General features: G+C 62.2%; 53 protein-coding genes and 1 tRNA gene (2 of these 54 running past the window's edge). 22 read left to right on the top strand and 32 right to left on the bottom strand.

The annotated features are described in order from the left end of the window. The 3 genes in view from X268_RS34520 to X268_RS34510 are tightly spaced (at most 4 nt apart) and all read right to left on the bottom strand, a layout consistent with a single transcriptional unit that may run on beyond the window. Positions 1–705 carry the 5' portion of an SAM-dependent methyltransferase gene (locus tag X268_RS34520; protein WP_128929089.1) on the bottom strand. 513 nt of this gene lie to the left of the window's left edge, so the window shows 705 of its 1,218 coding nt (coding positions 1–705); its start codon is at positions 703–705; its stop codon lies off the left edge, out of view. A gap of 3 nt (positions 706–708) precedes the next feature. Continuing rightward, on the bottom strand, positions 709–1,497 hold the full coding sequence (locus X268_RS34515) for a DUF1365 domain-containing protein (protein WP_128929088.1): 789 nt from the start codon (positions 1,495–1,497) through the stop codon (positions 709–711). 4 nt (positions 1,498–1,501) lie between these two features. Further along, entirely contained in the window at positions 1,502–2,815 is a 1,314-nt protein-coding gene (locus X268_RS34510; protein ID WP_128929087.1) for an NAD(P)/FAD-dependent oxidoreductase, read from the bottom strand. Positions 2,816–2,977: 162 nt separating this feature from the next. On the opposite strand from X268_RS34510, the gene X268_RS34505 reads away from it, so the two are divergent. Next, positions 2,978–3,784, top strand: coding sequence for a DUF1295 domain-containing protein (locus X268_RS34505; RefSeq protein ID WP_128929475.1), 807 nt, complete (start codon positions 2,978–2,980; stop codon positions 3,782–3,784). Between the two features lie 275 nt (positions 3,785–4,059). Continuing rightward, on the top strand, positions 4,060–4,461 hold the full coding sequence (locus X268_RS34500) for a DUF2177 family protein (RefSeq protein ID WP_128929086.1): 402 nt from the start codon (positions 4,060–4,062) through the stop codon (positions 4,459–4,461). 38 nt (positions 4,462–4,499) lie between these two features. On the opposite strand, the gene X268_RS34495 is transcribed toward X268_RS34500, so the two are convergent. The 7 genes from X268_RS34495 to X268_RS40880 all read right to left on the bottom strand — a co-directional run bounded on the left by X268_RS34495 (position 4,500) and on the right by X268_RS40880 (position 10,281). Next, the gene (locus X268_RS34495; RefSeq protein ID WP_128929085.1) at positions 4,500–4,802 is read right to left on the bottom strand and encodes a hypothetical protein; all 303 of its coding nucleotides are present in this window, start codon (positions 4,800–4,802) and stop codon (positions 4,500–4,502) included. Between the two features lie 19 nt (positions 4,803–4,821). After that, entirely contained in the window at positions 4,822–5,406 is a 585-nt protein-coding gene (locus X268_RS34490; RefSeq protein ID WP_128929084.1) for an RNA polymerase sigma factor, read from the bottom strand. Positions 5,407–5,487: 81 nt separating this feature from the next. Next, positions 5,488–6,129, bottom strand: coding sequence for a ChrR family anti-sigma-E factor (locus X268_RS34485; protein WP_128929083.1), 642 nt, complete (start codon positions 6,127–6,129; stop codon positions 5,488–5,490). Continuing rightward, the gene (locus X268_RS34480) at positions 6,126–6,671 is read right to left on the bottom strand and encodes a sigma-70 family RNA polymerase sigma factor (RefSeq protein WP_128929474.1); all 546 of its coding nucleotides are present in this window, start codon (positions 6,669–6,671) and stop codon (positions 6,126–6,128) included. The genes X268_RS34485 and X268_RS34480 overlap by 4 nt, the downstream gene beginning before the upstream one ends. A gap of 642 nt (positions 6,672–7,313) precedes the next feature. Beyond that, positions 7,314–7,793, bottom strand: coding sequence for a phage terminase small subunit P27 family (locus tag X268_RS34475; RefSeq protein WP_128929082.1), 480 nt, complete (start codon positions 7,791–7,793; stop codon positions 7,314–7,316). An 11-nt stretch (positions 7,794–7,804) separates the two neighbouring features. Continuing rightward, positions 7,805–9,088, bottom strand: coding sequence for a site-specific DNA-methyltransferase (locus X268_RS34470; RefSeq protein WP_128929081.1), 1,284 nt, complete (start codon positions 9,086–9,088; stop codon positions 7,805–7,807). A 413-nt stretch (positions 9,089–9,501) separates the two neighbouring features. Beyond that, a complete protein-coding gene (locus tag X268_RS40880; RefSeq protein WP_128929080.1) occupies positions 9,502–10,281 on the bottom strand; it encodes a helix-turn-helix domain-containing protein in 780 nt (259 codons plus the stop codon). A 215-nt stretch (positions 10,282–10,496) separates the two neighbouring features. Here X268_RS40880 and X268_RS34460 point away from each other — a divergent pair, with 215 nt between their 5' ends. The 5 genes from X268_RS34460 (at position 10,497) to X268_RS34440 (ending at position 13,805) form a co-directional block, all read left to right on the top strand. Continuing rightward, positions 10,497–11,060: a hypothetical protein gene (locus X268_RS34460; protein WP_128929079.1), complete on the top strand. Its 564-nt coding sequence runs from the start codon at positions 10,497–10,499 to the stop codon at positions 11,058–11,060. Positions 11,061–11,112: 52 nt separating this feature from the next. Further along, the gene (locus X268_RS40875) at positions 11,113–11,325 is read left to right on the top strand and encodes a helix-turn-helix transcriptional regulator (RefSeq protein ID WP_128929078.1); all 213 of its coding nucleotides are present in this window, start codon (positions 11,113–11,115) and stop codon (positions 11,323–11,325) included. 202 nt (positions 11,326–11,527) lie between these two features. Next, on the top strand, positions 11,528–11,971 hold the full coding sequence (locus X268_RS34450) for a DUF2924 domain-containing protein (protein ID WP_128929077.1): 444 nt from the start codon (positions 11,528–11,530) through the stop codon (positions 11,969–11,971). Next, positions 11,968–13,347, top strand: coding sequence for a recombinase family protein (locus X268_RS34445; protein ID WP_128929076.1), 1,380 nt, complete (start codon positions 11,968–11,970; stop codon positions 13,345–13,347). The genes X268_RS34450 and X268_RS34445 overlap by 4 nt, the downstream gene beginning before the upstream one ends. Next, positions 13,344–13,805, top strand: a complete 462-nt coding sequence (locus X268_RS34440) for a hypothetical protein (protein ID WP_128929075.1) — start codon at positions 13,344–13,346, stop codon at positions 13,803–13,805. The genes X268_RS34445 and X268_RS34440 overlap by 4 nt, the downstream gene beginning before the upstream one ends. A 100-nt stretch (positions 13,806–13,905) precedes the next feature. On the opposite strand, the gene X268_RS34435 is transcribed toward X268_RS34440, so the two are convergent. The 4 genes from X268_RS34435 to X268_RS34420 all read right to left on the bottom strand — a co-directional run bounded on the left by X268_RS34435 (position 13,906) and on the right by X268_RS34420 (position 20,246). Further along, a complete protein-coding gene (locus X268_RS34435; RefSeq protein WP_128929074.1) occupies positions 13,906–15,744 on the bottom strand; it encodes a P-loop NTPase fold protein in 1,839 nt (612 codons plus the stop codon). Between the two features lie 16 nt (positions 15,745–15,760). After that, entirely contained in the window at positions 15,761–18,589 is a 2,829-nt protein-coding gene (locus tag X268_RS34430; RefSeq protein ID WP_128929073.1) for a hypothetical protein, read from the bottom strand. After that, the gene (locus tag X268_RS34425; protein ID WP_128929072.1) at positions 18,582–19,577 is read right to left on the bottom strand and encodes an SIR2 family protein; all 996 of its coding nucleotides are present in this window, start codon (positions 19,575–19,577) and stop codon (positions 18,582–18,584) included. The genes X268_RS34430 and X268_RS34425 overlap by 8 nt, the downstream gene beginning before the upstream one ends. 579 nt (positions 19,578–20,156) lie before the next feature. After that, positions 20,157–20,246, bottom strand: a tRNA-Ser gene (locus X268_RS34420). Between the two features lie 195 nt (positions 20,247–20,441). On the opposite strand from X268_RS34420, the gene X268_RS34415 reads away from it, so the two are divergent. Then, entirely contained in the window at positions 20,442–20,783 is a 342-nt protein-coding gene (locus X268_RS34415) for a hypothetical protein (RefSeq protein WP_128929071.1), read from the top strand. A 51-nt stretch (positions 20,784–20,834) separates the two neighbouring features. On the opposite strand, the gene X268_RS34410 is transcribed toward X268_RS34415, so the two are convergent. The 4 genes from X268_RS34410 to X268_RS34395 are packed head-to-tail and all read right to left on the bottom strand — an operon-like array spanning position 20,835 to position 24,847. Further along, positions 20,835–22,298, bottom strand: coding sequence for a trehalose-6-phosphate synthase (locus X268_RS34410; protein ID WP_128929070.1), 1,464 nt, complete (start codon positions 22,296–22,298; stop codon positions 20,835–20,837). 18 nt (positions 22,299–22,316) lie between these two features. Next, positions 22,317–22,538: a hypothetical protein gene (locus X268_RS34405; RefSeq protein ID WP_128929069.1), complete on the bottom strand. Its 222-nt coding sequence runs from the start codon at positions 22,536–22,538 to the stop codon at positions 22,317–22,319. A 1-nt stretch (position 22,539) separates the two neighbouring features. Continuing rightward, complete coding sequence (otsB, locus tag X268_RS34400) at positions 22,540–23,358, bottom strand: trehalose-phosphatase (protein ID WP_128929068.1); 819 nt, start codon at positions 23,356–23,358, stop codon at positions 22,540–22,542. Between the two features lie 4 nt (positions 23,359–23,362). Beyond that, positions 23,363–24,847, bottom strand: a complete 1,485-nt coding sequence (locus tag X268_RS34395; protein WP_164938217.1) for an MFS transporter — start codon at positions 24,845–24,847, stop codon at positions 23,363–23,365. A 182-nt stretch (positions 24,848–25,029) separates the two neighbouring features. Here X268_RS34395 and X268_RS34390 point away from each other — a divergent pair, with 182 nt between their 5' ends. After that, positions 25,030–25,398, top strand: a complete 369-nt coding sequence (locus tag X268_RS34390; protein WP_128929066.1) for a DUF3175 domain-containing protein — start codon at positions 25,030–25,032, stop codon at positions 25,396–25,398. A 75-nt stretch (positions 25,399–25,473) separates the two neighbouring features. Here X268_RS34390 and X268_RS34385 read toward each other — a convergent pair whose 3' ends face one another. Then, complete coding sequence (locus tag X268_RS34385) at positions 25,474–27,507, bottom strand: methyl-accepting chemotaxis protein (RefSeq protein ID WP_164938077.1); 2,034 nt, start codon at positions 27,505–27,507, stop codon at positions 25,474–25,476. A 237-nt stretch (positions 27,508–27,744) separates the two neighbouring features. Beyond that, positions 27,745–29,781: a methyl-accepting chemotaxis protein gene (locus tag X268_RS34380; RefSeq protein ID WP_128929064.1), complete on the bottom strand. Its 2,037-nt coding sequence runs from the start codon at positions 29,779–29,781 to the stop codon at positions 27,745–27,747. 248 nt (positions 29,782–30,029) lie between these two features. Here X268_RS34380 and X268_RS34375 point away from each other — a divergent pair, with 248 nt between their 5' ends. Beyond that, entirely contained in the window at positions 30,030–31,196 is a 1,167-nt protein-coding gene (locus X268_RS34375) for an FIST N-terminal domain-containing protein (protein WP_128929063.1), read from the top strand. Continuing rightward, positions 31,193–32,551, top strand: coding sequence for a hybrid sensor histidine kinase/response regulator (locus X268_RS34370; protein WP_128929062.1), 1,359 nt, complete (start codon positions 31,193–31,195; stop codon positions 32,549–32,551). The genes X268_RS34375 and X268_RS34370 overlap by 4 nt, the downstream gene beginning before the upstream one ends. 7 nt (positions 32,552–32,558) lie before the next feature. Here the strand turns inward: X268_RS34370 and X268_RS34365 are convergent, their stop codons facing one another. The 5 genes from X268_RS34365 to X268_RS34345 all read right to left on the bottom strand — a co-directional run bounded on the left by X268_RS34365 (position 32,559) and on the right by X268_RS34345 (position 37,917). After that, positions 32,559–33,248 carry a response regulator gene (locus X268_RS34365; protein ID WP_128929061.1) on the bottom strand — a complete coding sequence of 230 codons (690 nt, stop codon included), beginning with the start codon at positions 33,246–33,248 and terminating at the stop codon, positions 32,559–32,561. A gap of 100 nt (positions 33,249–33,348) precedes the next feature. Beyond that, positions 33,349–34,035 carry a response regulator gene (locus X268_RS34360; protein ID WP_128929060.1) on the bottom strand — a complete coding sequence of 229 codons (687 nt, stop codon included), beginning with the start codon at positions 34,033–34,035 and terminating at the stop codon, positions 33,349–33,351. Positions 34,036–34,159: 124 nt separating this feature from the next. Then, on the bottom strand, positions 34,160–35,350 hold the full coding sequence (locus X268_RS34355; protein ID WP_430648246.1) for a c-type cytochrome: 1,191 nt from the start codon (positions 35,348–35,350) through the stop codon (positions 34,160–34,162). A 140-nt stretch (positions 35,351–35,490) separates the two neighbouring features. Continuing rightward, complete coding sequence (locus X268_RS34350) at positions 35,491–37,206, bottom strand: PQQ-dependent methanol/ethanol family dehydrogenase (RefSeq protein WP_245477735.1); 1,716 nt, start codon at positions 37,204–37,206, stop codon at positions 35,491–35,493. A gap of 261 nt (positions 37,207–37,467) precedes the next feature. Further along, complete coding sequence (locus X268_RS34345; RefSeq protein ID WP_128929057.1) at positions 37,468–37,917, bottom strand: SRPBCC family protein; 450 nt, start codon at positions 37,915–37,917, stop codon at positions 37,468–37,470. Between the two features lie 515 nt (positions 37,918–38,432). Here X268_RS34345 and X268_RS34340 point away from each other — a divergent pair. The 4 genes from X268_RS34340 (at position 38,433) to X268_RS34325 (ending at position 43,474) form a co-directional block, all read left to right on the top strand. Continuing rightward, positions 38,433–38,918 (top strand): (2Fe-2S)-binding protein, encoded by a 486-nt coding sequence (locus tag X268_RS34340; protein WP_128929056.1) that lies wholly within the window; start codon positions 38,433–38,435, stop codon positions 38,916–38,918. Between the two features lie 84 nt (positions 38,919–39,002). Beyond that, a complete protein-coding gene (locus X268_RS34335; RefSeq protein WP_128929055.1) occupies positions 39,003–41,345 on the top strand; it encodes a xanthine dehydrogenase family protein molybdopterin-binding subunit in 2,343 nt (780 codons plus the stop codon). Between the two features lie 13 nt (positions 41,346–41,358). Then, on the top strand, positions 41,359–42,159 hold the full coding sequence (locus X268_RS34330) for an FAD binding domain-containing protein (protein WP_128929054.1): 801 nt from the start codon (positions 41,359–41,361) through the stop codon (positions 42,157–42,159). A gap of 208 nt (positions 42,160–42,367) precedes the next feature. Next, positions 42,368–43,474, top strand: a complete 1,107-nt coding sequence (locus X268_RS34325) for a CaiB/BaiF CoA transferase family protein (protein ID WP_164938075.1) — start codon at positions 42,368–42,370, stop codon at positions 43,472–43,474. A 98-nt stretch (positions 43,475–43,572) separates the two neighbouring features. Here the strand turns inward: X268_RS34325 and hppD are convergent, their stop codons facing one another. After that, on the bottom strand, positions 43,573–44,691 hold the full coding sequence (gene hppD / locus X268_RS34320) for a 4-hydroxyphenylpyruvate dioxygenase (protein ID WP_128929052.1): 1,119 nt from the start codon (positions 44,689–44,691) through the stop codon (positions 43,573–43,575). A gap of 124 nt (positions 44,692–44,815) precedes the next feature. On the opposite strand from hppD, the gene X268_RS34315 reads away from it, so the two are divergent. Continuing rightward, positions 44,816–45,295, top strand: a complete 480-nt coding sequence (locus X268_RS34315) for an Lrp/AsnC family transcriptional regulator (protein ID WP_128929051.1) — start codon at positions 44,816–44,818, stop codon at positions 45,293–45,295. A 72-nt stretch (positions 45,296–45,367) separates the two neighbouring features. Then, complete coding sequence (locus X268_RS34310) at positions 45,368–45,679, top strand: DUF1272 domain-containing protein (RefSeq protein ID WP_128929050.1); 312 nt, start codon at positions 45,368–45,370, stop codon at positions 45,677–45,679. Positions 45,680–45,773: 94 nt separating this feature from the next. Here the strand turns inward: X268_RS34310 and fahA are convergent, their stop codons facing one another. The 5 genes from fahA to X268_RS34285 all read right to left on the bottom strand — a co-directional run bounded on the left by fahA (position 45,774) and on the right by X268_RS34285 (position 51,342). Further along, complete coding sequence (gene fahA, locus X268_RS34305; protein WP_128929049.1) at positions 45,774–47,042, bottom strand: fumarylacetoacetase; 1,269 nt, start codon at positions 47,040–47,042, stop codon at positions 45,774–45,776. Positions 47,043–47,151: 109 nt separating this feature from the next. Beyond that, the gene (gene hmgA, locus X268_RS34300; protein ID WP_164938074.1) at positions 47,152–48,498 is read right to left on the bottom strand and encodes a homogentisate 1,2-dioxygenase; all 1,347 of its coding nucleotides are present in this window, start codon (positions 48,496–48,498) and stop codon (positions 47,152–47,154) included. A gap of 2 nt (positions 48,499–48,500) precedes the next feature. Continuing rightward, complete coding sequence (locus tag X268_RS34295; protein ID WP_128929047.1) at positions 48,501–49,457, bottom strand: MBL fold metallo-hydrolase; 957 nt, start codon at positions 49,455–49,457, stop codon at positions 48,501–48,503. A 23-nt stretch (positions 49,458–49,480) separates the two neighbouring features. Further along, positions 49,481–49,705, bottom strand: a complete 225-nt coding sequence (locus X268_RS34290) for a DUF2783 domain-containing protein (RefSeq protein ID WP_128929046.1) — start codon at positions 49,703–49,705, stop codon at positions 49,481–49,483. Between the two features lie 8 nt (positions 49,706–49,713). Continuing rightward, positions 49,714–51,342, bottom strand: coding sequence for an FAD-dependent oxidoreductase (locus tag X268_RS34285; RefSeq protein ID WP_128929045.1), 1,629 nt, complete (start codon positions 51,340–51,342; stop codon positions 49,714–49,716). Positions 51,343–51,452: 110 nt separating this feature from the next. Between X268_RS34285 and X268_RS34280 the strand changes: the two genes are divergently transcribed. Beyond that, a complete protein-coding gene (locus X268_RS34280) occupies positions 51,453–51,995 on the top strand; it encodes a MarR family winged helix-turn-helix transcriptional regulator (protein ID WP_128929044.1) in 543 nt (180 codons plus the stop codon). Between the two features lie 135 nt (positions 51,996–52,130). On the opposite strand, the gene X268_RS34275 is transcribed toward X268_RS34280, so the two are convergent. Further along, positions 52,131–52,937 (bottom strand): N-acyl homoserine lactonase family protein, encoded by an 807-nt coding sequence (locus tag X268_RS34275; protein ID WP_164938073.1) that lies wholly within the window; start codon positions 52,935–52,937, stop codon positions 52,131–52,133. 374 nt (positions 52,938–53,311) lie between these two features. On the opposite strand from X268_RS34275, the gene X268_RS34270 reads away from it, so the two are divergent. From X268_RS34270 to X268_RS34255, 4 genes are all read left to right on the top strand, one after another. Beyond that, positions 53,312–54,856 (top strand): caspase family protein, encoded by a 1,545-nt coding sequence (locus tag X268_RS34270; RefSeq protein WP_128929042.1) that lies wholly within the window; start codon positions 53,312–53,314, stop codon positions 54,854–54,856. Positions 54,857–55,003: 147 nt separating this feature from the next. Then, positions 55,004–55,675 (top strand): OmpA family protein, encoded by a 672-nt coding sequence (locus tag X268_RS34265; RefSeq protein ID WP_164938072.1) that lies wholly within the window; start codon positions 55,004–55,006, stop codon positions 55,673–55,675. Between the two features lie 158 nt (positions 55,676–55,833). Beyond that, entirely contained in the window at positions 55,834–56,763 is a 930-nt protein-coding gene (locus X268_RS34260) for an efflux RND transporter periplasmic adaptor subunit (protein ID WP_128929040.1), read from the top strand. Beyond that, positions 56,763–57,370: the 5' end (the start) of an efflux RND transporter permease subunit gene (locus X268_RS34255; protein WP_128929039.1), read on the top strand. 2,542 nt of this gene lie beyond the right edge of the window; the window shows 608 of its 3,150 coding nt (coding positions 1–608); the start codon lies at positions 56,763–56,765; its stop codon lies off the right edge, out of view. The genes X268_RS34260 and X268_RS34255 overlap by 1 nt, the downstream gene beginning before the upstream one ends.

Raw genomic sequence — 57,370 nt, 5'->3', positions numbered from 1 at the left:
CCCGGCCTCGTGAATCCGTCGCAGCGCAAATTCATGCTGCTCTCTACTGATAGTGAGGGCCAATACCTTGGCGCCGTAGGTCTTGGCGGCAAATTCGGCAAAGCCGCCCCAACCGCATCCAATCTCGAGTACGCTCTGGCCGGGCCGCAATTCGATGGCCTTCGCCAGTTGCTCGTATTTATGCTGTTGCGCGGCAGGAAGGTCGGCTGTCTCGGCCGAGAAAAGAGCCGATGAGTAGGTCATGCTGGGATCGAGCCACGCAGAGAAGAACTCGTTTCCGAGATCGTAATGCTGGTGGATGTTGCGCCTCGAACCCTCCCTCGTGTTGCGGCGTAGGCGATGAAGCACCCGCCGGCAGAGGCGAACCAGCATATTCCCTGCGAAGGCGCGGTCGACCAGATCCTCGTTGAGACAGAACAGGTAGAGCAGATGCGCGAGATCGGGCGTGGTCCAGTCGCCTCGAATATAAGCCTCGGCCATGCCGATATCACCACCGATGACCAGGCCGCGAGCGAACCGATAATTCTTCAGTTCGATCGATGCCGCTGGCCCCGGAACCTCGCCGCGCAACGTGACCATTCTCTGGTCAGGAAGGCGGACGTGAAGAGTGCCGCATCGCAAGCGCGATGCTAGGCGGAGAGCAAAGCGAGCGAAGAACGGGATGCCATCAAATTGAAGTGTGGAATGGGTAGCGGCCAGGTCCATGGTTCAGATCTCGCGTTGTTTCAAACGGGTCACAAAGGGAACGCCCTTAAGCCAGAGCCGCATCGCTTCCCAGTGTATGGCCGCGATCACCTTGAAGGTCAGAAGAGGCAGGCTGCAGAGTGAGGTCAACAGGGATCGGCCCGTCAGGGCACGTCGTCGTCCACAAAATGTCGCCGCAAACATTGTGCCCTGCGCGTTGCTTTGCACAATTCGCACTCTCACGTCCTGCTGCGGTGGAGAAACGCTGAAGCGATAGTGCGTTTCCATCTCCATAAAGGGTGAGACGTAGAACGCTTTCGCCTGGCATTGGCGTATGGGAGCCTCTGTGGAAGCCTCCTGCACCGGCAGGGCGTAATGGTGCATCTCGCCGAAAGTATTGCGGACTTCGTAGATCAGCAGCGCCAGATTGCCGGACGCGCCATAGCAATAATAGATCGAAAGCGGGTTGAACACGTAGCCGAAGACCTTGGGATAGCAAAGCAGGAGAACGCGGCCCCCAGAAAGGTCGATGCCGCGTTCGACCGCAAGCCGTCGGGCGTATTGGCTGAGGCCTCCACCCGTGCGACCCCCGTGATCCCGCTCTTGAAAGCTGAAGAGCGCCGCTCGGTTGACCCCGAACAGCCGTGATTGGCAATCCGCGTCCTTCAGCCGGTCGAGGTCGATCAGCAGGCTCATCACACGGTAGGTGAACCTGTGGTGCACGGGGCGCCAACGCGCGTGCATCACCTTTCCCCAATAGAGCGCGGCGGGCGCTGTCGCATTCTCAGTTTCAGCGGGTGTGGTTCGGGTCATTGCGTTACTCGGCAGCCTCGGCAAGCAGCGGATCAGGCTGACGCCACGGAATCTTGCTGCCGAGCGCCTCGGCAATGGAGATGCCGGCTTTCAAGCCATCCTCGTGGAAGCCGTAGCCGGTCCAGGCGCCGCAGAACCAGGTGCGGCGACGGCCTTGAATCGCGGGGAGCCGTCGCTGCGCTGCGAACGCTGCTAGGTCGTATTGCGGATGAGCGAAGGTGAATTTTCCGAACGTCAGATCGGCAGCTGGATCAAACGGCGGGGTGAGGCTGACGAACAACGGCTTTCGCTCGTCGATACCCTGCAACCGGTTCATCCAGTAAGTCACCGCGACATCGTGCAAAGCAGGCGTTTGCCGCGGCCAGCGCAGAAAATTCCATGAGGCCCATGCCTGACGCCGCCGGGGCATCAGGCTGGAATCGCGGTGCAGGAAAATGGTGTTCGGCGCATATCTGATCGCCCCTAGAATGGATCGCTCCCGGGAGTCGGCATCCGATAGCGTCGCCAAGGCCTGATCGCTATGACAAGCCATCACCACGGCATCGTAACTCTCGACACCGCCATGACTATCGCGGACGGTTACACTATGCTCCGTTCGATCGATCGATGTCACCGCACAGCCTAGCCGAACGTTGCGCCTGAACGAAGCGGTCAGCTTGTCGACATACCGCCGGCTGCCCCCCTCGACGGTTCGCCAGCGCGGGCGATCGAGGTGCAGGAGGCGGTGGTTATCAAAGAAAACCACGAAGTTCTCCGCCGGAAAGGACAAGATCTCGTCGGATGAGGAGGACCAGATCGCCGCCCCCATCGGACCGAGATAATCGGAGAACAGCCGTGACCCGAATGATTGTCGGTTCAGATACTCGCCAAGCGTGAGCCCGTGCAGCCGGCCGGCGCGCAGATCGGCCACGCTCTGCCGGTTGAACCGCGCGACTTCCACCAGCATGCGAAAGTACGAGGGGGCGGCGAGGTTGCGTGGTTGCGCGAACAGGCCGCGGACGGTTTGGAACGTGGTCTCGCCGCCCCCCCGCCATTCGAACCGACCATGATCGGCGGACAAGGCGAAGCTCATGCAAGTTTCGACGGTCTTCACGCCCAAATGCGTGAACAGTGACGTCAAATGCGGATAGTTGGTCTCGTTGAACACGAGAAAGCCGACATCGACATCAATGGGCTCGCCGTCATAGTCAACCCGAACGGTATGGCTATGTCCACCCGGCTGCAGTTCGCGCTCGTAGACGGTGACTGCGTAACGTTGCGACAGAAGCCACGCGGCTGCATTGCCAGCAATTCCCGTCCCGATCACCGCCAAACGCATGCTCTTTCGCCCCCCACTGCGGTACCGCCAGCGACGGTCCTGAAGTAATCGCCAGGAAACGTTCGGCGAGCGGACCCGGATCCCCTCGCTCGACCCCCGCCGCGAAGAGCGAAACCCCGGGCCGGACATGCCGTATCGACCGAGGTCAAGTTGAGTGAGGACATGATCCTTCCACACGTTCAGGCGATCGGCTGCATTGCGCTGGCCCTCTGCTCCCTGATGAGCCTCGCCTGGGTCGTTCAGCAGCGCACGGGCAATTCCGGCTGGGTCGATGCTATCTGGTCCTACGCGACGGGCCTCGTTGGGGCGGCTGCAGCCCTATGGCCATTCGAGGACGATGCGCCGGCCCGCCGGGTGCTCGTCGCAGCGCTGGTGCTGCTGTGGTCCGTTAGGCTTGGCACACATATCGCGCGCCGCTCCGCAGGGGGAATCGACGATCCCCGCTATACGAAATACGCGCGCGAATGGGGCGCCGATGCGCCTCGCCGGATGTTCCTGTTCCTGCAATCACAGGCGCTGGTTTCTGTGCCACTGCCCTTCGCTGTCTTCCTCGCAGCGCACGCACCGGCGTCCGGACTACGGCTACAGGACATGTTCGGGATCGCCATCATCCTGATTGCCGTCGTCGGCGAGGCATTGGCGGACCGGCAGCTGCGGCGCTTCAAGCTCAGCCCGGCCAGCGCCGGCCGCGTCTGCGATGTCGGCCTTTGGCGCTGGTCGCGTCATCCCAATTATTTCTTCGAATGGCTGGGGTGGGTGGCTTATCCGCTTATCGCGCTATCACCAGGATATGGCTGGGGGTGGGCCAGCCTCGCGGCGCCCGCGATCATGTATTGGATCCTGGTCCACGTGACGGGAATACCGCCGCTCGAGGAGCAAATGCTGCGATCACGCGGGGACCGCTATCGGCAGTATCAGGCTCGCACGAGCGCATTCTTTCCATGGCCGCCGCAGCAGGGTGTGCTGTGAATCGGGTTCCGGTGCGTGCGCGCGGATAGAGAGAACGATTTCGCCTGTGGCCATCCATTAAGATGCCCGTCATAGGCGGGCCTTCAGGATGAGTATCCGGATGTGTTTGCTAATTCTGGCGAGCACCGCCCCTTAGCCTCATCCTCGACGACCGCGAAGCAGTCGGTTGAATGACTAGCGCTGGGCCAGATCCTGTAATTCGAACTGATCCGACACGGCTTATGGAGCGTTCATCTCATAAGCCAGCTGGATGCAGATCACAGAGACGCACAAACATGAACCTTTTCTTGACCTATCTTGCCGTGGCCGCGACCTTCGTTGCCATCGACATGGTCTGGCTGACCATTATGGTCGACAGGCTGTATCGGCCGGTGCTGGGGGACATGCTGCGGGCCGAGCCCAATGTGTCGGCCGCGGCCGTATTCTACATCTTGTATCCCCTCGGCTTGCTCTGGTTTGCCGTGCTGCCGGCGCAGCAAGATGGCGGCGCGGTGCGCGCCTTCACCTCAGGCCTGCTGCTCGGCTGCTTCACCTATGCGACCTACGATCTGACCAATCAGGCCACGCTGCGCAATTGGTCGACCGAGCTAAGCGTTGTCGACGTTTGCTGGGGATCGTTTCTCGCCGGCCTTAGTGCTTGGATTGGATTTCTGATCGCTCAAAAATTGTCGCACTGAGCTCGCGGCGCATCATCTGACATCAGTCTGCCGTCGCGTCAGATTTGCTTGGGGCCTCCAAGCCGCTCGAATGTTTCCCTGGTCTCCGCGATCTTATCGGACAGGGATATGAATGCACGCTGGGCCTGCAACTTTGACTCTTCGTCGAGTAAGAGGCTCGCGAGATCAACCAGTTGATCGCCCATTCGCTCCATGATCGCGAGCAGCGAATCGACGCCCGCTACAGGCTCCTCGGCCACGACACGCTCGACTTCCCTAACGATTGATTCGAGTCTTGCTGTCGCCGAGACAAGCCGGTGCTCGCGCCCACGCTCGGGAAACTCGATGATCTCTGCATCCATGCACGCGTTCTCGCCGGGTTCAGCTTGCGACGGATGCGCTGAGGCAATCCTTGCGCACCGCCAAAATGGTTCGATGCAGCCACGTCTTGATGGTGCCCACCGGCACATTGAAGCGCCGAGACAAGCTCGCGCGGCTCTCGCCTTCGAGATAGGCCAGTGCGACCAGCCTGCGGCGGTCTTCCGGCAAGCGGGCCAAGGCTCCAAGGGCGATTGGTTCGGCGCTGACGTAATCAAAATCCTCAGTCGGCGACGGCCCGGCCAATGATGGGACTGTCAGCGCCTCGTCCAGTTCGACGCTCGGCTGTCGTCTGGTTCTCAAATGATCGATCGCGGTATGCCGGACGATCGCAGACATCCAGGTCATGGCCGATGCCCGCTCGGAATCAAACCGAGCGGCATTGCGCCAGATCTTCAGGAAGCCCTCCTGCAGGATATCATCGACGTCGTGCGGGGCGGCTCCAACGGCCAGCGCAATCCTGCGCAGCTTACCGCGTGTGATCGTATGAAGCTCTGCGAAGGCATGTGTCTCGCCCGCGGAGATTCGTGCCAGTAATCCGGACAGCATCTCGCTATGCGCCTGTCCTGGCAGGCTCGAACAGGCCATGTCCCGTCTCCCTTGCGTTTCCTTTACGAAACGCTCCGGGGGCAAGAACGGATCACTCGACGGAATACGGATGAAGTAAGATCAGAGCCGTACGAACGGGCCGATCAGCCGGCCGAGGAAGCCGTTCATACGCAGGTCGCCGGTCATCGCGACCAGGCAGAGGCAAGGGCCTTCGTCGCTAACGATCGGACGGTGATCGATTTCGTCGTCGCCATAGTCGAAATCACCAGGACCAAAGCGCCCGCCTTCGTGGCTGAAGCTACCCTCAAGCACGAGCGTCAGCTCGGTGCCGGTGTGAGTGTGCTCAAGCATGCGCGAACCCGGCGCTGACCGAAGCAGGAAAGCACGCGCGGTGCCCGAACTGGAAAGCTCGATCGGCCGCATGCTGAGACCCGGCGCGACCCGCCGACGCTTACCAAGTCGGTATTTTCTTAGCGCCGGTGGAAGTTCCTGATTCGTGTCGGGCGCAAAGATGGGCGTGGCAGTCTGCTTCGGAGCGTTGTGAATGCGCGACATTACGCGGTGGAATGCATCCGGTGCGAGCGGCACCGGCTCGACATCCTCCAGCGCGGCACCTGCAAGTTGCTCGATCGCCTGCACGAAGCGGGCGCAGCGGGCACAGCCGGTCACATGCACCCCGACGACCAGCTGATGGGCCTCTTCCAGCTTGCCGGCCGCGAAATCGGCCAGAAGATCTTCCGGCGGATGATGGCTGATTGTCATGCTTCTTCGTCCAAAATGTCTCGCAACCGGTTCATCGCTAACCTGATCCGTGACTTGACCGTTCCAAGCGGAATCCCCAGTGCGCTCGCGATTTCCGGGTGGGGCCTTTCCTCGATGAAGGACAGCCTCACCACTGTGGATTGCTCCGCTGAAAGCTGCTTGATCGCCGATGCGATACGAGCAGCATCCTGCCCGCGCGAAATCAGGATATCAGCCCCCTCGGCTTGATCCGGTGCATCAGGCAACTCAGCACTCGTTCCCAGGCGCTCTGCACGCGCCCTGTGACGGAATAGATCGATCCGCAGATTGCGCGCGATCGTAAATATCCAGGCGGGGGCGCCGGCTGTCGCCGGATCGAACTGGTGCGCCTTCCGCCACACCGCGATCATCGTGCTTTGGGCGATCTCCTCCGCCTCGTCAGGGCTACACCCGCCCTTGAGCATCAGGCCCTTTATGCGAGGCGCGAAATGCTCAAATAGCAGCCTGAAAGCCTCCCCGTCGCCGACAGAGGCGACGCGTCCGATCAAATCAGCCCAGTCCACCTTCGCCTTAGGCCCTTTGCTTGCAAGGATCGGCAGCCGCGCGACACCCCCGCGAGGCACACCGGCCTTCGCCGTGATTGGCACACTTAAAGCTCGGATAGCAGCGACCATATATGCTCGACAAGCAGCTTATGGGGGTGAAAACGTTGCTCGGACACCCATGGATCACTTCTCGCCGACACGGCTGTCCGGCCGCCGGCCTAGGGGAGCAACTTTGTGCCGTTATCGCCGCAAGTTGACAGGTTAATGAGGGGCCCGAATTTCGTCTTCCTTCAACTGGGAACCCCGGCTGGTAGGGCTGCTCAGGGCGCCAACAGACGATGAGCTGGCAGCGACGAGGCGTCTGCTTTCTGTAGGGCCGGACGTCGTTCGGATATGAGATGTTATGGAAGAAGCAGGCCAACGGCTGACCAGAGCTTCGAGAGGATGCAAGTCAGCTAGGCCCATCTGCCAGACAGGGGTAGCTCTATGTCGATGCCGCGCCACCTCGCATTTTCATGACTGTCCAGTGGGTTACGGCGATCTTCTTTTTGAAGGACGAATCCCCTCAGTTTGCGGGCCGACATTAGCCCTGTCTGCCAGATAGGGCTAAATTCGGGGCAGGCTCCGGGAGAAATGGCAGACCGCTCCCACCAACCCTCATCATAAGGCGTCGCTAGCATCTTCGTCTTCGGCATCTAATCCGTCGAAGAGCGGCAGTTGATCTAGCGGAGGCGTCACGATCCGACTGCGGCTTGCAGGCGTGAAACCGAACTCCGACGCGATGCGCATCATGATTTCCGCCTGTCGATTGGCGATTGCCAGGTAGGGCGACTGTATCGGGTATCCTGTTGGTGATTTGACCATCGTACCGAACTTTTGGATTTGCTCCATGGCTTCTGCCCACATCGCATAGGCGCCGCAATAGGTAGCTAGGGCGCCGCGATCGAGGTGCGTTATGAGGCCGAGCTTAGAAAGCTCCCCGGTCAGCCGCGCCCATTCCCGCCTGGCAACCGAATTGAGTTGCGGCGGGCACTCAGGTAGCGCGGGTTCGGGCCGCGGCTCGTGCACATTGAGAGGGCGTTTCCCCGGGTTACCCGTCAAAGCCTTGATCCTCGTTGGTTTTGGACGACGGCCACGCATATCCGTTCCGATCACGCCATGGGATCACGAGCGCTGTCCGGCGCGAGCGTATCCTGTTCCAGCGCTTCAAAGAGCGCGCCGTCTCGCTCGCGAATTGCCTTCTCACCTGTGAAGGCCTGCCATCGGCGGATCGCGACATCGACGAACAATGGATCAATCTCGGATGCCGAGCAGATGCGCCCGCACGATTGCGCCGCGATCAGCGTCGTTCCGCTTCCAAGGAAGGGTTCATAGACAGCCTGTCCAGGACTGGAGTTGTTGAGCATCGGCCGGCGCATGCATTCGACCGGCTTTTGCGTCGAATGCTTCGTTTCGGCGTCCTGCCCGCCGCTACTGATGTTCCAGACCGTCGTCTGCTTGCGATCGCCGGTCCAGTTGCCCTTCTTCCGGACCGCGTACCAGCAGGGCTCATGTTGCCAGTGATAATCGCCCTGGCTCATGACCAAGCGGTCCTTTGCCCAGATGATCTGCGCGCGAATCGAAAAGCCGCTCTTGATGAGGCTTTCGGCTACAATGGACGAGCGTAAAGCACCATGCCAGACGTAAGCGATCTCGCCTGGATACAAAGCCCAGGTGGGCTCCCAATCAGCGATCTCATCGTTCCGGATTTTGCCGGTCCGCTTGGAATTGTTGACGCCGCGACGATGACGCCATTCCGGATCGTACTCAACGCCGTAGGGCGGATCCGTGACCATCAATTGAGGCGAGACGCCGGCCAGCAGTGAACGGACGAGAGCTGGATCTCGACTATCGCCGCAGGCGACGCGATGGGGACCGAGCTGCCAAATGTCGCCGGGTTGGGAGACCGCTACCTCGACGACTGAGGGGGTATCGTTCTCGTCCGTTAAGCCGCTTTCGACCCGTGAAAGCGCGGCCGCCAACTCCTTCTTGCTGAAGCCAATAGAGGCGAGATCGGCCCCCAGGCCGGACAGATCCGCCAATTCGAGGCTCAGCATCTTGCTGTCCCAACCGGAATTCAGCGCAATCCTGTTGTCGGCAAGCACCAGCTGGCGGCGTTGCACCTCTGTCAACCCTCGGAGGACAACGACCGGCGCCTCTGTCAGACCAAGCTTGCGAGCAGCGGCCAGTCGGCCGTGTCCCGCGATGATATCTGCATCTTCACTGACGAGGATCGGATTCGAAAACCCGAAGGCGCGAATGCTGCCGGCGATCTCGGCGATCTGAGCCTGACTATGCGTGCGCGCATTGCGCGCGTACGGGATCAGCCGATCAAGCGGCCAGTATTCGATCTGAAGTCGCGCGTTCGCTTCTTCTGGGTACGTCGCGTGTGTCATGTCTTGTCTCGGCCTTTTGCACATTGCCATGTCATCTGGCCCCCTCCCCCCCTAGGGAATTTCGCGACAATTTTCCAAACTGGGGCCATTGAATTGATTCACCTTTTTGGGCAGGGCCGCGCGTGACCATCCCGAGCCGCACAAAGGAAAATAATGGTCGGTTTTGCCGGCTGCTTACCGCGATGAGGCAGACACGGAGGGCAACAGAGCCACCCTCGCCGAAATTGTGTTGTGCCTTCAAAGTGTTGCAGTTGGTCCCCGCGCGGCTAGATGCTGTGCAGAGTGAGTTGCCTGAAATGCAGCCCACTGCAGGCCCCAAAATTCGCCTGCATCGGAAAAAAATCCCTGAATGAGAGAGGCGCCGGTCCGCGCTTGCACGTGGCCCTGAGATTTGACCCGCCCCCCCGGTCTGACTATTCACCACGATCTTCCATCTTCGCGGTAGCATCGCAGTAGCGCTGAAGGACAAGTCGCAGCCCAGCACCGCGACAGTTGAGTTCAGCTTCCGTGGCAGCACTACGCAGTGGCTCGTCAATGAAATCGACGATTGCTCCGTACACCGCGATCTTCGTCGACAGCTCACATCGGAGATTGTCGCTCCATCGCCGTTCGGCAGCGATACGGGCCACGTTTGCGGAAGAGGTCGTCGGCACTCTAGAATTGGATGCTTCGAACTGCTTCCTCGGCAACTTCGCCGCCAAGCCTTTAACTGGCGCTGCTCGCACGGCCGATTCTTCAGGACGTTTGGCTGCCAAGGTTTTATATAGTGAATTGCTAGAACAGGTTTGGTGGCCATGGCCGTCACCCTCAGCGTGTCGCGTCTGTCCCGTCGAAGGTGACACGTTTAGCGACGCAAGCTTCTGCTTCCGAAATTTGCGTCGAGCATTCCATCGATCTTCGGCTTCTCTGAACGACGACCAGATTGGTTCGTAACTATTACGGTGGAACTTCCCACCGTGCCGCACTTTCCGAAAAAGGCTCAATCGTTCTAGGCGAGCGACCGCACGCATAACCGTACGACGGCTCATGCCAATAAGATCAGCGAGCGTATTGAGGCTTGGGTCGCACTGTCCTGTGCGACGGTTGAAATGATCAATTAGGGCCCCGGCCACCCGCTTTTCCGCTCCCGAGAGCTCGGCAGCCAGATTTATGACCTTATGAGCCAGGAGCGTCTCTAGTGGAGTGACTGACATGCGAATCCCGTCTGCATTACGGACGCAATCAGAGGCTCCTTTGTACAAGATGGAAATTGTGAAGATCGACTACTGCGGTGGAAAATGATTATTCTTGCTCGCGGGCCCTCAAATATTATCGTGATGACGAATCATTACGAGGGTTTCGAGCCATGGAAGTGCATCGAACGCGCTCTGCAACTGACCCTAGACAACGTCAGCTCCATAGATTGCAAATGGCGACCGATGCGGGCGTCGAACTCGCGCCAGCAGCCGCGCTTTTCTTCTGCGATCGTCACAAGGTACCCGTTCCCGACTGGCTAGTGAGTCATGCTGCTCGAGGATACTGCCAGCAATTGGACCCCAATCGACCCAAGAACCGAGGTCGCTCGTCTGGCATCCTGAACCGTTACCGGCAGGATATGATTGATCTGTCGCGCTGGGATTCAGTTCGAGAAGCGCGCTTTCAGCAAAAATACTTTAGCGAAACGCTCAAAATCGATGCGGACGCGCCTGCAAAGGCGCTCGAGCATCCAATCAAGATGTCAATTTGGTACGGACACGACTGGCTAAGAGCCTACGAGTGCGCATCGATGATCCTCCGAGACACGCCTGCGTTCGGCGGACCGGATGCAATGAAGACAAGCTACTGCCGCGTCGAGCGCAATATGGTGCACCCGAAGGAATCTTGGCGCTACTTCCCGTTCGAGCCCGAATTTCTTGAAGCTATTGGACTCAAACATCCCAGCCGCTGGGGGCAGTCTAGCAAATGGGAGCCTTTGTATCACCTGACGCTATAAGCGGTTTCCGACAGTTTCCTTGGCACAAGACGAATCATAGTGGCCAAGGAGCATGAAGGTGCATCAAGAACAATGCCGACGACTGCGGGCCATTGAAGCAGCAAAGTACCTCCGCGTAAGCCGATCCACGCTTGCCAAGTGGCGCATGACCGGGATCGGGCCGCCCCATCATCGCTGCGGAGCTCGCCTGGTTTACTATTTCGTACATGAAATCGATGCCTGGTTAGCTGCCTGCGACGCAGCAGCTAATGATAAGCCGCAATGATTCAGCGGGTTCATTCAGCTCCGCAGATCGGCCTCGCAAGTGATGACTGCTTATCCGAAATTGCTGAGATTTTGGCATGCGGTCTTGAACGCTTGATGAATCGGAAGTCCAGTCAAGTTTCGGAAGTGAACGGGGAAAACCAGCTTTACTTCTCGTCTTTCCAGAGCGTTGGTCGATCCGTGCCGCGGAACGGAGAACGGCCATGAAATCGTCTATTATGGCACAATTGGCCGCCCTTAAAGGCGCCGCTGCGCCCGTACTTAAGGCTCGCTGGCGCGAACTATTTGATACCGAGCCGCCGGCCTACAACCGGCGCTTCCTGGAAAGCCGACTGGCCTACCGGATCCAGGAACTAGCCTATGGCGGCCTATCTCACGAAACCACCGAACGGCTCAAAGCCATGGCCAAGCAATATGCCGACCAGAAGCCGGCGGATCGGAAGGCTCGGCCGCTTTTGCGGCCCGTCGCCGGGACGAAGCTGATCCGCGAATGGGAGGGCGTGGAGCACTGCGTGACCGTTCGCCACGACGATTTCGAGTATCTCGGGCGCCCCTACAAATCCCTTTCCTCGGTCGCTCGTCAGATCACGGGCACCAAATGGAATGGCTGGGTTTTCTTTGGCCTCAAAAACTCGCTCGGCAAATGACCTCCCGTACCTCACAAAAGCGGCGCGCCCGCCCATTTGCCAGCTCTTTCGAGCGGGCAGATCCCGGCCGCTCCGCGGTCCGCAAAGTCCGCTGCGCGGTGTACACCCGCAAATCCAGCGAAGAAGGCCTCGACATGGACTTCAACTCGCTCGATGCGCAGAGGGAGTCTTGTGATGCTTACATCGTGAGCCAGCGAGCGGAGGGATGGACGGCGGTTTCCGATCGCTACGATGATGGCGGCTTCTCGGGTGGCACCCTCGAGCGACCGGCCCTGAAGCGCCTCCTTGCTGCTGTCCAAGCCGGCAAGCTCGATGTGATCGTGGTCTACAAAATTGACCGCCTTTCGCGGTCGATGCTCGACTTCTTGAATCTCGTAGAACTGTTCGAACGTTATGGCGTGACCTTCGTCTCCGTCACCCAGTCATTCAATACCAAGGATGCCATGGGCCGAATGGCGCTGAACATCCTGGTGACCTTCGCTCAGTTTGAGCGCGAGCTGATCGGGGAGCGCATTCGCGACAAGGTCGCGGCCTCTCGCAAGCGCGGCAAATGGATGGGTGGCTGGACGCCGCTCGGCTATGAAGTTCGTGACCGCAAATTGCTGGTTCACCAGACCGACGCCGAACGGGTACGAGCCATCTTCCGGCGTTTTGTGCAGCTTAAATCTGCAACCCTTCTGGCTCGAGAGCTTATCACTGCCGACGAGCGCACCCGGTATGGTCACCTCATAGATAAGACTCTTCTGTATAGAATTCTCCGTAATCGGGTCTACCTCGGAGAGGCAGTTCACAAAGGCACCGCTTACCCTGGAGAGCATGAGGCGATCATCGATCGCAAGCTCTGGGATCAGGCGCACAGCATTCTCAAGGAAAGCCCCCGCAAGCGCGCAAACAACAGCCGCGCTCAAACTCCTGCGCTGCTGAAAGGCTTGCTGTTCGGTCCTGATGGCGCGGCGATGTCGCCAACGCACACTCGCAAATCCGGCCGCCTCTATCGCTATTACATCAGCCAGACTGCGATGAAGCAGGGCAGATCAGACTGCCCCGTGAAGTTGGTACCCGCCGCCGAGTTAGAGCGCATCATCATCGACCAGGTTCGTCTGCTGCTACAAACTCCGGAGGTCATCGTCCAAACCTGGCGCGCGCTGCGCAAGCAGGCGGCTGAGGTCAGTGAGGGTGAGGTGCGGACCGCGCTGCTTGGCTTCGACGAACTCTGGGACGAACTGTTTCCGGCGGAACAGTCGCGCATCGTTCAGCTGCTTGTCGAGCGTATCGACATGCATGCCGAGCGGATGGACATCACACTGAATGTCCAAGGCTTAACCTCGCTCTCCGCGGAAATGCAGCCCCAACCCTTCCAGCAGGCAGCCGAATGAACAGGCCGACCACCGTCAACCTCGGTCCCATTGGTCGACCGAAGCTCAGTCGCGACGGCCGAGCAATGGTCGTGAGCATCCCGATCTCGTTCCGACGGCAGGGCGGTCGTAAACGCGTTGTAACCCCCGCAACTGCCCAGGCTTGGTCACCCCCGAAGCCGCAGGTCGACAACACGTTGGTTAAGGCCGTCGTGCGGGCCCATCGTTGGCGTTCTATGCTCGAATCGAACCTCTTTAGCTCTGTGCGCGACCTCGCCAAAGCTGAGAAGATCAACGAGTCCTATCTTTGCCGCGTACTTCGGCTGACGTTGCTCTCGCCGACCATCACCGAAGCCATCCTGAACGGGCTGCAGCCAGACGGGCTCGAACTGGCGCAGCTGTTGAAATCCATCCCAGCTGAGTGGGATCAGCAGCAGGCTCTTTTCAACGCATCCACTCGGAAAGCCGAGCCGAAGTAAATCCTACCAAGATGGAAGAATTAGCGGCGGGCGCGGATTCGCAAATCGAACTTTATGGAATTTTGGCGGACTGATAAGCTTTGCGACCCAAGCTTATCGGTCAGCAAACTGGCTTTGCGGCGGCCCGGTTCTCTGAATCTGGTTCGGGTTTGATTATCTGCATGTACCAGTCGAGAAGCATCCCAAAGCGACGCCGTGAAATTGCACTCAATTGCGGGAGACGCTCTCCAAGAGCATCGTGCACCGCGATTATCCACGGCCTTTCTTCCTGCAGTGTTTGATCGAGGCTGCCATATTCGTAGCGACTTTTGAGCGCCATCATCGCCAAGCGCTGTGCGCTTGGGTGGAGGGCTAGTAAGGCGTTTACGAATTCGTCTACCGGCATTTTGGCAAGAACCGGGGCACGAACGTAATGGCTGGCGTCGGCATGGCTCAGCGAGACCTGTCGGTAGAAGCTATCTACGTCTGACGTCATCGCGGACAGAAGCTCCCTAGCTTTCTCCGGATAACTATCCTCGACTGAACGCTGCATCGTTGATGCCAAATGCGCAAAAAGCACCTTATAGTCGGGCGTATCATGCTCGCAAATGCCGAGGCCTCCCCATCCTTGAAAACGAAGCTCACGAGCGTCGTCGGACGGCTCGATGTCTAACTTTTTCGCTTGGTATATGTCGTCGATATATTGCTTCCCCTGCGCGACAACATCGGCTCGCGAAACTTGCAAGATGCTTTGGTCTGCCAGGAAGAGACGCAGGCCGAGAACGTGAAGGATCTCGCCTCCTCGCGTAAACGCCCGCTGCTTAAACTGCTCCTCCATCTTTTGCAGGGCAGCATCGAATTCAGCATCGGACCGCTCGAACCAATGCCAGACCGTCTGCCAGGCTGGTTCATCTGCAACGCTAATGAAGAACCGACTCTTTTTTAGCTCCATACGAATAGCGTCCGCATCAACAACGCCTCGCACGAGGTAATCAACCAGCAGCTCGTTCGACAGGATATTGTCATCAATATCCACCATTGGATACCGCTCACCTGCAATCGCGATGGGCCTTTTCGGTTTATCCTTCTCGAGTTGAGCGATAAGGCTCGCTGTCATTCCGCGGCCCGAAGCAATGTCATGCTCAGTGATGCGCGCCGCCTTGAACTCGAACGACAGCACAAATAGAAACCGCAACAGCGTCACCATGGCTTCTTCGCTGGCCACGTGTTCTTGCGAGAGCGCCGCATAGAAGCGCTCAAAATCCCACATGGTCTGCAGCAAGATGCGCAGATTGTTGAGATCGGATTGGTTGTAGATAGTCGCTATGTCGGCAGCATTGGCCAGAATGAACGCGCGTGCGCCCTGATGGTCGATATTCGAAGCAAAATGCTTGAACGCTTCATCAAATACAGAATTCACATGCAATGTTTTTCCGATAAGCTTTTCTCGCCGACGAACATAGTCCTCGTCGGCGCCGATTTCCGCCTCGTTGGCGAGAACAATCACCTTCGCGCCAGCATGTTCGACGAACTGATTGATGTATCCGAGGACCTTATTGATTGGCGCTTCGCATCGCTCAAGGTCATCGAACACATAAACCTTCGCCTTAAACTTGTTCAGAAATTCTTTGATATTCCAGTCGCCCGGGTCGACTTTAAGAAATTTCAGGCCAGCTTTGGCTACGCGGCCAGCCACCTTGGCGGCTGTTCCTGTTAAGGCAGGAAACGCAGCCTGGAAGAGCGCATCGTCAATCTCGTCGACGCTCGAAAGTCCGTACAAGCTGACATAAATGTAGTTAGTCGCCTCCCCCCCGAACTCTTGCTTCAAAAACGCTTTGAGAAGATACGTCTTGCCCACGCCCCAAGGCCCGGAAACGAGAACTGCAAAGCCTGGGTCGTGCTTGATTCCGAGATAGTAGGTTAGATAATCCCAGACGTGGTTATTACTCTTAACGGCCATGGTTTAACCTGCGACCTTAGCTCGAACTTGCAAGCTTCTTGTAGAGATCAAGCATGCCGGGGAGCGACTTCCGAACTTTCTCTGCGCAACGAAAGGCCGCATCGCGCAAACCAAGCGTTGCAAGCTTTTCGATCAGTTTCTTTAGCTTATCGTCGAGATCGTAAGTCGGCGCACTAGCGTCGAGCATCCGCTCCAGTATCTCGGCCGCGGCCTGCGGATTGCCGTCCGCAAGGCGTGCAATCTCCTGGACCATTTGATCTGTGGCATAATCGGTGTGGGCATAGGGTACGACCGCGATAAGGAGCTTCCTCCCTTCTCCATCAAGCGTCCTCAGGTATGGGCTCAGTCGGCTCAAACGGGCCATGAGCTTTTCCGGCATGTTCGCTTGCGACTGGCCCCAGGTCAAACAGCGACCCCAAAACCGGAGTACTTTTTGTCTCTGCTTTTCAGTTAGCTTGTTTCCTCGAATGGACCAGAAGAATTGGGACATCGTTTCCAACTCGGCCGCTCCGGCGCGAAAGATCTTTTGAATGATAGGCGAGTCAAGCTCTTCATCGTCCCAGAGGTAAGCTAGCGAGATCCATTCGATCACGCGATCGCGGCCATGCCGGTCCTCAAGCTTGACCGATAGAGCTTCATCGAAAACGCCATTAGAGGAAAGGAGCTCATAGTTCCGCCTGCTTGGCGTCGCATAAGCCAAGCCTCCGATTGCGGCCGCGAAGCTATCTGGATACTTCTTCATCGGGAACAACTTAGCGACGTTTGCGACCAGCCACGGGTAGTTCATGAATTCCAGATTCGCGATGTACGAGGCGGTTAAGGTCGAGAACTCAAAATTGGCATTGCGGCATTTAGCAATTTCCGCATCGAAGATATCCTTGACCGTGGCCCACGCCGAATCCGTCGAATTTTCTTTGCTTTTTGCCAACCGGCAGGCTCGCAGGGCGTGATTGTAAAGCGCCCCGATCGCGTGCCCCTTCTCCGTGTTGAGCGCCTGAGTCATGGGATCCTTCATGTTCAACTCGCTTGCGGGCGCCCGCTCAAGCAAGATCTTTATGATCGAAAGACCTTGCGGCAATAGCCATTCAGGGTATGCCGTTTCGTCATCCCGCGTTGCCGCTTCCAAGAAGCTCGCGATGAGGGATTTCATCCAACCGCGCGTCGGGACCCGATCGACTTGCTCCTTCTCCTCGGTCTTCGCCCAAAGCTCTGGGTCAGCCATGCACTCAGTAAAGAAGGCCATCAGCTTCGGCCAAGCGGCATCCCACTCGAAATCGCCCCACTTCTCCTTTCCTAAATTGAAAAGGTTCCTAAAGCCCTGAATTACTGCATGTCGAAATACGACCTTCGCATCGCGAAAATCGCCGAGTAGCGGAAGGAATACGTTGGGGTTGGCAGCTACCGATCCTTCCAACGCCGCCACTAAACCACCCAGCGTCGGGCCTCTCCAAGAGTCCGTTTCCGTGAAGCCATTAAGGCGCTCAATAAGTGACCCGTCCTCTGCGAAGGCAACCAGCGAGTCCGAGGTGAAGGGCGTCGGCCCCGGACCAGCCCGTGTCTCATGATAGCTCAGAAAATCCGGATGCTCACTAAGAGGGCCCAATTCGGGATCGCTCGCGAGCTCAGCGAACGCTTCCGCTCCTTCTGGATAATTCTTGATCGAAGAAAGCCAATCCCGCTGTGTGTATTTGCGGCGACGCTCGCGCTCTTCGCCCGTTGGCGGCAGCGGCAAATTACGAATAGCCTCAATCACCGCCGCCTTGCCCTCCGGCGAGAGTTCGCCAAAGTGTTGTGAAAGCAACCGATAGAGCTCGTGGCGGTGCCCTGACGTAAACAACTTCGAGGCGATCAATTCCTCGAAGCCGACCCGTAGAAGTTCGAAATGTTCCGTAACCGCGTTCAACGCGATGCGGCGTACAATTTCGGCGCCGTCTTGCAACGCTTGTTTCACGTAACCGCTGGCGGTCGCCGGTGCGGCCTCGATCCATCCATCCAGAGAATCCCGCATGCCGTCGACAAAGCGATTCTCGGCCGCCCGCCAATCCGAGTTTTGAGCGCTCGCCTCAATCGAAGGCCTCCACAAGGTGCTGCCGTAGCCACGTCGTTTGTCCGAGAAGATGGCACGAACACCCTTCTCGAAAATAAGGACAGCTTGCAACCCGGCTTTCGCGCCGAATGTGCGGGCGTGCGCGTCCAACATCTCTTTGAGCCAGTAGTCATCAACTATTGTTATGAGCTCGCGCTTTTGACGCTTACCTGCGGGAACCCATTCGTAAACCATGCACTCTTCCAAGAGAGCACAGGCCTTTTGGATGTTCTCGGTCACATCGCTTGCAAGTAGACGAGCCATCAGCCCCTTGCTCAGCGAGTTCGCGACCAACCCGCGGTCGAACTTGGATTTCAGCCAAACGGCCATCAGGCGAATGTCATCAACCGCAATTGCGCTTAACGGAAGAATGCCGACGATTTCAGCGAACCGATAATAGGTGTGATAATTGTCTCGATATTCTCCCGTCGACGGGTCCCTGAAACGGGTCACGTCCCGAATGACCGCAAGGAGCTTCTCGACCAGTTCCGCGTCGTCCCTTTCAACCGCACGCTTCGCGACGACTTGGAGATAATTCAAGCCATGCCAGAAGGGGATATAGACAAGCTCTGGGTTTGCAGAGGGAGCAGGACCGGAATTGTTGGCTGGCGCGAAGAAGCCGCTGTCCTTCAGCGCATCGAAGTACTGCTCCGGCTCGTCGCGCTTCGACAGCAGATCGAAACCGTGCCGGGCCAGATCATCGTCCTGGCGCATCATATCGAGAAACGATTCGAGTTTAGCCGGGAGAGGACTAGTCAAGCAACGCCTCCATATCCACTTGCTTTTGGAGACCGAGCGGCGTTCGCGCGGGCATGGCCGTCGCGAATACCTCAAGCACTTCTATGAGCTGATGCCAATCTCTCTGATCACGTCGGAAAGGTATCAACTCAATATCGCATTGCGCATAGTATAGCGTGAGGCTCCTCATAAGTTCATATTCATGCTGGAAATAGCCTTGCAGCATGAAGTGACGTGCTTGCGGCTGTCCTGGAGACACCTGTTGTCGTGCTTTCTGAATCACATATTCAAGGATTTCGAGGTCATCCAGTCCATACCCGACAAAGAGAACGGTCCTTTGCTGAAAAAGAAACTCTAAAAAAGTTAGCGTTCGATTCTCTTGAGAGGGATCATCCGACCGCCGGTCATTCGCGTAACGGCTGATGTAATCTCGCGTCGTCATCACCATGCCACTCGGATCAGTCACCGAGCCATGCAGATGAAACACGCAGTCGGGCTGGCTCAAGTTTGCCGGTGTAAAGTCGTTCACATTGACGATTGAGCGGCGTGGCCTCGGCGTGGTCGCTTTCGTTTCTTGAGCGCTTGGGTCAACCGAAAGCTTCCGGTCCGGAATCTCCGTGTCTAACCATTCGTCGTAATTGGTAGTGACGAAGGTGCGACCGAGTTTGCCTAAGCTCCGGTAGACGCGCTGCCCAGCCTCATTTTTCGAATAGTCGTTTGGTTGGATCAGCTTGGCGTAATCGATCTTCAACTCGTGTTCGGCCTCGATTGCTCGGGCAATCGACAGCTTCATCCGCGGAGACAGATGACGAATTTGGTCGTACTGCCCATGATTGAACTTCTCGGCCCTGATGCAATCGCCTAAAGCCCCGTCTGCGAACCGACCCCAATTGGGGCACCCACCGAGAACGGAAGCTCCGGCACCCACAAACGGAATCAGTTTACCGCGCTGGGCGGCGTCGAGTAGTCCCTGCGGAATGGGTGGGATAAGGGGGATCTCAGCGGCCATAGAGGATCGGATGCGTATTCGTCGGCTAATAGACCTAAGATATAGTGCGAATATCCTTACAAGCTAGGATTTATCTGGCGCGCGCTATTCAGAGGGCTTCGTGAGCGATGGTGGTCTCGGACATCCGGCTTTGATCCTCGTGTGGATGACGCGTCGCTCGCCGGAGGCGCTCGCGCGAGTTAACGGGTCTCGCAACTGCATTCGCTTTCGGGGCCCGCCGTCCGGTATTGCTACCACTGCGTCTCAGCGGGTACGACCTTCATTGAAGAGGCGAACCGGCGCCACGGACCGCAATTTCCGAACAGGTTGGTATTCCGAACAGGTTGGTATGGAATCGGGGCCGCTCATCGGTTGAGCGAGACGGATTCGAACCGCCGCGTAGCCAAGCCGTTGATTTTCTGAGAAATGCCGTACTAGACCGATTTTGCGCGTTCAAAGATTCGGAGAAAATTCGGTTCTCCGGCTTCATTCAGGCGCGTGTAGGATGACCGTTGGGAGTTCTCCGTCCACGAAAACGCAGCAAAACGGCCGAGTTTCTGGCCTATCTGCAGCTCCAAGTACGAGATCGTTTTTGGTGGGTGGCGGAGAGAGTGGGATTCGAACCCACGGTACGGTTTCCCGCACACACGCTTTCCAAGCGTGCGCCTTAAGCCACTCGGCCATCTCTCCGGAGCGCCCTCTCTTGAAGGGGCGCCGACGATTTTGCAAGGGATCGCGAGGGAAACGGGTGAATTTTCCGCAAACTATTGTATTTAAAAGACAATATTCGGCGCCGCCGGCGCCCTGATCCGTCCGGCGGCTGAACCCATGACGGGTTTGGAGCGACGATTCACGACAAGCCGCCAAACACGCCCCCGGGACACCATGACCATCCGCAGGACCTTCGCTGTGCTGAGCCTGATCTCGGCCCTTGTCTCCGCCTCCGCCGCGCCCGCCACGGCCCAGATCTGCACCCGCCAGGGCGTCGATGTGAGCTGCGACGACGGGCGGCGCGGGGTGCTATCCGGCGACGCCATCCTCTGGCCGGACGGCACGCGCTCGAGCTCGACGCCGCACCAGAGCGTAATCATCGGCAACAAGAGCTCGATACATGTCGGGCCCGGCGTGTTCGTCGGCCAGGGCAAGGGCGTGGTGCCGATGGACGATCCCAACGCGCCGAACAAGCGGCAGTGCGCGATTCTGGATGGCGTGTCGTATTGTTATTGAGGCCGCAGGTGCGCCGTCATGCCGGGCTTGTCCCGGCCATGACGCAGGATCCTAAATCAACCGCACGCCTGAGATCGCCGATTTCAGCCAGCGCAGCGCCTGCGGCGGTTGCGCGGCGAGCGGGGCGACGGCAGCCTTCCTGGTCCGGCAGTTCTCGAGCTCGGCGACGAAATCGGCCGACCATTGCTGGATGGTGTGGCCGCGCAGCTTCTTCATCATCGCCTCCCAGCGCATCTTGCGCTCGGGGAGCGGCATCGCCGCGGCGACCGCGATCGTCCGCGCCATGCCGTCGATGTCATGCGGGTTAACCAGCAGAGCGGTGTCGAGCTCGTTGGCGGCGCCGGCGAATTTCGACAGCACCAGCACGCCGGGGTCGGCTGGGTTTTGCGCAGCGACATATTCCTTCGCGACGAGGTTCATGCCGTCATGCAGCGGCGTCACCACGCCGACCTGCGCGGTGCGATAAAGCCCCGCGAGCACGGCCTGGCTGAAGCCCTTGTTCAAATAGCGGATCGGCGTCCAGTCGACCTCACCGTGCCGGCCGTTGACGTCGGAAACCAGGCGCGCGACCTCGTTCTGCAGATTGCCATAGGCCTCGATGCCGCCGCGGGAGGGATTGGCGATCTGAAGCAGCGAGATGCTGCGCGCAAATTGCGGCTGCTCGGTCCAGAGCCGGTCGAACGCACTGATGCGGTTGACGAGGCCCTTGGAATAGTCGAGCCGATCGACGCCGATCGCAAGGCGCTCGCCATTGAGGCTGCGACGCAGCCGCGACACGTCCGGATGCGAGACCGACTTGGCGGCATAAGCTGCGAACTTCTCCGCATCGATGCCGATCGGGAAGACTTCGCAGCGGGTGCGGCCGTGCTGCGACAGCACGACGCCGTCCTCGACGACAAGGCCGAGCTCGCCGCCGACATAACCGAGAAAATTCTGGCGATCCTCCTCGGTCTGGAAGCCAAGCAGATCGTAGGCCAGCATCGCCGTGATCAGCTCGCGATGATGCGGCACACCCTGCATCACCGCAGTAACGGGCCACGGCGTATGCAGGAAGAAGCCGATGGGGTCGTCGACGCCGAGGTCCCGCAGCTCGGCGCCGAGCGCGAGGAAATGATAATCCTGCACCCAGAACGCCGTTCGAGTCTTGCGGAAGCGCAGCAGGGCGCGCGCCATGAAGGCGTTGACTTCGCGATAGCTGACATAGTCACCCTGCGAGACGCGGATCAGATCGCTGCGCGAATGCAGCGCCGGCCACAGCGCCGAATTGGCAAAGCCCTCGTAATAGCCACCGTAATGCGCTGCTGGCAGATCCAGCGTCGCGATTGCACCCGTGCCCAGCGCTTCGATCTCGGCGAACGGCTCCTTCTGATGGCCGTCACGAACGCGGCCCGACGAACCGACCCAAATCGCGCCCGAATGTTCCACAACCGGCAGCAACGCCGCCGCAAGACCGCCCGTCATGGGCTCGTTGGGTTTGCCGCGCGCGACACGATTCGAAACGACGACTAAGTTCACAGGTCGTCCCCTCCTGTTTCATTCCACCCCGTTTAACTGCCGTTCATCAATATGGTTCCTGATCATCGTTTCAACGAATTGAAACCAAAATCGGGCGCGCGCGTTGGAACTGGTTTCGCTCGCGGAACCTGCGGATTTCATTGCAAAGACAGCTTGTGCGATCGTGTCGCGCAGCAAGTCTTGCGGCGCCATGGCACCGTTGCGTTCGACATTGTGTCTGCGAAATGGCGCTGCCTTCATTTTACCTTGGGTCGAGCAGGCGTGCCAGGAATGCACGCACATCCGCCGGCGCGTCGAAATGGCCATTCACGCCCATGGCACGGCGTCCGACCGAGAAGGCGAGCCCGTCCATGTTGGGCATGATCGCGAACACGGTCTCGTCTGTGACGTCGTCGCCGATGAAGATCGGACGCCGTCCCCTAAACGGCTCGCGCTTCATCAATTCACGCACGCCGGTCGCCTTGGTGAATCCGGAATGCTTGATCTCGCAGACGAACTTGCCGGGCAGCACCTCGATCGGCGCATTGGGCAGGTCGGCTCGGATCACCGAGACGGATTCGTAGATTGCCTTCTCTGCATGCGGCGCCAGGCGATAATGCAGCGCGAGCGAATAGCCCTTGTCCTCGAGCAGAATGCCGGGCGAGAGCTTGGCGATAGCGGCCAGACGCCGCTTCAGCTCCTTGTCCAGCGGCGGCGCATGCACGTCATCGGCCTCGTTGTCCACCGACAGCCGCATCTCGGCACCATGGCCGGCGACGGCACGAAACACGTCAGGCGCGAAGATCAGGTCGATGTCGTTGAGCGAGCGGCCGCTGACCAGCGCCAGCGCGCCGGAGGTGCGCTCGGTCAACCGGTTCAGCGTGTCCGACAGGCCCGGCGGCACCCACACCTCGCGCGGCGTCGGCATCAGGTCGAGCAGGGTCCCGTCGATGTCGAGCAGAATTGCGATCTCGTCGAGATGCGGCACGAGCGCATGCGGCACCGGCACCGTTTCCGGCGTGTCGTCGTCGACTACGGGGGGTTGCTGGTCCAACGCCATTTCTGCAAGTTCCGATTTCATCAGTCTACTCCATGAAGGCGAGCGGGCGCGCGATTTGTTCGAGCGATTTGCGCTCCGCCGAGACGGCATAGCGCCACGCTACGAGCGCGGCCGCGATCATCAGGACAGCCCCCAGCAGATAGCCGGCGAACACGCTGCTGCGTGATCCCGTGTCGATCAGCGCGCCGAACAGCGCCGGCCCGATCACGCCGCCGATGCCGGTGCCGACGGCATAGAACACCGCGATCGCCAGCGCGCGGACTTCCAGCGGGAAGGTCTCGCTGACGGTGAGATAGGCCGCGCTGGCGGCCGGCGAGGCAAAGAAGAAGATCACCATCCAGGCGATGGTCTGTCCCTGCGCCGAGAGCACGCCGATCGAGAACAGATAGCCCGACAACGCCAGCAACAGGCCCGAGACACCATAGGTGAACATGATCATGGTGCGGCGGCCGAGCGTGTCGAACAGCCGGCCGAGCAGCAGGGGGCCGAGGAAATTGCCGGCCGCGAAGGGCAGCAGGTACCAGCCGACGTGATCGGCACGGATGCCGTAGAAGTCGGTCAACACCAGCGCGAAGGTGAAGAAGATGGCATTGTAGAAGAACGCCTGCGCGCTCATCAGCACGAGGCCGACCAGCGCGCGCTGCCGGTACGCCGAAAACAGCGTGTGCACGACCTCGCCGATCGGCGTGTGATCGCGCATCTTCAGCCGGATCCTGGTGAAGCGCGCCTCGCTCGCATCCTGGTCATGTCCGATCACGGATCGCTCGATCTCGTCGACGATCGCATGGGCCTGATCGGGGCGGCCATGAATCATCAGCCAGCGCGGACTTTCCGGAATCCACATTCGCATCAACAGCACGACGAGCCCGATGCTTGCGCCGATCAGATAAGCGAGACGCCAGCCGAGATCAGGAGCGATCACGGCGGGATCGAGCAGCACGATGGCCGCGACCGCCCCCATTGCGGCGCCGATCCAGAAACTGCCGTTGATGACGAGATCGGTCCAGCCGCGATAGCGCGCGGGCACCAGCTCCTGAATGGTCGAGTTGATCGCGGTGTATTCACCGCCGATGCCTGCACCGGTGAGGAAGCGAAACAATGCGTAGCTCGCGACATCCCACGATAGCGCGGTCGCGGCCGTCGCCGAGAGGTAGAGCGCCAGCGTGATGAAGAACAGCTTCTTGCGGCCGATGCGGTCGGTGAGCCAGCCGAAGCCGAGCGCGCCGAGCGCGGCCCCGGCAAGATAGGCGGAGTTGGCAATGCCGAGATCGAGATTGGAGAAATGCAACGACGGGCTCTGCTTCAGCGCACCGGAGAGCGCGCCGGCCAGCGTCACTTCGAGCCCGTCAAGGATCCAGGTGATGCCGAGCGCGAGCACGACACGGGTGTGAAAACCGCTCCAGGGCAGCGCGTCGAGCCGCGAGGGAATGCTGGTCTCGACGATGCGGTCGGTCGCCTCCGCCGCGACCGCAGGAGCGTAGTTCAGCGCTGGGCTTTGCTGCAATTCCATCGGGCTGTTGCGTTCGATCAATGGAAGCGGCCCTGGCTCACATGATGTGAACGGGGACGATCCGATCATCGGGGTGCGGCATTCCGCCTGCCACCTGCGACAACGCCCGCGGCGAGGCCGGGTTCCCGCTGGAACAGCTCCCCGGCCCGCCCGTTTCCGTTGGTGCCGCAAGGAGTTGACGCATGGCTCATGTCAGAAAGACGACACAATCTCGCAAACCAGCGCGAAGGAAAACGAGCGCAAGACGCAGCACTGCGCGCAAGGGCTCCAAACGTGCCGCACCGAAGCGCTGGTCGCAGCGCGTGACAAAGGAGAGCGACGCGCTCGACCTCAAGCAAGGCGTGTTCAAGCTGACCAGCCCGAAGAAGATCGCGACGTCTCTGAAGCGATCGGCCGAGCACAGCTCACGCCGCAAGACCGGCGCCTACCGCTCGGCGCTGTCGATGCTGACCTTCTACATCAACCGCGCCGGCAAGACGCTGCCGAAGACGCAGCGAACGCGACTGGAGAAGGCAAAGGTAGAGCTGAAGCGGGCGTTTGGGCGGGAGTGAGGTTCGCGCCCCTTGCTCCGCCGTCCCGGACAAGCAGAGCGACGAACCGGGACGATAGAGAGTTGAGCAGCGATCCTACGCCGCGCGGATATTGCCCATGAAGCGGTCGAGCTCGGCGCGAAGGCGGGTGCTTTCGGATGACAGCGTCTTGGCCGAGTTCAGCACCTCTTCCGACGCCGAGCCGGTCTCGGCGGCACCACGGTTGACCTGGCCGATATCGGCGGCCGCGGTCTGGGTGCCCTGCGCGACGGTCTGGACGCTGCGCGCGATCTCCTGCGTCGCCGCGCCCTGCTGCTCGACTGCGCTCGCGATCGAGGTCGAGATCGACGAGATCTGGCCGATGGTCGCGCCGATCTCCTTGATCGCGGCAACCGATTCGGCGGTGGCGCCCTGCATGCCCGCGATGTGCGAGGAAATCTCGTCGGTCGCCTTCGCGGTCTGGCTCGCCAGCGACTTCACCTCGCTGGCAACCACGGCAAAGCCGCGGCCGGCTTCACCGGCGCGCGCTGCCTCGATGGTGGCGTTGAGCGCGAGCAGATTGGTCTGCTCGGCAATCGCCGTGATCAGCTTCACGACCTCGCCGATCTGCTGGGCGGCATGCGAGAGCTTGCCGATCCGGCCGTCGGTTTCCTTGGCCTGCACCACGGCGGCTTCCGCAATCCGGCTGGAGTCGCGGACCTGGCGGCCGATCTCCTCGACCGAGGCCGAGAGCTCTTCGGTCGCGGTGGCGACCGACTGCATGTTGGAGGAGGCCTGCTCGGAGACGCCGGCGACCTGGCTCGACAGGCTCTGGGTGGTCTCGGCGGTGCGGGTCAGGGTAGAGGCTGCCGATTCCAGCTGCACGGCCGAGGCCGAGACGTTGGAGACGATGGCGCCGACCGCGCTCTCGAAGTCATCGGCAAAGCGGATCAGTTCGGCGCGGCGGCTTGCGGCCTGCTCCCGATTCTGGACCTCGCTGGCGGCGGCATCGCGCTCGGCTTTGGCGATGGCCTGAACCTTGAACTCCTCGACCGCGCTCGCCATCTCGCCGATCTCGTCCTTGCGGCCAAGACCCGGCAGCACGACGTCGAAATTGCCCGAGGCGAGCTCGCGCATCGCCTTGCACATCGCGATCATCGGCCGCGAAATGCCGTTGCCGAGCATCAGGGCGAGCACAACGCCGATGGCAAGGCCGCCGAGCGCCAACATCAGCATCAGCCGCTCGGTATCCACGATGGTCTCGTTGGCGCTCGTCTCGATACGTTGCTGGTCGGCGGTCAGGTCGGACCGCAGCTCGGCCGAGAGCTTGAGAATGGTCGCCGCCGTCTTGGTCATCTCGGCGTTCGCCTTGACGATGACCTTCACGTTCTCGGTCAGCTTTGCAAAGGAGACGCGGTATTGCTTCAGGAGATCGCCGATCTCCTTGACGCGATCCGTGATCTTCTGGTCATTCGCGTAGATGGAGACCAGCAACGTCTCCAGGAACTTGATACGCGCGATCACGCCGTCGGCGGTCTTGGGCTCCGGTTTGGCCACGAAGGCGCTGACCGAGGTGGAGACCGCCAGATATTGCGAGGTGATGTCCTTGGCCGTGGTCTGGACCGAGGCCAGCCCCGCCAGCGCGGCTGTATCGGAGAGATCGTCGAACTTGAAACGGATCTTGTTGCCGACGCTGTTGAGCTCCTCGGCCGCGATCTTGTTGTTCTCGCGCGTCAGGGTGATGATCTCCCCGAACACTTTCGTGAAGCGCTGGAACTCGGCCTCGAGCTTGCCGACCTGCTCGCGGCGGGCGGCGCCGGGCGTGGCGGGCATTGATTTGGCGATCGCGCTCTTGAGATTTTCCTCGGCGGCCTTGGCTGCGGTCTCGTCGTCCGCCGAACCCGTCAGCGTATAGGCTCGTGCCAGGCCCTGATAGGCGATCAGCTCGCGATCGACCGTCCGGGCGAGATCGGCTTCCGACACGCTGGTGCGATAGGAGGCCACGGCGCCTGCGATCCGCTCGAAGCCGAAATAGGCGAAGCCCATGCTGACGGCGAGGATGGCTAGCACCGCCACGAAGCCGAGGATGATTTTTGCGCGAAACCGCAAAGTTGGCAGCTTCGATTGGTTCGACTTCGACTTGACCGACATTCCCCCCCCCCATTCCATTCGCGGAAAACCAGGCGCAGCCGAAAGAGCAGCCCGCTCTCCGACTCGACCGCACGGTAATCGGCAAAGGATAAGCTGTGGTAAATTTGTGGCGCCGCAACTGGCGGTTAGGTGACGCAGGGAATTGTTAAGGTGCGCTTTCCCGCGCCGCTACAAATCGATTTGCCACGCCCCTTGCTCCGCTGTCGCCCTGGACAAGCGGAGAGTTGAGCAGCGAGCCTACGCCGCGCGGATATTGCCCATGAAGCGGTCGAGCTCGGCGCGAAGGCGGGTGCTTTCGGATGACAGCGTCTTGGCCGAGTTCAGCACCTCTTCCGACGCCGAGCCGGTCTCGGCGGCACCACGGTTGACCTGGCCGATATCGGCGGCCGCGGTCTGGGTGCCCTGCGCGACGGTCTGGACGCTGCGCGCGATCTCCTGCGTCGCCGCGCCCTGCTGCTCGACTGCGCTCGCGATCGAGGTCGAGATCGACGAGATCTGGCCGATGGTCGCGCCGATCTCCTTGATCGCGGCGACCGATTCCGCGGTGGCGCCCTGCATGCCCGCGATGTGCGAGGAAATCTCGTCGGTCGCCTTCGCGGTCTGGCTCGCCAGCGACTTCACCTCGCTGGCAACCACGGCAAAGCCGCGGCCGGCTTCACCGGCGCGCGCTGCCTCGATGGTGGCGTTGAGCGCGAGCAGATTGGTCTGCTCGGCAATCGCCGTGATCAGCTTCACGACCTCGCCGATCTGCTGGGCGGCATGCGAGAGCTTGCCGATCCGGCCGTCGGTTTCCTTGGCCTGCACCACGGCGGCTTCCGCAATCCGGCTGGAGTCGCGGACCTGGCGGCCGATCTCCTCGACCGAGGCCGAGAGCTCTTCGGTCGCGGTGGCGACCGACTGCATGTTGGAGGAGGCCTGCTCGGAGACGCCGGCGACCTGGCTCGACAGGCTCTGGGTGGTCTCGGCGGTGCGGGTCAGGGTAGAGGCTGCCGATTCCAGCTGCACGGCCGAGGCCGAGACGTTGGAGACGATGGCGCCGACCGCGCTCTCGAAGTCGTCGGCAAAGCGGATCAGTTCGGCGCGGCGGCTTGCGGCCTGCTCCCGGTTCTGGACCTCGCTGGCGGCGGCATCGCGCTCGGCTTTGGCGATGGCCTGAACCTTGAACTCCTCGACCGCGCCGGCCATCTCGCCGATCTCGTCCTTGCGGCCAAGACCCGGCAGCACGACGTCGAAATTGCCCGAGGCGAGCTCGCGCATCGCCTTGCACATCGCGATCATCGGACGCGAGATGCCGGTGCCGAGCAGGAAGGCGAGAACCGCACCAAGCAAGGTACCACCAATGGCCAGCATCAGAACCAGGTGCTCGGTCTTGCCGATCGTCGCTTCCGATTCGGAATCCAGTCGCTGCTGCTCGGCGACGAGGTCCGCCTTCATGGCGGTCGCGCCTTGCAGGATCGCCCCCGCCGAACCGCTCATCTCGGTGACGAGCTCGTCAACCAGCTTGGCGTTGGCGATCAGCTTCTCCAGCGCTTCGCGATAGGCGCCGAGGATGGTCTTGGCGTCCTTCAGGCCGGCGACGATCTTGTCGTCCATGGAATAGACCGCGCCGAGCGAGTTCTCGACGAACTTCAGCCGTGCCAGCGCGCTGCTCGCGATCGCCTGATCGGACGTCAGCACGAAATTGGTGGCTGCGGCGCTCGCGGTTTGGAACTGGGCGTTGACCTGCTTGGTGCCGAACTCGATCGCCTGCGCCTCGGAATCGGAGGCGTTGTTGCCGATGTCGTCGAGCTTGTACTTGAGGAGATTGGCTTGGCGCTGCAGCTGGTTCTGCACCAGCAGCGTGCTGTCGCGCTTGGCCTGGAGAACCTTGGCGAAGGTCGCGGAGAAATTCGAGAACTCCTTGGCGAGCTTGTCGAGACTCTCTTTCCGCGCCGGGGTCTTGGCGCTCTTGACGGCCTGGTCGATGGCATTCTTCAGGCTGGCCTCGGCATCAAGCGCCGCCTTGGCGTCATCTTCCTTGCCGGTGACAACGAAATATTTGACGGCCGAACGGTAGGCGAGCAGCTCGCGGTCGATGGTGCGGGCGAGGTCGGCCTCCGACACGCTGCTGCGGTAGGACCCGACCCCGGCCGAGACCCGCTCGAAGCCGAAATAGGAGAAGGCCATGCTGCCCGCCGAGATCGCCAGCACCGCGGCAAATCCCAGGATGATCTTGGCGCGGAACCTAAGCGTGGGAAATATTGTGCGCTTTGACGGCGCGATACGCCCGGACATTCCCACCCCCAAAAGATCTGTTCTTGCATGTGCAGCCCAGCCTGGGAGCAGCCCCTCCCAGACCGGCGATTAAAATTAGGGCAGAATCGTCAAGGGGCGGTAAATTCGTCCAGCAAGGACCATTCGGGCGGAGCACACGTTCCGCGGAGCCGGCCGCCAGGTTGCGACCAGACGAAAAAGGCCATACTCTGTGGGCACTTGTCGGGCACTTGGCGTCAGACCGAGCGGGACCTTAAGGGAGAGACGGAGTGGGGCAAACCGACTTTCGGTTTGGCGGTGCGTCTGGCGTTGCCGTCGCGAAGTCGAAGGCCGCGGGCGTCGAGCAGGCCGTTGCCGACCTTGCCGCCCAGCTCCCATCCGACGAGCTCGCGCTGATTCTGCTCTTTGTCTCCCCGAGCTACGATCCGCACCAATTCATCGCCGAGATCAGCCGACACTTCGACGGGATCCCGGTCTGCGGCTGCACCACCGCCGGCGAGCTGGCGCCTGACGGCTGGGACGAGAACAGCGTCGTCGCCCTGGCCTTCAGCCGCGCCGACTTCTCGGCCGTGGTGCGCCCCATTCTCAATCTCGACAGCTTTCGCGTCGAGGACGGCCGCAGGATCGGCGCCGAGCTCCGGCAGGAATTGCTGCGGGAGTCCTCCCAGATCGAGCGCGGAAATCCGTTCGGCCTGGTCCTGATCGACGGCCTGTGCCGCCGGGAAGAAGCGGTGATGTCCGCGATCTATGCCTCGCTGGACGACATTCCGATTGTCGGTGGATCCGCCGGCGACGGGATGCGGTTCGAGCGGACCTGGGTGTTCCTCGACGGCAAGGCGCACACGAATGCCGCGCTCCTGGTCCTCTTGAGCACGTCGTTGCCGTTCCGGGTCTTCAAATGTGACAATTTCGAACCGCGACCCCAGAAGATGGTGGTCACCGAGGCCGACATCGAGAATCGAACGGTCAGGGAGCTAAACGCCGAGCCCGCGGCTCAGGAATATTCCCGCGTCGTCGGGATCATGGACGCCAAGCTCGATCCGTTCTCGTTCGCCTCGCATCCTGTTCTGGTCCGCGTCGGCGGCTCCTACTACGCCCGCTCGATCCAGCGCGTCGAACCGGATGGGTCGCTGCACTTCTTTTGCGCCATCGACGAAGGCATGGTGCTGACGACAGCGACGTCGCGCAGCCTCGTCGGCACGACGCGCGAGGCCTTCGCGGAAACGCGCGACCAGATCGGCGAGGTCTCGCTCTATATCGGGTTCGAATGCCTGCTGCGCCGGCTCGATGCCGAGCAGCACCAGCTCGCCCGCGACATGTCCGAGCTCTACCGCCAGAATCGCGTGGTCGGTTTTCATACCTATGGCGAGCAGTTCGGCTCGATGCACGTGAACCAGACGTTCACGGGCGTCGCCATCGGCAGGCGTCCGTCGTGACGGAGCTTTGGCGGGACCCTGACACGGTCGAGCAGCTGCAGCGGGAAACTGCGAAGCTGAAGAAAATCAATGCCGCGCTGATGTCCCGCGTCGAGCGCTCGATGGACCAGCAGCTCAACGCCTTCTCGCTGTTCGAGACCGCGATCGCGCTCGACCGCCAGGTCCGGGACCGGACCTACCAGTTGCGCGAGGCGCTGCATTCGATCGAACGCGCCAATGAGGGTCTGTATCGTGCCAAGCAGCAGGCCGAGGCCGCAAGCTCGCTGAAATCGTCGGTCCTGATCTCGGTCACCCACGATCTGTTGCAGCCGCTGAACGCCGCGCGCCTGACGCTCTCGGCGCTGGCCGAGATGATGGAGGCGCAGGAGGCGGGTCTTCTGATCGACCAGGTCGACCGCTCGCTGGTGACGCTGGAGGACCTGTTGCGGTCGTTGCTGGAGATCGCCAAGCTCGACGCCGGCGCGCTCAGGCCCGACGTGCGTCCGTTGGCGCTGGCGCCGCTGTTCGAGCAGCTTCGCAACGAATTCGCGCCGATCGCCGCACGGCAAGGTCTGTCCTTACGCATCCGCAGCTCGCCGCTCGCGGTGTCGTCGGACGCGATGATGCTCCGGCGCATCCTGCAAAATCTGCTCGCCAACGCCATCCGCTACACCCGCAGCGGCGGCGTCGTGATGGGGTGCAGGCGCCGAAACGACCGCATCTGCGTCCAGGTCTCCGATACCGGACCAGGAATTGCACCGGCGCAGCAGGAGGCTATCTTTCGCGAATTCCAGCGCGGAGAAGCCAGCGCTACCGACCAGGCCGGGTTCGGGCTCGGTCTCTCCATCGTTCGCCGCTTCGCGACGGTGCTCCGGCACGAGGTGCGGCTGTCGTCGCAGGTCGGCAAGGGGTCGACGTTCGTCCTGGAGCTTGAGCCCGCCGATCTCGCTGAGGTCACCGACGAGGTGCACGAGATCAAGCTCAGTGAACGTCAATATGGCGGCCTCGAAGGCGCCAAGATCCTGCTGGTCGAGAATGATCCGTCCGGCTCCGAGGCGATGGCCGCCCTGCTGGAAGGGTGGGGCTGCGACGTCGCGACCACCCCATCGGCGGCGGACGCACTGCAGCGCCTCAGTGAGCTCGGCGGCGCACCCGATGCGGTGATCGCCGATCTTCATCTCGATCACGGCGAGAGCGGATTGTCGGCGATAGCCGACATCCGGGAGCACCTGAGGCTCGATGTGCCGGCGATGATCATCACCGCCGATTACTCCGAGAAGGCCGCAAAGCAAGCGAGCCTCTCCGGCCTCGAAGTGCTGAAGAAGCCGGTCAAGCCTGCCGAGATGCGCGCATTGTTGTCGTTCCTGCTGACGTGACGGCCTTCTACTCCGACTGTGCGCGATCGTGCTTCGCCCGGCTCCCGTCGCTCGCCAGCGTCGCAAAATCGATCTTCGACATTTCGACGATCGCCTTGGTGCGGCTCAGCACATTCAGCTTGCGCAGGATGTCGGAGACGTGGACCTTCACGGTGGTCTCGGAAATCTTCAATTCATAGGCGATCTGCTTGTTCTGGAGACCGCGCTTGAGCATTTCGAGCACCCGCAATTGCTGCGGGGTCAGGTTATGCAGCCGCTTCAGCAGATCATGAGCGGGACTGGGGGCCCGCTGCGGCCGGAGTGCACGATAGGCGTCGGGAATGCAGACGAGACCCTGCAGCGCCTCACCGATCGACCGGGCGAGCTCCTGCTTGGACGAGGATTTGAAGATGTAGCCGGCCACGCCGAGCGACAGCGCGCCGGAGATGATCTTGGGATCCTGATGTCCCGACACGATGACGACGGGGACCTTCGGGAAGGCCTTGCGGATGCGAACGACGCCCGAGAGGCCGGTCGTGCCCGGCATCGACAGATCGAGCAGGAGGAGATCGAGCTCCGCGCCCGTGGACAGCTGCTCCAGCGCGCCGTCGACCGAAATTGCCTGCAAGATCTCGGCCCCGGGCGCCACCATCTGCAGCGCGCCTTCGAGCGCCTCGCGAAACAACGGATGGTCTTCGACAATCAGAAATCGCGTCACACGTCAGCCATTTCCAAATCGTTGCCAGACTTCGAGCTTGAAGCAGGATGTATCAGACCGCGCGGGCCGGGTTGATCGAGATCAACAATGGCGGCGCGGATCATTGCGGCCTCCCGCGGTCGGCCTTCGCATAGGCGCGGTTCCTGGGATCGGGCAGTTCCATCTTGCCGATCTCGATGATCGCCTTGTTGCGGCTGAACAGCCCGAGCTTGCGCAGGATCTCGGTGATGTGCGCCTTGACCGTGGATTCGGCGAGCTGAAGCTCCTGCGCAATCTGCCGATTGGGGTAACCGCGACGCAGCAGGTCCAGGACCCTAATCTGCTGCGGCGTGAGCTCGCGGAGCTTGACCTCGAGGGCCTTGCTGGTCTCGGCTTTGCGCCGCTGCGGCGTCGCCACGAAGTCTCGCGGCACCGAGACTGAGCCGGAGAGCACGCCCTCGATCGACTGGGCCAGCTCGCGCTTCGACGTCGACTTCGGCAGATAACCGGCCGCGCCGAGCGCCAGCGCCTCGCGGACCACGTGCTGGTCCTCCTCGCTCGAGACGATGGCAACCGGCAGGCGCGGATATGTTTCGCGCAAGCGGAGGAAACCGGAGAAGCCGGTCGCATCCGGCAACGACAGATCGAGCAGCGCGAGGTCGATCCCCTGCTCGGCCGACAGGATCTCCAGCGCGTCCTCGATCGACATCGCCTCCAGGATGCGAGCCTCCGGCAGGGCCAGCCGCACTGCATTGCCAAGCGCTTCGCGAAACAGCGGATGATCGTCGATGATCAGGAAGCTGGCCATGGCGCCTTCCAAGGATCCACCGCAGGTGCGGCAGCAGCGCACCCGTCCTGTGCCGATTCCGGCGCCGGAAAGATGCAGGGGTAAACGCTACCACATCTTCCCGATCCCGTCCGGTCAAGCCCGTTCAGTCGTTCGATTCGACCTGGACCGTTAGCAGGAACGAATAGATGCTGGCGAACTGATCGTCGGTGAAGACTTCCTTCCAGGCCGGCATGCCCTTGGCGGGGCGCCCCTCATGCACGGTCTTCCAGAACGTGTCGCGCATGTCGTCGCCGTAGCGGTGACGCAACAGCCGCAGGTCGATCTTCCGTTCGCTCTGGATGGCGTCGGGGCCGTGGCAATGCGCGCAGGTTCCGTTGAAGATCTCCTTGCCCGCACCGGCGATTTCCGCATTCGGCGCCGCTGCATCGCCCTTGGTCTCGGTTGCCACCACATTTGCGACCTGCGCCACGCCCGCCCCGGGGCCCGTTCCGACCGTGGCTCCCGCCGGCACAGCCTCAGCTGCGCCGAAACGAACCGGCTGTCCGGCCGGCAAGCCGTATTTCACCGCGAGGTCGGCAATTGTGCGCTGAAGTGTCGGCAGGATCGCGTCGACACGATCGCGGAGCTCGGTCGACCCCTTCGCGAAGCCGATCGCGGCATCCCATGACAGGCCTTCGCCTTCGGTGAGTCGGATCTGATAGCGATCCTTGTAATCGGTCATGTTCAGCCAGCCGGCGACCGGCCCCCAGATGAAGGCAACATCCGCCCTGCCCTGGTCGAGTGCCTGCATGGCCTCCTCGGGCGACAGCACGGTCACCTTCTGGATGTCGTCACGGGTCGCAAGCAGGTTTTGCGGGGTGCTGGCGTACTGGACGGCGACGCGCTTGCCCCTGAGGTCGTCGACACCACCGATCACCTGACCCTTTGCCGTGACCAGGGCGTAGCCCTCCTTGGCAATGGTGTTGGAGAAGATCACGGCAGGCCCCATGAAATCCTCCGAGCGCGGCAGGCCGATCATGGCGTCGCATTGCTTGCCCAGCAACGTGACCCGCACGGTGCGCTTGCCGAAATAGGATTTGTACCAATCGTAAGTGATGGGTTGGCCGAGGGCCTGCGCCAGCGCTCGGCCGATCTCGACATAGAAGCCCGGCTGCGACGGATTATCGCTCGAGAACGGCAGGTTGGTCGGATCGGCACACAGACGGAACGGCTTGATCTCGTCGGCATGGACGGCTGCGGTCGATGCGATCAGCGCGGCCGCGGCGGCAACTGCGAGCCGTCCCGCGGTGGCGCGATGCAGGTTGTTGCCGTTTCCTGGATTGATCGGACGCATCCTCATCTCCGGAAGTTGGGAATTGCTGGACCAGGCGTTGCGGCAAGGGACCTCACTCGAGATCCGGCCTGTGCCGTCGCCGCGCGATGTCGAGAAAGCACGCGCGTATCCCGTCTCCTTCGGGATACGCGCGCGAGTCGTCACTGGACGGAGAACACGAAGAGCGAACCGCCCTCGGGAGCTGCGGCCGTCATCTTCTTCCCAACCTCGCCCAGGAACGCGGGCAATGCTGCCGTGCGGCCGACGACGATGGCGACGTATTGCTTGCCGTCGACACTGTAGGTCACCGGGCCTGCGCCGATGCCGGAGCCGAGATTCTTGCTCCACAGCACCTTGCCGGACTTCGCATCAATAGCGCGGAAGTCGCCATGGATGTTGCCGGCGAACACGAGGCCGCCGCCGGTGGTCAGCGTGCCGCCGTTGAACGGCAGGTCTTCCTTGATCGACCACACCTTCTTCTGCGCGATCGGATCCCAGGCCACAAGCTCGCCGAGGAAGCCGCCGGGACCTTCCTTGGTCGGGAACTCGGCACCCAGATAGAACACGCCGCGCTTGTAGGCGACGTCGGAAACCGACCAGTCCATGCAGACATTGTTCGAGGGGATGTAGACGAGCCCGGTCTGCGGATTGAAGGACATCGGTTGCCAGTTCTTGCCGCCGATCAAGTTCGGGCAGATGTCCTTGGCGGGATGGCCCGGCCCTGGACGCTTGTCCGGGTCTTCGACCGCGCGCATGGTGTTGACGTCCCACTTCTTCGCCCAATTGGAGAAGACGTATTTCTCCGCCGAGAGCACCTTGCCGGTCTCACGGTTGGCGACGAAGAAGTAGCCGTTGCGGTCCGCCTTCATCAGCGCCGGCACGGTGCTGCCGCCGATCTTCAGATCCGCCAGCACGGCCTCGTTGACGCCGTCATAGTCCCAGGCGTCGGCCGGCGTGGTCTGGATGTGCCACTTGATCTTGCCGGTGTTGGGATCCAGCGCGAGCGTGGAGGCGGTGTAGAGGTTGGTCAGCTTGCCGAAATTGCCGTCGCCGGTCGAACGAACGCCGGTATTCCACGGACCGGGATTGCTGGTGCCCCAATAGACGGTGTCGCTCTTGGGATCGTAGGAGCCGACCAGCCAGGCCGCACCGCCGCCGTGCTGGGCGGAATCGCCCTTCCAGGTGTCGCCGCCGGGCTCGTCCGGACTGGGGACCGTGAAGGTCTGCCACAGCTGCTTGCCGGTGTTGATGTCGAAGGCCTGGAGCGAGCCGCGCACGCCGTACTCGCCGCCACCGAAGCCGGTGATCACCTTGTCGCGCACCACCAGCGGCGGCGAGGTGATGACCGAACCCTGCTTGTAGTCGACGACCTTCGTCGTCCACAGCGACTTGCCGGTCGCGGCGTCGAGCGCCGTCAGCTTGCCGTCGAGACGGCCGACGAAGATCTTTCCATCGGCATAGGAGACGCCGCGATTGTTGACGTCACAGCAGGCGTATTGCAGCACGTCCTCGGGAATTTCGGGCTCCCAGGTCCATTTGCGCTGCCCCGTCGCGGCATCGAGCGCGTAGACGTATTTCGGCCCCCAGGAGCTCGAGACATACAGCGTGTTGCCGACGACGATCGGCGAGGATTCGTTCGAGCGCAGCGAGGCCAGCGAGAACGAATAGGCGAGCGTCAGCTTGCCGGCATTCTCGGTATTAATCTGCTTGAGCGGGCTGTAACGCGTATTGCCGTAGTCGTGGCCGGCAACTGCCCACTGGTTTGAATCGGATTGCGCCTTGATCAGCGAGTCGTTGGCGCGAACGCCTGAAGTAACGGCGGCCAGCATCGCAATCATCGAGATGCCAGCCAAGAATCCCTTCGTTCCAAAGGTCATGTATTCCCTCCACGATGTTGTTGTGCACGCCATGTTGGGCGCCCGAGCGCGTTCCGCCCATGATGCGCAGTTCGTCTGCGAGCCATCGTTCGAAATTACAGCATCGGCTTTTCGCGCTTAGTATAGGCGGAAGGTAGTAGTGCAAATCATTGGCGGCTTTCGCCGCTCATCTCGTTGTCCGCGCTTGCGTCTTGCCCCTATTCTTGCCGCTTGAAATGCGTCATCGGATCCAGGCAGCATCGCGCCGCGATCGCGCATCAGTCACGATGATGGCGCTACCACCGCGGCGAAGTTTTCGAAGAAATTCGCCGCAAGTTTTCGCGAGGTCGAATCGATCAGCCGGGAGCCGAGCTGAGCGAGCTTGCCGCCGATCTGCGCCTCGGCTTCGTAATGCAGGATGGTGACGTCCGGCGCCTCTTCCGCGAGTCTGACCTTCGCGCCACCCTTGGCGAAACCGGCCACGCCGCCGGCACCCTCGCCGACGATGCGATAGCCATTGGGCGCATCGATGTCGGTCAACGTCACCTTGCCGCTGAACGTCGCCTTCACCGGGCCGACCTTCAACACCACCGTTGCCGTCATCTCCGTCGGCGAGGCCATCTCCAGCGATTGGCAGCCGGGAATGCAGCGCCTGAGAATCTCGGGATCGTTGAGCGCGGCCCACACCTTCGCTTTCGACGCCGGAATGCGCTGGCTGTCGTTCATCTGCATCGCTTCCACCCTCCGTTGTGTTTGTTCAGTGCGGATAGGGCTGCACTCGCCGTCGATCAATCGCCAGGAAGTAGGAGGCGAGCGATCGCGCCGGGCTGCGACGCAAGGCACTGGGCGGGTCGAGGGGACACACAGCAAAATCAAAGGCTTAGCGTTCCGCGGCGTACTACCAAGATCGCGATTACAAAGCCGCAGCCCCGTGCTCCTATTCACGCCAAGGAACAACACATCAGGGGAGAGCAACGTGCGACGGGGCTGAACTTGCGGTCGAGCAGCGGCGGGACGCGGCGCCGATCATGCAACATGGCCAGCGGCCGCGACACCGAATTTTCCAAAGCCGCTTTGCGGCTGCGCCACGTGTTGGCGACAGCCTGGAGCCCTATGATCGAATCGCAGGCCGTGACGGCTGCCACGGTGACCTTTCCATGACGCAAGGTCACCAAAATGCCAGTTGCAAAGTTCCGTTGCGCTGTTTCTAATTAGAACCAATCAAAATCATCCTGGGAGGACTCCACGTGTCTACAGTCAAACTGACGGTGAACGGCAAGGCCGTTGCTGTCGACGTCGAGGACCGCACGCTGCTGGTCCATCTCCTGCGCGATCACCTCAATCTCACGGGAACGCATGTCGGCTGCGACACCAGCCAGTGCGGCGCCTGCGTCGTGCACATGGACGGCAGGGCGGTGAAATCCTGCACCATGCTGGCGGGTCAGGCCGATGGCGCCAACATCACCACCATTGAAGGCATCGCCAAGGGCGACGAGCTGCATCCGATGCAGGCCGCCTTCCGTGACAATCATGGCCTGCAATGCGGCTATTGCACGCCGGGCATGATCATGTCGGCAATCGACATCGTGCAGCGTCACGGCGGCCAGCTCGACGAAGCCACCGTCCGCACCGAGCTGGAAGGCAACATCTGCCGCTGCACCGGCTACCACAACATCGTCAAAGCCGTGCTGGACGCGGCCGGACGCATGAAGGTCTCGCAGGCGGCCGAGTAAAGCGGCGCGCCTCGAAAGAAAACCACCGCTTGCTGCTTTCGAAGGAAAGCGCAGTCATAAAATTTCCGGTCGGGAGGACCAGACATGGGTGTTGAAGGCATCGGCGCGCGCGTCGTGCGCAAGGAAGACAAGCGTTTCATTACCGGCAAGGGCCGCTACGTCGACGACATCAAGCTGATGGGCATGACCCATGCCCATTTCATCAGAAGTCCGCATGCCCACGCCAAGGTGAAGGGGATCGACTCCTCCGCGGCGCTGAAGATGCCGGGCGTGGTCGCCGTGCTGACGGGCCAGCAGATCGTCGACGACAAGGTCGGCAACCTCATTTGCGGCTGGGCCATCACCTCCAAGGACGGCAGCCCGATGAAGATGGGCGCATGGCCGGCGATGGCGCCGGAGACGGTGCGCTTCGTCGGACAGGCCGTCGCCGTCGTGATCGCCGAAAGCAAGAACATGGCGCGCGACGCCGCGGAAGCGGTCGTGGTCAATTACGAAGAGCTGCCGGCGGTCGCCGACGTGCGCGCGGCAATCAAGCCCGGCGCACCGCAGCTGCACCCCGAAGCGCCCGGCAATCAGGTCTATGACTGGGTGATCGGCGACGAGGGCGCGACCGATGCCGCTTTCGCCAAGGCCGCCAACGTCGTCAAGCTCGACGTCACCAACAACCGCCTCGCCCCGAATGCGATGGAGCCGCGCGCGGCGATCGCCGACTATGACGCCGCGGAGGAGCATTTCACGCTCTACACCACCTCGCAGAACCCGCACGTCGCCCGCCTCGTGCTGTCGGCGTTCTACAACATTGCCCCCGAGCACAAGCTGCGCGTGATCGCGCCCGACGTCGGCGGCGGCTTCGGCTCCAAGATCTTCATCTATCCCGAGGAGATGGTGGCGCTGTGGGCCTCCAAGAAGGTCAGCCGTCCCGTGAAATGGACCGGCGACCGCACCGAGGCCTTCCTCACCGACGCGCATGGCCGCGACCATGTGACCCATGCCGAGATGGCGTTCGACGCCAACAACAAGATCACCGGCTTCAAGGTAAAGACCTACGCCAATTTCGGCGCCTACATGTCGCTGTTCTCCTCCTCGGTGCCGACCTATCTCTACGCGACGCTGCTGTCGGGCCAGTACAACATCCCGGCGATCCATGCCGAGGTGATCGGGGTCTACACCAACACCACGCCGGTCGACGCCTATCGCGGCGCGGGCCGCCCCGAGGCGAGCTATCTGATCGAACGGTTGATGGAAACCGCCGCTCGGCAGCTCAAGGTCGATCCGGCCCAGCTGCGCAGGACCAACTTCATCACCCAGTTCCCGCACCAGACGCCGGTCATCATGGCCTACGACACCGGCGACTTTAACGCTTCGCTCGATGCGGCGATGAAGGCGATCGACTATGCCGGCTTCCCTGCCCGCAAGGCGCAGGCGAAAGCGAACGGCAAGCTGCGCGGCATCGGCGTGTCCTGCTACATCGAGGCCTGCGGCATCGCGCCGTCGAAGGCGGTCGGCAGCCTCGGTGCCGGCGTCGGCCTATGGGAATCGGCCGAGGTACGCGTCAATCCGGTCGGTACCATCGAAATCCTCACGGGATCGCACAGCCACGGCCAGGGTCACGAGACCACGTTCTGCCAGCTGGTTGCCGATCGCCTGGGTGTTCCCATCAGCCAGGTCTCGATCGTCCATGGCGACACCGACAAGGTGCAGTTCGGCATGGGCACCTATGGCTCCCGCTCGGCGGCCGTCGGCCTCACCGCCATCCTGAAGGCGATGGAGAAGATGGAAGCGAAGGCCAAGAAGATCGCCGCGCATGCGCTGGAGGCTTCCGAGGCCGACATCGTCATCGAGAACGGCGAGTTCAAGGTGACCGGCACCGACAAGGCGATCGCCCTGCCGATGGTCGCGCTTGCGGCCTATACCGCGCACAATCTGCCTGAAGGCATGGAGCCGGGCCTGAAGGAGAGCGCCTTCTACGACCCGACCAACTTCACCTTCCCGGCCGGCACCTATATCTGCGAGCTCGAGGTCGATCCCGGCACCGGCAAGACCTCCTTCGTCAACTTCGTCGCGGCCGACGATTTCGGCCGGCTGATCAACCCGATGATCGTCGAAGGCCAGGTCCATGGCGGCCTTGTGCAGGGCATCGGGCAGGCGCTGCTCGAGCATGCGGTCTACGATGCCAACGGCCAGCCGGTCACGGCCTCGTTCATGGATTACGCCATGCCGCGCGCCGACGACGTGCCATCGTTCAACCTGTCCCACACCACGACGCTGTGCCCGGGCAATCCGCTCGGCATCAAGGGTTGCGGTGAGGCCGGTGCGATCGGGGCGTCAGCGGCCGTGATCAACGCGATCACGGATGCGATCGGCAAGAACAATCTGGAAATGCCCGCAACGCCCGATCGGGTGTGGCGCACCATCCACGCAGCTTAAAGGAGGACCGAAGATGTACCAGACCACCTATCATCGCGCCTCCTCGGTCGACGAGGCCGCCAGCCTGTTCGCCAAGGGCAGCGAGTCGAAGTTTCTTGCCGGCGGCCAGACGCTGCTTCCGGTCATGAAGCAGCGCCTTGCCAGCCCCTCCGACGTCATCGACCTCGCCAAGATCAAGGACATGATCGGCGTCGAGGCCTCCGGCGACACGCTGACGATCAAGGCCGCCACGCCGCATTATGACGTCGCGACCAGCGATGCCGCGAAGAAGGCGATTCCGGCGCTCGCCTATCTGGCCTCGCTGATCGGCGATCCAGCCGTGCGCTATCGCGGCACGATCGGCGGCTCGATCGCCAACAACGACCCCGCCGCGGACTATCCGGCCGGGCTGCTCGCGCTCGGCGCCACCGTGAAGACCAACAAGCGGTCGATCGCGGCGGACGATTTCTTCCAGGGCCTGTTCACCACCGCCCTCGAAGACGGCGAGATCATCACCGCTGTGTCGTTCCCGGTTCCGGCCAAGGCGGGCTACGCCAAGATGCGGCATCCGGCCTCGCGCTTCGCGCTGACCGCGGTGTTCGTTGCGCAGACGAAGTCCGGCGAGATCCGCGTCGCAGCGACCGGAGCGTCGCAGAGTGGCGTGATGCGGGTCGGCGCCATCGAAGCTGCACTGAAGGCGAACTGGTCGCCTTCGGCGATCGACGGCGTCAACATTCCGGCGAGCGGACTGCTGTCCGATATTCACGGCACGTCGGAGTACCGCGCCAACCTCGTCAAGGTGATGGCACAGCGCGCGGTGGCTGCCGCGGGCTGACATCCCGCTCTAGCAGCGCCTCGACGCAAATTTTCCGCGGCGCGCACTTCGGCGCGCGCCGTTTTATTTTGGCCATGCGGCATGAAACCGCTTGCCTCGCTGGCGGGAAGGCGAGAAAAGTTAATCAGCCGATTAACTCGCCCCCAAGAGCAACGTGAGGCGCTTGCCGGATCACCGGCACCTGCCCGCGACCCGAGGAAACAACAACGTGCTCGACAAATCAGCCCCCAATTCTTCCGTCCGCACCTCCGGCCCGCTCTCGGGCTTCCGCGTCGTCGAATTCGCCGGCATCGGCCCCGGCCCGTTCGCCTGCATGATGCTGGCCGACATGGGCGCCGACGTCGTCACGCTCGACCGCATCGGTGCCAAGAAGAGCATGAAGTCGGTGGCCGGCCGCGGCCGCAAGGTGATCGAGCTCGATCTCAAGGACAAGGCGGCGATTGCAGAGGTGCTCGACCTGCTGGCGGGCGCCGATGCGCTGGTCGAGGGGTTTCGTCCCGGCGTAATGGAGCGGCTCGGGCTCGGGCCCGACGTCGTGCTCGCACGCAATCCCAAGCTGGTCTATGGCCGCATGACCGGCTGGGGCCAGGAAGGCCCGCTCGCGAACGCGGCCGGTCACGACATCAACTACATCTCCATCACCGGCGCGCTCGCTGCCATCGGCACGAAGGAAGCACCGGTGCCGCCGCTCAACCTGGTCGGTGATTTCGGCGGCGGCGCGCTCTATCTCGTCGTCGGCGTGCTCGCCGCGCTGCTGGAAGCGCAAAAATCCGGCAAGGGCCAGGTGGTCGACGCCGCGATGTGCGACGGCGCGGCCTCGCTGATGTCGTTCTTCTTCGACATGACCACGCTCGGCCGCTGGACCGAAGGGCGCAACCAGAACTTCCTCGACGGCGGCGCGCATTTCTACGGCGTCTATGAATGCGCCTGCGGCCATTTCGTCTCGATCGGCTCAATCGAGCCGCAGTTCTACGCGCTGCTGCGCGAGCATGCGGGCCTGACCGACGCCGATTTCGACGCGCAGATGGACCGCAAGGCCTGGCCGGCGTTGAAGGAGAAGCTCAAGGCGGTGTTCAAGAGCAAGACGCGCGAGGACTGGTGCAGGATCATGGAAGGCACCGACATCTGCTTCGCGCCGGTGCTGACCATGTCCGAGGCCACGCAACATCCGCACATGCTCGCACGCAACGTGTTCATCGAGCGCCACGGCGTGAAACAGCCCGCACCGGCGCCACGATTCTCGCGCACGCCGTCCGCAGTACGTGAGCCGGAGCCGGCGGAGATCGCCGCGGTGACGAAGGCGTGGAAAGGCTGACGTCGTTCCGGGGCGCTCGCGTCGCGAGCGAACCTGGAATCTGGAGATTATCACATCGAGATTCCGGGTTCGCGCTGACGCACGCCCCGGAATGACGGTCAGGCCGCCGTCTCCACCTTCAGCACGCCGCGCCGGATCTGGTCTTCCTCGATCGATTCGAACAGGGCCTTGAAATTGCCTTCGCCGAATCCATCGTCGCCCTTGCGCTGGATGAACTCGAAGAAGATCGGCCCGATCGCGTTCGCCGAGAAGATCTGCAGCAGCACCTTGGTCTGGCCACCCTCGACCACGCCCTCACCGTCGATCAGGATGCCGTTCTTCTGGAGACGCGCGAGATCCTCACCATGCTTGGGCAGCCGCGTATCGACCTTCTCGAAATAGGTGTCGGGCGGCGACGGCATGAACGGCAGGCCGGCCTCACGCAGGCCTTCGATGGTGCTGTAGATGTCGCGGCAGCCGCAGGCGATGTGCTGGATGCCTTCGCCGCGATAGGTCTTCAGATATTCCTCGATCTGGCCGGAATCGCCGGCGTCCTCGTTGATCGGAATCCGGATCTTGCCGTCCGGGCTCGTCAGCGCGCGCGAGAACAGGCCGGAGGCGCGGCCCTCGATGTCGAAGAAGCGGATCTGGCGGAAGTTGAACAGCTTCTCGTAGAATCCCGCCCAGACGTCCATGCGGCCGCGATGGACGTTGTGGGTGAGATGGTCGAGATAGAAGAGGCCGGCGCCAACGGGCTTGGGATCGGGCTCGCCCAGCCATTCAAACTCGGCGTCATAGGCCGAGCCCTTGGCACCGTAGCGATCGACGAGATAAAGCAGGCTGCCGCCGATGCCCTTGATCGCGGGCACGTCGAGCGTCTTCTGTGCGGGTGACACACCGGCCGGCTCCGCGCCGAGAGAGATCGCGCGGTCATAAGCGGCCTTGGCATCGACGACGCGGAAGGCCATCGACGGCGCGCAGGGCCCGTGGGCTGCGACGAAATCGGTGCCGTGGGTGCCAGGCTCCTCGTTGACGAGATAGTTGATGTCGCCTTGGCGATAGACCGTGATCTTCTTGGTCTTGTGGCGCGCGACGGGCGCATAGCCCATCAGCTTGAACAGCGCGTGCAGCTCACCCGGATTGGGGTGCGCATATTCGACGAACTCGAACCCGTCGGTGCCCATCGGATTGTCGGCGCTGACCGTGGCGGGCGGTGCATCGTGCGGAAACGGTCCCATTGGCGGCTCTCCCAAATTCCCTGCTGAAAGGAAATATCCTTCATGGGGCACGCGAGGAGCGTGCAAACGGGACGTATTTTGGCTAAGATATGCACGATCTGTGCATGGAATTGCCGGAGGACGCATGATCTCGGTGGACGCTTTCGACCTCAAGATTCTGGGTGCGCTCCAGGACGACGGCCGCCTCACCAACCAGGAGCTCGCCGACCTCGCCGGCCTGTCGGCCTCGCAATGCTCGCGCCGGCGGATGCGGCTGGAGGAAGAGAAGGTAATATCAGGCTATCATGCCGATCTCTCCAGCGAGGTGCTCGGCTTCGGCGTGATCGCCTTCATCCAGGTCGGGCTCGCCACCCACTCGCCGGACAATTCCAAGCGGTTCCGCGCGCTGGTCAATCGCATCGACGAAATTCAGGAGGCCTATTCACTGACGGGCGATGCCGATTACGTGCTCAAGGCCGTGCTGCGCGATCTTAAGGGCCTCTCCAATCTCGTCAACGACGTGTTGATGCCGCACCAGAGCGTGGCGCATGTGCGCTCGTCGATCGTGCTGGACAGGTTGAAGGAGAGCTCGCGGCTGCCGCTCAAGGAGATCAAGCCCGGCTGAAATCGAGGGAACTACGCCATTCGCACAGCCCCGGCGATCTGCGATGATCGGAACCGATCCGGGGATTCGACCATGGCCCTGCAGCTTCGACCGAACTGCGAATATTGCGATTGCGATCTGCCGCCGAATGCAACGAACGCGCGGATCTGCTCCTATGAATGCACGTTCTGCGCGGACTGCGTCGAGACCAAGCTCTCCAACGTCTGCCCGAACTGCGGTGGCGGCTTTGCCCCGCGCCCGATCAGGCCAGCGCAGGAATGGCGGCCGGGCGTTTGCACCAGCAAACAGGCGGCGTCGGACAAACGGGTGCATTTGAAATACAGCGTCGAGGACGTCGCGGCGCATTGCGCGCGCGTGCGCGACGTGCCGCCGGAGAAACGATAGGCTCGGATCGTCATTCCGGGGCGATGCGCAGCATCGAACCCGGAACCTCGAGATTCCGGATTCGCGCTACGCGCGCTCCGGAATGACAGCAACTTCACTCCGCCGGCAAAATCGTCCCCTCGACCTCGCCAAATCCCACGCGATAGCCCTTGCCCTGACACCAGCCGCGCATAACGAGGCTGTCGCCGTCTTCCAGGAACGAACGCCTGGCACCACCGGGCAGCTCGACCGGCTCGGTGCCGTTCCAGCTGATCTCGAGCAAGCTGCCGCGCTGGTTCTTCTCCGGCCCGGAGATCGTGCCGCTGCCGAGGAGATCGCCGACATTCATGGCGCAACCCGAGGAGGCGTGGTGCATCAGCTGCTGCACCGAGGACCAGTACATGTATTTGAAATTGGTGCGGCTGATGCTGGCGGGCGCGTTGGCGCCGGCCGCTCGCAAGGAGACGTCGAGCTCGACGTCATAGTTCTGCGGCCTGGCCTGCTTGAGATAATCCAGCGGCACCGGCTCCTGCTCCGCGCCCTTCAGGCGGAACGGCTCCAGCGCCTCGCGCGTCACCACCCATGGGCTGATCGAGGTTGCGAATGCCTTGGCGAGGAACGGCCCGAGCGGCACGTATTCCCATTGCTGGATATCGCGCGCGCTCCAGTCGTTGAGCAGCACGAAGCCAAAGATCATCTCCTCGGCTTGGCTCTCGCTCAGCATGCCGCCCATCGGCGAGGGTTGGCCGATGACGACGCCCATCTCCAGCTCGAAGTCGAGCCGCTTACAAGGCCCGAAGCTCGGCACCTCGACATTCGCAGGCTTAAGTTGTCCGCGCGGGCGCTTCACCCGGGTGCCGGAGACCACGACGGTGGAGGCGCGGCCGTTATAGGCGATCGGCATATGCAGCCAGTTCGGCTGCAGCGCGTTGTCCTTGCCGCGGAACATCACACCGACATTGGTGGCGTGCTCCTTCGACGAATAGAAATCGGTGTAGCCGGAGACCGCGAACGGCATGTGCAGTCTGGCATTCTGCATTGGCACGAGAGCACGTGCGCGCAACGCCTCGTTATCCCGAAGTTCTGGATTGTCGTGTCGCAGGAGTTCGCTGATGCGCGCTCGCGTCTTGGACCAAACCTTCGGGCCCAGATGCATGAGAGCATTCAATCCGCCAGCAAAAGTGCCAGGATCGCCCGCAGTGATCACGCCGTCCTGCTCAAGCTCCCAGAGATCGAGCACGTAATCACCGATCGCCACGCCAAGGCGTGGCGCGAGGCCGTCATTGGTCGAGAACACGCCATAGGGCAAGTTCTGGATCGGGAAATCGGAAGAAGGGTCGACCTCGATGAAGGAGCGGAGGCTGGGGTCGTTGGGGTGAGGCACGCGAATTCTCCAATCGGAAATTCGTCATGCCCGGGCTTGACCCGGGCATCCATCATTTCAAGGAGGGATGGATCGCCGGGTCAAGCCCGGCGATGACGAGCAACAAAAGTTACGGCTTTCTCGGATCGAAACGCTTCTCCAGGCCCTTCCAGCAATCGGCATAATCATCCTGGAGCGTGGAGGAGCTCGCCGCATGCGCGGGGACGCGCTGCGGGTAGCGGGTCTCGAACATGAAGGCCATGGTGCCGGTCAGCTTCACCGGCTTTAGCTCGCCATTGCTGGCATGCTCGAAGGCGTCGCGATCGGGGCCGTGCGGCAGCATGCAATTGTGCAGGCTGATGCCGCCAGGAACGAAGCCTTGCGGCTTTGCGTCGTAGACGCCGTAGATCAGGCCCATGAACTCGCTCATGATGTTCATGTGATACCAGGGCGGGCGGAAGGTGTTGTCGGCCACCATCCAGCGCTCCGGGAAGATGACGAAGTCGATATTCGCGGTGCCCGCCGTCTCCGACGGCGAGGTCAGCACCGTGAAGATCGAGGGATCGGGATGATCGAATCCGATCGCACCGACCGGCGAGAAGGTGCGCAGATCGTATTTGTACGGCGCATAATTGCCGTGCCAGGCAACGACATCGATCGGCGAATGGGCGAGCTGCGTCTTGAACAGCGAGCCGCCCCATTTCACGTAGAGCTCGGTCGGTGCGTCCTTGTCCTCGTAATGCGCAACAGGGGTGAGAAAGTCGCGGGCATTGGCAAGGCAATTGGCGCCGATCGGCCCGCGCTCCGGCAGCGTGAACGCGCCGCCGTAGTTCTCGCACAGATAGCCGCGCGCGGGGCCGTTCGGAATCTCGACGCGGAACTTGACGCCGCGCGGGATCACAACGATCTCGCCGGGCTCGGCATCGATGCGGCCGAACTCGGTGACGAGGCGAAGATTGCCCTGCTGCAGCACGAACATCAGCTCGCCGTCGGCATTGTAGAAGTGCTGGTCTACCATTGACTTGGTGATGAGGTAGACGTGCGCGGCCATGCCGGCCTGCGTATTGACATCGCCGGCCGTCGTCATGGTCTGCACGCCCTGGACGAAGGTGACCTCTTCCTTAGGCAGCGGCGTCGGGTCCCAGCGCAGCTGCGCGATCGGCAGATCGTGCTCATGGCACGGCGCCGAGCGCCACAGCCCGGCATCAACTTTCTCGAAACGGCCGGAATGCTTGACCGAGGGTCGGATGCGATAGAGCCAGGAACGCTCGTTGGTGCCGCGCGGCGCGGTGAAGGGCGAGCCCGAGAGCTGCTCGGCATAGAGCCCATAGGCGCAGCGCTGCGGCGAGTTGCGCCCGATCGGCAACGCGCCCGGCAGGGCCTCGGTCTCAAAGCTGTTGCCGAAGCCGGACATGTAGCCCGGCGTGACCTGGGCCGAGCTGCGGATGATCTGATCAGGCGAGGTATTGATGTTCATGACTATCCTCCTCCTTGCAAGTTCGCCCACATTTCCTGGTCGCGCTTGTCGGTCCAGATCACGGGGTCGTCGATTCCCGACGCTTCGTCATAGGCGCGCGACACGTTGAACGGCAGGCAATGCTCGTAGATGGCAAAGCTGTGGAATTTCGGATCCATCACCTCGCGCGTCGCCGCCATCGTCTCCTTCAGCGTGCGGCCCCTCGCGACCGAGATTTCGGCCGCGCCATAGAGCGAGGTGACGAAGTCGCGCGTCATCGCGATGGCCTCGCGCACCGTGGCTGTGCCCTTCAGTGCATCGCCGCGGCCAGGCGCGATCGCCTTGGGATTGAAGTTGCGGATCTCGTTCAACGTCGTCGGCCATTCGCGCAAATGCGCATCGCCGCAATAACAAGCCGAGTGATATTCGATGAGGTCGCCGGAGAACATCACCTCGGCATCCGGTACCCAGGCGACGATGTCACCGGAGGTGTGGCCGGCCCCGAGCTGCATCAGGCGCACCTCGCGCTTGCCGAGAAAGATCGACATCTCGCCTTCGAAGGTCAGCGTCGGCCAAGTCAGGCCGGGAATGCTCTGGGCATCCTGGAACAGGCGCGGGAAGCGGCCATATTCGGAATCCCAATCCTGCTTGCCGCGCTCCTCGATCAGCCGATAGGTCTCCTGCGAGGCGACAATGCCCTGCGCCTTGTAGGCGGAGGCCCCGAGCACGCGCACGGCGTGATAGTGCGACAGCACGACATATTTGATCGGCTTGTCGGTTACGGCACGAACGCGCTCGATCACCTTGTTGGCCATCGCGGGCGTTGCCTGCGCGTCGAACACGAGGCAGCCGTCGTCGCCGACGATGACGGCCGTGTTCGGATCGCCCTCGGCGGTGAAGGCGTAGAGATCGGTGCCGATCTCGGAGAAAGTGATCTTCTTCTCGGAGAGATCGCCGGTGGATGCGAAGTTCTTCGCCATCAGCTCGTCCTTTGGGTGTTTGGTTATTGCTGCTGTTGTTGCTGCTGCTGACCGTCGATCATGCGGCGCCTGGCGAGCGCGATCGCCTCGCGCAGCACGTCGATATCGCCGATATGGTTGGCGAGGATCAGCACCAGCGCCGCGTCGAAATCGGCGCTCTGCTCGTCGGTGAGGCCGCGATGCGCTTCGACGATGGCGCGAAAGGCGTCGTCGGGCCGCGCAAAGTTGGAGCCTGTGGACAGCGGCATGCGAGACCTCAATTCAGACCTTGCGCCCGCGACAGCGCCGCCGCCATCGCCTCGCGGGTCGGATGGCGGAAGCGCGCGGCGACATAGCCGTCGGGCCTGAGCAGATAGGCTGCCCCGGGCGAGCCGTCATAGCGCTTTGCAACGAGGCCGGAGGGATCGGCGAGCCCGCCCTCGCCACCGATGCGAATGGTCTTGGTGCCGGCGGGCACGTCGACCGCCCTGCCATTGTTGAACGAGAGCAGGGTGAACTCCGTTCCCTTGCTGCGGAATGCATCCGTCAGATAGCCCTGCTCGCCCGCCCGCATCGCAGCGGGGGCATCGAGCATGGAGCAGCCGGGAGACGGTCCGCCGCCCCATACATCCGCATCCGGCGACGACAACGGGGAGTCGTAGCTGCACGGCACCGACAGTCGTCCGCCATTGACCATGCGCTTGCCGAAATCGGTCTCCTTGGCGAGCGACAGCACCGCCTTGCGCAGCCGCGCTTCCTGATGCGAGTTCGGCGCCATGAAATCGGTCGAGCGGGTGGATTCGCGGATGTTCTCGTCGGCCGCCAGGCTGCGCTCGAGATGATAGCTCTCGAGCAGGCTCGCGGGCGAGACGCCGCGCAGCACGCGGTCGAGCTTCCAGGACAGGTTTTCGGCGTCCTCGAGTCCGGAATTGGCGCCGCGGGCACCGAATGGCGAGACCTGATGCGCCGAATCCCCCGCAAAGAGCACGCGGCCATGGACGAAGCGATCCATCCGCCGGCACTGGAATTTGTAGAGCGAGATCCACTCGAACTCGAACTTGTCGTGACCCAGCATGCGCGCGATCCGCGGCCGCACGTTCTCCGGTTTCTTCTCCAGAACTGGATCGGCGTAGCGATTGAGCTGGAGGTCGATGCGCCAGACGTCGTCCGGCTGCCGGTGCAGCAGCGCCGAGCGTCCGGCATGGAACGGCGGATCGAACCAGAACCAGCGCTCGGTCGGGAATTCCGCGGTCATTTTGACGTCGGCGATCAGGAACTGGTCCTCGAACACCTGCCCCGCAAACTCCGCCCCGACCATCTGCCGCAGCGAGGAGCGCGCGCCGTCGCAGGCGATGACGTACTGCGCATGCAGGCGGTACGGGCCGTCCGGCGTCTCGATCGTCAGCGCCACGGAATCGTTGCGCTGCTCCAGCGCCGTCACCTTGTTGCGCCAGCGCAGGTCAACCTTAGGCAGATCCTGGATGCGATCGACCAGATAGGCCTCGGCGTAATATTGCTGGAGATTGATGAAGGCCGGCCGCTTGTGGCCGTCTTCGGGCAGCAGGTTGAACTGGTAAAGCTGGGACTCTCCGTGGAAGATGCGGCCGACGCTCCACACCACGCCCTTCTCGACCATGCGGTCGCCGACGCCGAGCCGGTCCCAATATTCCAGCGACCGCTTCGAGAAGCAGATCGCGCGGGAGCCCTCGCCGATGCGATCGGCGTCATCCAGGAGGACGACGCGCTGGCCGCGCTGGGCGAGATCGATCGCGAGCGACAGCCCGACCGGGCCGGCGCCGACGACCACGACCGGATGCTCGGCCGGGCGTTGAGCGGCGCGGTCCTGATCGGGATGGCGGCGATAGCCGAACTGGGCTTTGGCCTGATGCGTCGTGGCCTGCGCCATACACGAACCTCGGCTCTGGTCAGGACAGGTCTGATCTGCTAGATAGTCTCACGTGCAACTATTTTGGACCGGAGCCGGCCGGCCGTCAACTGGAATTCGGAGCACGCTCCTTGGCGAGGACATCCAGCGACATCGCACTGAAGGCGCGCGGGACCGGCGAGGCTTCGGCGCGGCCAAAGGCGCGGCTCGACCTGTTCAAATTCGTGCCGTTCCGCCTCAACCGGCTTGCCGCCGAGGGCAGTTCCGCACTCTCGGTCGAATATCAGGAACGGCACGGTCTCGACATTCCGGCTTGGCGCGTGATCGCCACGCTCGGGTTCCGCAACGATGCCTGCAGCGCGCAGTACATCGCGCAGTGCACCCGCACGCACAAATCCACCGTCAGCCGTGCGGTCACCACGCTGTTGCACGATGGCTTGATCGAGCGGGTCGAGAACGAAGCCGACCGCCGCGAATTCCGCCTGCAGCTGACGACGAAGGGCCGCTCCCTTTACGAAGAACTTTTCCCGCAACTGCTGCGGCGTGAAGACGAGATCCTCGCCTGTCTCTCGGCGCAGGAGCGCAAGCAGCTGTCCACCCTGCTCGGCAAGATCGAGCAGAGCCTCGATCTGATCCAGACCAGCGAAGAGGCCGACGCGAAGCAGGCGTATTAGCCGATGCCGTCATTCCGGGGCGCCACAAAGCGGCGAACTATGGTGCGCAATTGCGCACCTGAGAATCCATCGTGCCACCGGCTACGTCGATAAATGGATTCCGGGTTCGGCTTCGCCGCCCCGGAATGACAACTTCTATTTCGCAAACGACCGCGACGGCGGCAGATGCAGCGCCCAGGCATCGACCTTGTCGCTCGCCCGCGGGTAGATCTCGGTCACGATCGGATCGTGGCCGGGGATGAAGCGATCGGGATGGCCGGCGAGGCGCTCGATCGTCTCCCATCCTTGCGCCATGTCGCCGATATTGTAGACGATCGGGAACGGGCTCCTGCGCTGCAGATTGGCGTAGTAATGCGCGGCATCGGAGGCCAGCACCACCGGCCCGCGCGCGGTTTCGACCTTGACGATCTGCAAGCCGTCGGAATGGCCGCCGACGCGATGCACGGTGACGCCGGGTGCGACCTCGCCGTCGCCGGAATGGAACGTGACGCGCTCGCCATAGACATGGCGCACCATCTGCGTGACGTGCTCGACCGTGAACGGATGTCGCAGCAGCCCGTTGCACATGCAGCGGCCGGTCGCATAGGCCATCTCGCGCTCCTGCAGATGGAAGCGCGCATTCGGGAAACGATCGAGATTGCCGGCATGGTCGTAATGCAGATGCGTCACGATGATGTCGCGGATGCTCGACGCCGCGACGCCGAAACGCTCCAGCGCATCGACCGGATTGAGCGTCAGCTTGCGCGCCCGCACGCTCGCCTCCTCAGCATTGAAGCCGGTGTCGACCAGGATATCGCGGCCGCCGCCGCGGATCAGCCAGACGAAATAGTCGAGATCCTGCGCCGCACCGTCATGCGGATCGGGCGCCAGGAAGTTCATGCTGGGGGTGCGCGGCGACATCGTCGCATAGCGCAGGGCGTAGATCTCGTAGGCGTTTCCCATGGTTTCTTGGCTTTGCTTTTCTGGTTGGAGCTTCCGGGATAGTGCTGCGCACCAAGCCATTGTCCGCCGCAAAGGTCAAACGCCTCGCGGCGCGACGGAGGCGGCCTTCAATGTGAGAGCCATCACATTTTCGTCGCCGTGGTTGCCCTAGCCTATTGTCGATCGGATCAAGCCGGATCGCGTCGAGACAAGTCATGGCGCCCCATTTATTCCCCTTGCGGCGCACCCGGGCGTTGCGGTCAATCGTCGCGATAATACCGAATTTCCAAGCGGTTGACGCCCCCCGTCCCTGGTTTGATAATGCAACAAGCGTAAGTTAAGGTCGCCGCGGCGCAAGCTGGGAACGGCGCCTTTTTGGCTGGACCGCGCTGATTATGAAAATTCGCTTCTTTCTTCTTCTGCCCTTGCTCATCTCGCTCGTCCCGACAGCGCCATCGCTAGCGGCCGGTGACCGTTTCGCGCTGGTCATCGGCAATGCCAAATATCCGGATGCGGATGCCCCGCTGAAGGAACCGATCAATGACGCGCGTGACGTCGCCGACGAGCTCAAGCGCGACGGCTTTGCGGTCGAGATCGGGGAGAATCTGACCGGCGACGGCATGCGCCGCGCCTTCGACAAGCTCTACGCCAAGATCAAGCCGGGATCGGTGGCGCTGGTGTTCTTCAGCGGCTTCGGCATCCAGTCGGCGCGCCAGAGCTACATGCTGCCGGTCGACGCACAGATCTGGACGGAATCCGACGTGCGCCGCGACGGTTTCAGCCTCGAGACCGTGCTCGGCGAGCTCAACACCCGCGGCGCCGGCGTCAAGATTGCGCTGATCGACGCCTCCAGGCGCAATCCGTTCGAACGCCGGTTCCGCAGCTTCTCGGCCGGCCTGACCCCGGTCATCGCGCCGAACGGCACGCTGGTGATGTATTCGGCGGCGCTGGCCTCGGTGGTCTCGGACGCGGGCGGCGATCACAGCCTGTTCGTCCAGGAACTTCTGAAGGAAATCCGTGTCCCCGACCTGATGGCCGAGGAGACGCTGAACCGCACCAAGATGGGCGTCACGAGGGCTTCCCGCGGCGAGCAGGTACCGTGGATATCTTCTTCGCTGGCCGAAGATTTCTCGTTCAGCCCGGGAGCCGGCGGTTCGCGTCCGACACCGGCAACGCCGCCGCCGGCGCCTCCGGCACCGCCACCGGTCGTCGCCAACAACCCGCCGCCGGCACCGCCCGCGCCGCTAACACCGCCTCCGCCGCCGAAGCCGGCCGACACCGCTGCGGCACCCGCGCCTCCGCCGGCACCCCCGGCCCCTGCGCCGGCTCCCACGCCGAAACCCCAGATCGAGGCCGCCCTGCCGCCACCGCCACCGCCGGTGAAACCGATCGAGACCACTCCGGCGCCGAGCACGGACAGCGGACCGAGCGCCGCCGCCCTGGCTGACGATCCCACGATCAAGAGCCTGACCACCAAGATTGCCGCCAACCCGGACGACGTGAACGCGCTGTACCGGCGCGGCCAGGTCTATGCCAGCAAGGGCGCCTACAACCTCGCCATCAAGGATTTCGACGACACGCTCCGGATCAATTCGAAGGATGTCGAGGCGCTGAACAACCGCTGCTGGACCCGCACCGTGGTCGGCGACCTCCAGGGCGCGCTGAAGGATTGCAACGAGGCGCTACGGCTGCGGCCGAACTTCGTCGATGCGCTGGACAGCCGGGGGCTCGTCAACTTGAAATCGGGGGCGGTCAAGAATGCCATCGCCGATTTCGATGCAGCCCTGAAGATCAATCCGCGCCTGACCTCCTCGCTCTACGGCCGCGGCCTCGCCAAGCAGCGCAACGGCTCCGCCCAGGAAGGAGCACTCGACATCGCCAATGCCAAGGCGATGGATCCGAACATCGTTCAGGAATTCGCAAGCTACGGAGTGCGCTAGTATTTTTTTGAGTTGAGGCAGGCGGCGCCTCGAACCCTTGGCGACCCAGGGAAGACTAACCGACGGATGCCGCAGGCGGCCTTTTCAGGAGGGCTCATTGCAGAAATTTTCGAACCGCGCGAGCTGGCTGCGCAGGAGGGACTGGCTATGAAATCGGCTGCAAAGGGACTTACCGCGATCCTGTCCGTCATCACTCTCGGCGCCGCCCTGTCGCTGTCGGCCTTGCCCGCTTTCGCCGGCGACGACGGCAACAGCAAGAACATCACCGAGGACGACATCGTCCGCGCGCTGGCGCCGGCGCCGAAGAAGCCCCTGACCCGCGGCCTCTCGATCGCCCCGCAGGCCGATCCCGCGCCGAACGCGGCGGAGACCAAGTTGATCCAGTCGGTCCGCGGCCGCTCGACGCGTTCGTTGTCGTCGACCGAGCGCGAGGAGATCGCCTCGGTCGCCAAGGACAAGCCGAACATCGATCTCGAAATCACCTTCGACTACAACTCCGCCAATATCAGCACCAAGTCGATGCCCTCAGTGCAGGCGCTCGGTCGCGCTCTGACCAGCCCGGACCTGAAGGGCTCCACCTTCGTGGTTGCCGGCCATACCGACGCCGCCGGTGGCGAAGCCTACAATCAGGACCTGTCGGAACGCCGCGCGGATGCGATCAAGCGCTACCTCGTCGACAAGTACAGCATCTCCGCGACCGACCTCGTCACCGTCGGCTACGGCAAGAGCAAGCTGAAAGACCCGAGCCAGCCGATGGCGGAGGTCAACCGCCGCGTGCAGGTCGTCAATATGGAAAACAAGACCACCGCATCGAAATAAGCACGACGCAATCCTTCGAAGTGACAAGTCGTGATGTGGTGTAAGGTCTCGCTTCCGAAGCGCGTCCCGCAGCCTTGCGGGACGCCGCTTTGTTTCAGGGAAACGCTCTCGATGGGCCTCGCGCGGATGGCCGTGAGCCAGGCCAGGATGATCCGGCGATGAATCTCTCCGAATATCTCAAGCCCGCCGGAACCGTGGTGTTCGTCGTCGCCCTCGGCGTCGGCTATTATCTGTTCGAGCATCGCAAGCGCCCCGAGCCGAAGGAGACGCAAAGCGAGGCGCTCGTCATCGTGACGAAATCGACCAATGCCTGCTTTTCCGACCTCGTGCGCGTGACCGGCTTCTTCGTGCCGCGCCGCGAGGCCGTGGTGATCGCCGACCAGGAAGGCTCCAAGGTCACCGACCTCCTGGTCACCGAGGGCGCCGTCGTCGCGGACAATCAGGAGCTGGCGCGCCTGACCGCGCCGCCGCAGATCCCGGGCCAGCCGCAGCGACCCGGTCCGCAAGGGCCGATTTCGCTGAAGGCACCTGCGCCGGGCCTCGTCACCGAAGTCCGTACCATCGTCGGCGCGCCCGCATCCCCGCAGGCCGGCCCGATGTTCCGCATCGCCGTCAACAACGAGATCGAGCTCGATGCCCAGGTCCCGGCGGTGCACATGCCCAAGCTCAGCCCCGGCGCCACCGTGCGCATCAGCCGCGACGACGCCCCCGATCTGATCGGCCGGGTCCGGCTGGTTGCGCCCGAGATCGACCGCGCCACGCAGCTCGGCCGCGTCCGCATCAGCGTCACCAACAATCCGTCGCTGAAGGTCGGCGTGTTCGCGCGCGCCTCGATCGACGCCAAGCGAAGCTGCGGCGTCTCGATCCCCAAGACCGCGATCGACCATCTCACCATTCAGGTCGTCAAGGGCAACACGGTCGAGACACGCAAGGTCCGGGTCGGACTGTCGTCCGACAACGCGACGGAAATCCTGGAAGGCCTCGACGTCGGCGAAATCGTCGTGGCCGACGCCGGCTCTTCCCTCCATGACGGCGACCAGATCAAGACCATGTTCGCCGATGAACTCGATCGCACGCGGGTACGCTGATGGCTCTCAATATTTCGGCTTGGTCGATCCGTCATCCACTGCCGTCGGTCGTCTTCTCGATCATCCTTCTGGTGCTCGGCTGGGTGTCCTTCACCAAGCTCGCGATCACGCGGCTGCCCTCGGCCGACATTCCCGTGATCTCGGTCGCCGTCTCGCAATTCGGCGCCGCGCCCGCCGAGCTGGAATCCCAGGTGACCAAGACCGTTGAAGACGCGGTCTCCGGCGTCGAGGGCGTGCGGCACATCACCTCCTCGATCACCGACGGCCTGTCGGTCACGACGATCCAGTTCGCGCTCGAGACCAACACCGACCGCGCGCTCAACGACGTCAAGGACGCGGTGACGCGCGTGCGCTCCAACCTGCCGCAGAACGTCCCCGAGCCGCTGATCCAGCGCGTCGACGTCATCGGCCTGCCGATCGTCACCTATGCCGCGATCTCGCCCGGCAAGACGCCGGAGCAGCTCTCTTATTTCGTCGACGACGTGGTCAAGCGCGCGCTGCAGGGCGTGCGCGGCGTCGCCCAGGTCGAGCGCATCGGCGGCGTCGAGCGCGAGATCCTGGTCTCGCTCGATCCCGACCGCCTGCAGGCGATGGGGCTGACCGCGGT

Source organism: Bradyrhizobium guangxiense (assembly GCF_004114915.1).
In the GTDB taxonomy this organism is placed as follows: Bacteria; Pseudomonadota; Alphaproteobacteria; order Rhizobiales; family Xanthobacteraceae; genus Bradyrhizobium; species Bradyrhizobium guangxiense.
Note: the sequence above shows the minus strand (reverse complement) of the source record. Positions and strands in the feature narration are given on the sequence as shown.

Coding starts and splice junctions, on each gene's coding strand:
- X268_RS34260 (WP_128929040.1), top strand. CDS start 55,834: ATGAATCTCTCCGAATATCTCAAGCCCGCCGGAACCGTGGTGTTCGTC.
- X268_RS34275 (WP_164938073.1), bottom strand. CDS start 52,937: ATGGGAAACGCCTACGAGATCTACGCCCTGCGCTATGCGACGATGTCG.
- X268_RS40880 (WP_128929080.1), bottom strand. CDS start 10,281: ATGTCAGTCACTCCACTAGAGACGCTCCTGGCTCATAAGGTCATAAAT.
- X268_RS34345 (WP_128929057.1), bottom strand. CDS start 37,917: ATGCAGATGAACGACAGCCAGCGCATTCCGGCGTCGAAAGCGAAGGTG.
- X268_RS34490 (WP_128929084.1), bottom strand. CDS start 5,406: ATGGCCTGTTCGAGCCTGCCAGGACAGGCGCATAGCGAGATGCTGTCC.
- X268_RS34310 (WP_128929050.1), top strand. CDS start 45,368: ATGGCCCTGCAGCTTCGACCGAACTGCGAATATTGCGATTGCGATCTG.
- X268_RS34440 (WP_128929075.1), top strand. CDS start 13,344: ATGAACAGGCCGACCACCGTCAACCTCGGTCCCATTGGTCGACCGAAG.
- X268_RS34450 (WP_128929077.1), top strand. CDS start 11,528: ATGAAATCGTCTATTATGGCACAATTGGCCGCCCTTAAAGGCGCCGCT.
- X268_RS40875 (WP_128929078.1), top strand. CDS start 11,113: ATGAAGGTGCATCAAGAACAATGCCGACGACTGCGGGCCATTGAAGCA.
- X268_RS34315 (WP_128929051.1), top strand. CDS start 44,816: ATGATCTCGGTGGACGCTTTCGACCTCAAGATTCTGGGTGCGCTCCAG.
- hmgA (WP_164938074.1), bottom strand. CDS start 48,498: ATGAACATCAATACCTCGCCTGATCAGATCATCCGCAGCTCGGCCCAG.
- X268_RS34405 (WP_128929069.1), bottom strand. CDS start 22,538: ATGAAGGCAGCGCCATTTCGCAGACACAATGTCGAACGCAACGGTGCC.
- X268_RS34485 (WP_128929083.1), bottom strand. CDS start 6,129: ATGACAATCAGCCATCATCCGCCGGAAGATCTTCTGGCCGATTTCGCG.
- X268_RS34445 (WP_128929076.1), top strand. CDS start 11,968: ATGACCTCCCGTACCTCACAAAAGCGGCGCGCCCGCCCATTTGCCAGC.
- X268_RS34495 (WP_128929085.1), bottom strand. CDS start 4,802: ATGGATGCAGAGATCATCGAGTTTCCCGAGCGTGGGCGCGAGCACCGG.
- X268_RS34470 (WP_128929081.1), bottom strand. CDS start 9,088: ATGACACACGCGACGTACCCAGAAGAAGCGAACGCGCGACTTCAGATC.
- otsB (WP_128929068.1), bottom strand. CDS start 23,358: ATGAAATCGGAACTTGCAGAAATGGCGTTGGACCAGCAACCCCCCGTA.
- X268_RS34285 (WP_128929045.1), bottom strand. CDS start 51,342: ATGGCGCAGGCCACGACGCATCAGGCCAAAGCCCAGTTCGGCTATCGC.
- X268_RS34380 (WP_128929064.1), bottom strand. CDS start 29,781: ATGTCCGGGCGTATCGCGCCGTCAAAGCGCACAATATTTCCCACGCTT.
- X268_RS34350 (WP_245477735.1), bottom strand. CDS start 37,206: ATGACCTTTGGAACGAAGGGATTCTTGGCTGGCATCTCGATGATTGCG.
- X268_RS34355 (WP_430648246.1), bottom strand. CDS start 35,350: ATGCGTCCGATCAATCCAGGAAACGGCAACAACCTGCATCGCGCCACC.
- X268_RS34335 (WP_128929055.1), top strand. CDS start 39,003: ATGGGTGTTGAAGGCATCGGCGCGCGCGTCGTGCGCAAGGAAGACAAG.
- X268_RS34415 (WP_128929071.1), top strand. CDS start 20,442: ATGACCATCCGCAGGACCTTCGCTGTGCTGAGCCTGATCTCGGCCCTT.
- X268_RS34435 (WP_128929074.1), bottom strand. CDS start 15,744: ATGGCCGTTAAGAGTAATAACCACGTCTGGGATTATCTAACCTACTAT.
- X268_RS34390 (WP_128929066.1), top strand. CDS start 25,030: ATGGCTCATGTCAGAAAGACGACACAATCTCGCAAACCAGCGCGAAGG.
- X268_RS34385 (WP_164938077.1), bottom strand. CDS start 27,507: ATGTCGGTCAAGTCGAAGTCGAACCAATCGAAGCTGCCAACTTTGCGG.
- X268_RS34460 (WP_128929079.1), top strand. CDS start 10,497: ATGGCGACCGATGCGGGCGTCGAACTCGCGCCAGCAGCCGCGCTTTTC.
- X268_RS34360 (WP_128929060.1), bottom strand. CDS start 34,035: ATGGCCAGCTTCCTGATCATCGACGATCATCCGCTGTTTCGCGAAGCG.
- X268_RS34505 (WP_128929475.1), top strand. CDS start 2,978: ATGATCCTTCCACACGTTCAGGCGATCGGCTGCATTGCGCTGGCCCTC.
- hppD (WP_128929052.1), bottom strand. CDS start 44,691: ATGGGACCGTTTCCGCACGATGCACCGCCCGCCACGGTCAGCGCCGAC.
- X268_RS34270 (WP_128929042.1), top strand. CDS start 53,312: ATGAAAATTCGCTTCTTTCTTCTTCTGCCCTTGCTCATCTCGCTCGTC.
- X268_RS34330 (WP_128929054.1), top strand. CDS start 41,359: ATGTACCAGACCACCTATCATCGCGCCTCCTCGGTCGACGAGGCCGCC.
- X268_RS34265 (WP_164938072.1), top strand. CDS start 55,004: ATGAAATCGGCTGCAAAGGGACTTACCGCGATCCTGTCCGTCATCACT.
- X268_RS34395 (WP_164938217.1), bottom strand. CDS start 24,847: ATGGAATTGCAGCAAAGCCCAGCGCTGAACTACGCTCCTGCGGTCGCG.
- X268_RS34515 (WP_128929088.1), bottom strand. CDS start 1,497: ATGACCCGAACCACACCCGCTGAAACTGAGAATGCGACAGCGCCCGCC.
- X268_RS34500 (WP_128929086.1), top strand. CDS start 4,060: ATGAACCTTTTCTTGACCTATCTTGCCGTGGCCGCGACCTTCGTTGCC.
- X268_RS34295 (WP_128929047.1), bottom strand. CDS start 49,457: ATGGCGAAGAACTTCGCATCCACCGGCGATCTCTCCGAGAAGAAGATC.
- X268_RS34475 (WP_128929082.1), bottom strand. CDS start 7,793: ATGCGTGGCCGTCGTCCAAAACCAACGAGGATCAAGGCTTTGACGGGT.
- X268_RS34290 (WP_128929046.1), bottom strand. CDS start 49,705: ATGCCGCTGTCCACAGGCTCCAACTTTGCGCGGCCCGACGACGCCTTT.
- X268_RS34425 (WP_128929072.1), bottom strand. CDS start 19,577: ATGGCCGCTGAGATCCCCCTTATCCCACCCATTCCGCAGGGACTACTC.
- X268_RS34510 (WP_128929087.1), bottom strand. CDS start 2,815: ATGCGTTTGGCGGTGATCGGGACGGGAATTGCTGGCAATGCAGCCGCG.